Here is a 56,901-nt window from a genome sequence, read left to right on the forward strand (position 1 = left end):
GCTGGCAATGGGCACCAGCGGGTTGGCCTCGGGGAAGTAGGCGGCCACGTTGCCCTTCGGAATGTCGTAGGGAATGGCCAGGAACTTCTCCACGGTGCGGGTGGAGCCCAGGTAGTGACTGGTGATGTCAATCAGGTCTTTGGACTTGAGGCCGCGCTCGGCCATATCCTGCTCGTTCATGAATAGCACACGCCGCTCGCCCGTTACGCCCCGGTACCGGTCGTTATAGTCGTAGATGGTGGTGTTGAACTGGTCGTGGCTGCGCACGGTCATCATCACCAGCTGGCCGGGCTCCAGCTCGCGCTGGTACTTCTGAAACTCGGTGGTGGTGAAGTTGGCCTTGCCGTTCTTGGTGGTGAATTTCCGCTCACGGGGGCCGTTGGGCAGATAGAACCCGCCGGGGCGGCGCAGCTTCTCGTTGAAGTTCTCGAAGCCCGGAATCACGCGGCTGATATGGTCGCGGATGACGTCGTAGTTCTCCGTCATAGCCACCCAGTCGGCAATGTTGGTTTTCTCGCCCAGGGTGGCAATGGCCACACCGGCAATGATGGCCACTTCGCTCATCATCTGGCCGGGCAGCGGCACCAAAATGCCTTTGTTCTGGCTCACCACGCCCATCGAGTTTTCGCAGGAGGTCATCTGGTGACCGCTGCGCTGCATGTCCACGTCGGCGTGGGTGAAGCAGGGCAGCAGGAGGCTGGTTTCGCCGGTCACGAGGTGGCCGCGGTTGAGCTTGGTGCCCACGAAGACGGTGAGCTTCTGCTTGCGCATGCCTTCAGCAATAACTTCGGTGTCGGGGCCGGCGGCGAGCAGGTTGCCGCCTAGGCTAAAGTATACCTTGGTTTTGCCTTTATACATGGCTTTGATGGAATCGACTACGTCGAGGCCGTGCTCGTAGGGCGGCTGGAAGTTGAACTCCTTGCCCAGCGCATCCTGGAACTCCTTGGTGGGCTGCTCCCATACGCCCATCGTCCGGTCGCCCTGCACGTTGGAGTGGCCGCGCACCGGGCAGGTGCCCGCACCGGGCTTGCCGATGGCGCCCTTCATGAGCTGCAGGTTCACGATTTCCTGAATAGTCTGCACGCCCTGGCGCTGTTGCGTCACGCCCATGGCCCAGCAGGTGATGATCTTCTGCTTGGGAGCAATGATGTTGGCCGCTTCCAGCAGCTGCGCCCGCGAAATGCCGCTCAACTCCTCGATATCCTCCCACGGCGTGTTGCGGATGTTCTGCTCGAACGACTCGAAGCCGGTGGTGTACTTGTCGATGAACGGGCGGTCCACTACCTGGCCGGGGTTGCGGTCCTCGGCCTCGAACAGGTGCTTCATGATGCCGCGCAACAGGGCCATGTCGCCATCTACGCGCACCTGCAGGAACAGGTCGGTGATTTGCGTACCGTCGCCCAGCAACGCGCCCAGCGCCTTGAAGGGGTTCATGAAGTCCTGCGGGTTCTTGAAGTGGTTGAGGCCGGCTTCCAACAGCGGGTTGATGCTGATGATTTTGGCCCCGTTCTTCTTGGCCTTCTGCAGGGCCGACAGCATGCGTGGGTGGTTGGTGCCCGGGTTCTGACCGATGATGAGAATCACCTCAGCCTCGTAGATGTCGTTGAGCGTGACGGAGCCTTTGCCCAAACCCAGGGTGGGGCTCAGGGCCGCGCCGCTGCTTTCGTGGCACATGTTGGAGCAGTCGGGCAGGTTGTTGGTGCCGAACTGCTTGGCGAAGAGCTGGAACAGGAAGGCCGGCTCGTTGGGCACTTTGCCCGATGTGTAGAACAGGGCCTCATCGGGCGAGTCCAGTGCGTTCAGCTCCTTGGCAATGATGTTGAAAGCATCGGCCCAAGCAATGGGCGAGTAGTGGTTGTCGCCGGGGCGCTTCACCATCGGGTGCGTGAGACGGCCGGCGTTGTTCTGGTCGCGGTCCGTCATCTGGGAGAGCTGGGCCAGGCTGTGCTTGGCGAAGAACTCGGGACCAGCGGCCTTGTCATCGGCATCCGAAGCGGTGGCTTTGGCGCCGTTCTCGCAGAACTCCGCTACCGAGCGGTGGTCGTCCGGATCAGGCCAAGCGCAGCTGGAGCAGTCGAAACCGTCCTTCTGGTTCATCTTGAGCAGGCCACGCGTGCCCCGGTCGAGGCCGCCTTCCTTCCAGCTGAACTCCATGCTTTTGAGCACGGCCGTTACGCCGGCCGCTATCTTGGCCGGGGCATCCAGCGTCAGGCCGGTCAGGGCTTCCGGCGGCTGGGCCAGGATGGGGTTGGTGTATTTGGCGTTGGCCACTTCGGCCGGCGTGATGTTGCTTTCGTCGCGCATACTCTGGGGGTCGGGGCGGTAGTGGTCGGGAGCCGGAGCCTCGCCCTGGTCGCTCCGTTCGCCGCTTTTAGGGGCATTTTCCGCTTTTTGCTGCTGCTGGTTACCGGCCTTGGCGGGGTCGGATTTCGGGGAATCTTCCATGCGGAGTGGGATTTGAGCGGTGGTGGTAGAAATACAAAACGGCGCGGGCTACTAATGTTTGCAGCCCAAGTCCTTTTCTACCAAGATATGGACGACTTGGTTGTCAGTAACTTCCTGAGTGCCGCGCAGGCTGATGGCTTCCGAGGAAGTCCAGCCGTCGGCCACCGTGGCCGGCACCAGCACCCGCACGCGGCCCGCCTCGTGGCACACGGCCAGAGCCGGCACCGTTGGGTCGCGTTCGAGGGTATACGTAAGAGAGTCGGCGGCGGTCAGGCCCAGAGGCACAACCGTTTCCAGCCGGCCCTGCTGCCGGAAGGCGGCTACCTCCGGCTCATCCAGGCGCAGGCGCAGCGTATTGTCTTCGAGGCGGAGCTTCATGTGGGGGTGATGGGGTGATAGAGGAATGGGGTGATGAGGGGAAGATAAGCAGAACGTCATTCCGAGCCTGCGAGGAATCTCGCGTGCTGATGTTGTTAAACAACACCCACTCCGTAGCCCAGGGTTTAAACCCTGGGCTAGTGAAGCAATGTCAGCACGCGAGATGCTTCGGCTGCGCTCAGCATGACGTTCTATATTCTTTTACTTGGTACCGTCCCGCTCGCCACCGGCCTGCGTGATGCGCCAGTCGTGGCAGTAGATGTTGTAGCGGTTCTGGCGCACGAAGCCGCAGAGGGTCATGCCGAAGTCGCGGGCGGCGGAGACGGCCAGGGAGCTGGGGGCGCCCACGGCGGCCAGCACCGGAATGCCGGCCACGGCCGCTTTCTGCACCAGCTCGAACGAGGCCCGGCCGCTGACTAGCAGCACGGCGTTGTGCAGCGGCAGCAGCTCCTGGAACAGCGCCGCGCCAATTACTTTGTCGAGGGCGTTGTGGCGGCCTACGTCTTCGCGCAGCAGCAGCAGCTCGCCTTCCGGCGAAAACAGGGCCGCCGCGTGCAGGCCGCCAGTTTGCTCGAACAGGTCCTGGGCGGCGCGCTGCCGCTCGGGCAGCTGGTGCAGCACGCCGGCCGGCACGTAGGGCCCCGCCGCGGGCAGCACCGGACAGGCCGCCGCGTGTACCGCCTCGATGCTGGTTTTGCCGCAGACGCCGCAGCTGCTACTGGTGTAGAAGTGGCGCTCCAGGCGCGGCAGATCGGGGGAGGCGGTGGGGGCTAGCTCGGCGCGCACCACGTTTTCGCGCTCCTCTTCCTTCTCCACGTCGGGGCAGTAGATGACGCCCTGCAACTCCTGACGGCTGCGGATGATGCCTTCGGTGAACAGGAAGCCGGCCGCCAGCTCGAAATCGTGGCCGGGCGTGCGCATCGTAATGCTGAGGGTGCGGTGCTGGCGCTGGTCGGCGGGGCCGTAGCCGAGGCGGATTTCCAGCGGCTCCTCAGCGGCTAGCACATCGGAGGCTTCGGTTACAGTTTCGCCCTGCACCTTGTGCACGGTAACGTAGTCGTAACTGGTAGGGGGCAGGAAAACGGGAGCAGACACGGCAGGTAACACGTAAGAGGAAAGGAGCAGGAAGGCCGGGCCGAAGCCGTGGTCTTGTAATTAAGTAACCTTCCGAAGAGGTTGGGAGTTTTGAAGAGCCTGGCGCGACACAAAACCAAGCAGACCGGCCGCTGAGCCCGCGCCTGCACCGCCTGGCTCTGGGGCTTACGGCAGAACTAGCCTGGCCGATGCCTGCGGCGGTACTTGTCGGCCATTCGACGGCGGCGGCCCATCTTTACGACTTTCCTATTTCCCTTGCCATGCTCACTTCCGAAGAACGCCAGATTTACCGTCGCCACCTGCAGCTGCCCGAAATCGGGGAGGCAGGCCAGGAGAAGCTGAAGGCGGCCCGAGTGCTGGTGGTGGGCGCCGGTGGCCTGGGCTGCCCCATTCTGCAGTACCTGGCCGCCGCCGGCGTGGGCACGCTCGGCATCGTGGATGCCGACAAAGTGGACCGCAGCAACCTGCAGCGGCAGATTCTGTACGGCCCCGCCGACCTGGGCCAGCCCAAAGCCGCTACCGCCGCCCAGGCCCTGCGCCGCCTCAACCCGCTCATCAACACGGAGGTATTCAACTGCCGCCTGACGCTGGGCAACGTGCGCGAGCTGGTCGGCAAATTCGACGTGGTGGTAGACGGCTCCGACAACTTCCCGACCCGCTACCTGCTCAACGATGCCTGCGTGAGCTTCAATAAGCCGCTGATTTCGGGGGCCATCTACAAATTTGAGGGGCAGGTATCGGTGTTCAACTACCAGGGCGGGCCCACCTACCGCTGCTTGTTTCCGCAGCCGCCCTCGGCTCAGGAAGCTCCCAACTGCGACGCTACCGGCGTGCTGGGCGTGCTGCCCGGTCTGGTGGGCATGGCCCAGGCCACCGAGGCGCTGAAGGTGGTGCTGGGTATTGGCGAAGTGCTCAGCGGCCGGCTCTGGCTGTTCGATGCCCTCACGTTTCAGACGCGCGCCCTCAAATTCGCCCGCCGCCCCGAGCAGGCCGCTATCAACCTCGACACCGCCAACACGGCCGACTACGCTGATTTGTGCGGGCCGGCAATTACGGGCATTACGGCCGATGAGCTGCGACTGGCGCTGGAATCGACCCAACCTCCGTTTTTGTTGGATGTGCGTGAGCCCCACGAATACGTGCAGGGCCACTTGCCGGGTGCTACGCTGCTGCCGCTCGGCAACCTAGCCAGCGGGGTGGCTTCTATCCCGCGCCATCATCCGGTGGTGGTGTATTGCCGCAGTGGTGCCCGCAGCGCCAAGGCCATCGGACAGCTTCAGGCTACGTATGGCTTCACCAACCTGCTGAACCTGGAAGGAGGCCTGCTGGTCTGGGAAACCTCAGAACATGCCCAACTGGGGCAGGCCTGAGTCAACCCCTTCGGTGAGCTGCGGCCCCGGCGACCTAGCGTCACTCCACCTCCCTTTCATTCAGCTGCTCAATCCTATAATGCCACTTACCGCTTCCTCCCGCCCCCACCTACGCATTCGGTTTGACCGAAACGAACTGGCCGGTGCGTTCGGGAACCTAGGCACCGACCTGCCCTTGCTCATCGGCATCATTGGGGCGTCGGGCATGGACAGTGCGGGGGTTCTGGTGATGTATGGGCTGATGCAGGTGTTTACGGGTCTGTGGTACGGCATGCCGATGCCGGTGCAGCCGCTGAAAGCGTTTGCCGCGCTGGTTATTGCCCAGAAAATTCCGGGGCGCATCATCTTCGGGGGCGGGCTGGCGATTGGCGTGAGTATGCTGGTGCTGTCGGTGACGGGGCTGATTGACGCCCTGGCGCGGCTGGTGCCCAAGCCGGTTATCCGGGGCATTCAGTTTGGGCTGGCCCTGCAGCTGGCCACGCTGGCGCTCAAAGACTATGTGCCTGCCGACGGCCTGCCAGGCTACATGCTGGCCGCCGCGGGCTTTCTGCTGACGGCGGTGCTGCTGGGCAACCGCCGTTGGCCGGCGGCGCTGGTGGTGCTGATGCTGGGCGTGGGCTACGGGCTGCTGTTCAAGCTGGATTTTGCCACGGCGCACCGAGCCCTGGGCTTGCACCTACCCACCTGGCACGTGCCGCAGTGGCCCGATATTGCCACCGGCGCAGTGTTGCTGGCGCTTCCCCAGATTCCGCTTTCCCTGGGCAACTCGGTGCTGGCGACCCGCCAAGTGGCGCACGACTACTTCCCGGAGCGTAACCTTACGGTCCGGCAGATCAGCCTCACCTACGCCCTTATGAACCTGGTAAACCCGTTTCTGGGCGGCTTTCCCTCGTGCCACGGCTCGGGTGGCATGGTGGGGCACTACACGTTTGGCGGCCGCACGGGCGGGTCGGTGGTGCTGTATGGCGTGCTGTTCATGGCGCTGGGGCTATTTTTCAGCCAAGGATTCCGACAGATAGTGGATATTTTTCCCCTCCCTATCCTGGGTGTATTGCTGCTGTTTGAAGCGCTGACGCTGGCCACCCTGCTGCGCGACATCAGCGAGTCGCGCGGCCACCTGCTGCTGGCGTTGCTGGTGGGCCTGCTGTGTAGCGGCCTGCCGTATGGCTACCTGATAGGCCTAGTGGTAGGCACGGCGCTCTATTACGCCATGCAACGCGGCTGGGTGGGCCTGGGCAAGTAGCTCCTTAATCCGGCTGAGAGGGCACGAACTCGGGGGTAGTGGAGCTGATTTTGCGGCTCAAGCGGTAGATGACGGACAGGGCCACGTTGTTTTTGGCCACGGTGGTCTGGGGCGTGAAGACGTTCTGCCGGTAGCTGGCGGGCGTGTAGTTGGCTTGGTTCAGCCAGCCGGCCTGCACCGTCAGGTGCTTATCGAACTGGTAGCCCAGGCCCGCAAACAGCCGGTTGCGCTCAAAGAACGGTCCGCGCGGGTTAAAGAACACCTCGTCATACACCGTCAGGAACGCGGTGTGGTCGGTGAAGGTGGGGTGGTTGAGGGGCAGCAGCGTGTTGAAGCGGTAGCGCAGGCGCGTGCGGTAGCGGCGCTGGCCCGCGGGCACCACGTCGTCGCGGAAGCGGAACCACCGTTCCTCCATGCGGTAGCGGTGCTCCAGCTTGAGCCGGGACGTCAGCTGGGTGAGGGTGAGCTGTTGCCACAGGCGGCCTTCCACGTTCAGGGGACCGGCACTCAGGTCGCGGTAGTCGGCGGTGGAGTAGCGGCCGCCGGCCAGCATCAGCGTGAAGTTCTTGGCTACGTCGTAGCTCACGCCGCCTTTCAGCTCGGTGTAGAAAAACTGCCGCCCCAGGCCGTTGGCGCGGGTCTGTACCTCGGCGTAGCCACCCCAGTGCTTGGGGCCGCCGGGCAGCACCACGGTGCCGATGAGCCAGGTGCCCACCTGGCGGTCGGGAACGGCGTTGGTCTGGGCCGAGGCGGCAAGCGGCAGCAGGGCCAGCAGGCCGGTGAGCAGAAACGGGTGAGGGGAAGAAGGCAGCATCAGGGCCCGAAGGTAGAAAACCCGCGGGGCTCCACCCAAGCGCAAGCTCCTGCGTACAGCCAGCTGCATCCAACCTTCCTTCTCATGGCATCACCCAAGCAGAACAAACAAACGGCCATTGCCTTCTACCAGCTGATGTTCAACGACGGCCAGCCCGCCGAAGCCATCCGGCGCTACGTGGGCGACGAGTACATCCAGCACAACCCCCACGTAGCCGACGGCAAGCAGGGCTTTATCGACTATTTCGAGCGGATGCAGCGCGAGTACCCCGGCAAGCACGTCACCATCCGTCGGGCCCTGGCCGAAGCCGACCACGTAGTGCTGCACTGCCACCAGCACTGGCCCCACAACCACGACTACGCCGGCATCGACATCTTCCGCTTCGACGAGGCTGGTAAAATCGTGGAGCACTGGGACGTGCTGCAGGTAATTCCCGCCGAGGACAAAAGCGGCAACGGCATGTTTTGAGTGGTTAGACGTGAGTATCTAGTAGTTAGATTTTCTTCATCCGCCTGATCATCATATTGTTGATGATTTTCTGCATACTCACTACTGATATCTACTCCGCAAGCACCTGCCGGATGGCGCGCTGGTAGTCGGGGTTGTCGGTCATGCCGTTGTGGCCCGCACCGGGTAGGGTGATGAACTGGTCGCGGGGCTTGAGCTGCTGCCGGAGCCGGGCCGTGGAGGTGGGGCTGATAACCTCGTCCTGGTCGCCGTGGAAGATGACGATGGGGGCCGATACGCGAGACAGCACCTCATCGGTGGCCAGTGGGTAGCGCACCAGGAGAGGCGGCACCCAGGGATAATGCTGGCGCGCCATGGCCCGCATGCTGGCGTAGGGGGCCTGCAACACCAGTAGGCGCGGGTGGTGCCGGGCAGCCAGCCACGCCGCCGGCCCGGTGCCCAGCGAGTAGCCCAGCAGCACGGTTTTGGCTTCCGGGAATTCGCGCGTGAGTTGCCGGTAGGCCGTATCCACATCGGCGAGCAGCTGGGCCTGGCTGCTGATGCGGCCCCCGCTTTTGCCGTAGCCCCGATAATCGAGCAAAAACACGCTGTAGCCCAGCCGGGTGTAGGTAGCCGCCACCTCGCCCCAGCTATTTAGTGCCCCGCCGTTGCCGTGCAGGTAGAAAATCAGCCCCTTAGCAGCGGAATCGGCCGGGAACAGCAGGCCGTGCAGGCGGGTGCCGTCGGCCGTCGGAATCCACCGTTCCTCAAACCGGTTGCTGAACCGGAAACGGTAATCGGCGGGCAGCTTGGCAGGAAAGAACAGCAGCCGCTCCTGCTGAAAATACAGCAGCCCGCACACCGCCACGTACAGCGCCGCCCCCACACCCAGTATCCAGAATACTACCTTCATAGTAGGTCAAGGATACCGGATTTACACGGGATACTACATGGTCACACTAGTTTTATGCACGATGGAGGCAGCCTGTAGAGACGCGACACTTCGCGTCTCAGCGTTGGCCGATTTCGTTCGGACGGCGCATCCGAGGAGACGCGAAGTGTCGCGTCTCTACACTGCTCAGGAAATGACCACAAAGGGCTTCTTCTCAGTCAGTAGTTTGTGTTCACCATAGCTATAGTGACACCGGCAGGTACGTCCACATAAAATAGAGCGCCGCCCCTTGCAGCAGCGTCAGTAGCAGCGTGATGCTCCAGAAGGCGGCTTTGCGGTTTTTGTGGTGCAGCAGCAGGATGGCCGCCCACGCGCCGGGGGCCGCAGCCGGCAGCGTGGCGAGGTGCAACGTTTTTTCCGGAATGCGCCGCTGGCCGCGCTGGGCTTTCCGTTTATCGAGGGCGAATAGCAGGAAGCACAGCAGATTGAAGAACAGCAGGCAGATTAGGAGTACGGTCATGGTGCGGGAGGCAAAACGTGCAGCAGTGGGGCCGCAAGTTATGCGTCAGCAACTCCGCTTACCCCCCAATCGTGCTCATCGATTCGAAACTGAGCTGGTGCAGGGGGCGCTGGCTTTCGGCCTCGAAGCCGTTGGCGGCGCGGTTGCGAAAGGCCGATTTCAGGGCGTCAGCAATCTGCTCATCCGAGGAGCCGCCGCGCAGCAGGGCCCGAATGTCGAGGACGCCCTGGTCGTAGAGGCAGGTTTTGAGGCCACCCTCGGCCGTGAGGCGGATACGGTTGCAGGTGCCGCAGAAGGTGCGCGAGTAGGCCGCAATGATGCCCAGGCGGCCCTGGTGGCCGGCCACGGTGTAGTGCGAGGCCGTGTCGCCGGAGCGGGTAGGCACCGGCGTCAGCTCGCCCAGGTTCAGCGCCAGATGTTCCCTAATGCGGTTGTGATTCCAGGGCAACGTGGCGGGCGTGGCTTCGTGGCTGTGGCCGTTGAAGGGCATTTCCTCGATGAAGCGCACATCCACCGGCAGGTCGCGGGTCAGCTCGGCCAGCGGCAGCAGGTCCTGAGTGTTCTGCCCGTCCATTACCACGGCGTTGATTTTCACCCGGATGCCGGCCGCCAGCAGCGCGTATAGCGTGTCGAGCACGCGGGGCAGCTCGTCGCGGCGGGTGATGCTAGCGAAACGGGCGCGGTCGAGGGTGTCAAGGCTCAGGTTTACTGCTTTCAGGCCCATGCGGGCCAGCTCGGGCACGTGGGGTGCGGTAAGCACGCCGTTGGTGGTCATGGTCAGCTCCGTGATGCCCGGAATCTGGCTGAGGCGGTCCATGAACGGCACTAGGTCGCGGCGCACGAACGGCTCCCCGCCCGTGAGGCGCACTTTGCGCACACCCAGTCCGGCCATGATGGCGACCAGCCGCTCCATTTCCTCATAGCTCAGCAGCTCCTGCTTGGGCAGGTACTTGATGCCTTCCTCGGGCATGCAGTAGAAGCAGCGCAGGTTGCACCGGTCCGTGACGGCCAACCGCAGGTATTCCAGCGGGCGACCATGGTTATCAAACAGAACGGAGGGTACGGCAGAAGACATAAGGGAAGGGGAGAAATAACGGCGCAGCAGGAGCCACGAAACAAACAACGTAAATCAGGCTTTTCCGTTCGGGTAAACAACCCACGGGCTCCGGCCCGGGTTTTGTCGGTTCGGTGCAAACTTGCCGACCGACCCGAACCGGCCCCGCCGTTTCGCCCACGAATTACCAGATAACCCATGAATCTGAAAATTGCTTTGTTCGGCATTGCCCGCGAAATCGTGGGGCAGCCCACACTAGAAGTTTCCGCGCCGGAAGGCCAGTCGGCCCAGGGCCTGCTCCAGAGCCTGCATGCTCGCTACCCCGAGCTGGCCCGCCTCAGCAGCCTGGCCGTAGCCGTCAACAACGAGTATGCTGCCGAGGATACCCCGCTGCAGGAGCGCGACGAAATAGCCCTGATTCCGCCGGTAAGCGGTGGGTAATTTCCGCGTCAGTTGCTAGTTGTTGGTTGTCAGTTTTTAGGCAGTCCAGAACGTCATGCTGAGCTTGCCGAAGCATCTCTACCGCTTCGTGTTCACAATTGAGTTAGTCTGAGGTAGAGATGCTTCGGCAAGCTCAGCATGACGGCCATTTTTCACGACCTCAAATCAATCCCATTCCTCCCTTGATCCACATCGACCTCACCGACCAACCCATCGACGTTCTGGCTGCCCTGCGCAGCGTGGAAGCCGACGGGGCGGGCGCCATTAACACGTTTATCGGCACGGTGCGCAACAAGAGTACCGGCCGCCCCGTGGTGCGTCTCGAGTACGAAGCCTACGACAGCATGGCCCTGCACCAACTCCGCAAAGTAGCCGAGCAAGCCGCCGAGCAGTGGCCGATGGTGGAGAAAATAACCGTCATACACCGCAAAGGCACCCTCCACATCGGCGACGTGGCCGTGGTCGTAGCCGTCTCCACGCCCCACCGCGCCGAGAGCTTCGCTGCCTGCCAGTACATCATCGACACCCTGAAACAGGTGGTCACCATCTGGAAAAAGGAGTTCTACGAGGACGGTGACGTGTGGGTAGCGGCGCACCCGTAGCAGCTAGTTAAGTCCATCGGCTTTAGGTAAAAGCAGAACGTCATGCTGAGCTTGCCGAAGCCTCTCGCGTGCTGACCTCGGGTTACTATCCCAACGTAAGCACGCGAGAGGCTTCGGCAAACTCAGCATGACGTTCTTTTTTGCGTTTCAGCCTCAGCACGCTAGATTACTCGCAGGCTCTGCATGACGTTCTTGTGTACGCGTTACTCCAGCTCCTGGCGCACCTGCTCGGCTTCCTCGGGCGTGTTCACGTTGCGCAGCTCCTGGGGGACAGGGGCGGGCAGCACGGCCACATCGGAGTTGATGAGGGTTTTGCGGGGGCAGCTGTAGCCCAGGCTTAGGAAGCGCAGCAGCTGCGGGTAGCTGGCCGGCTCCCAAATGGTAATCAGCGGCTCGGGCCACTCGTTTTCGGGGCTCTGGAAGGCGGTGGCCAGGCGGCCAGGCTGGCGGTGCTGCACCAGGTGGGCCAGAGTGGTTTCGGACAGAAACGGTAGGTCGCAGGCCACTACCAGCCAGGCGGCGTTGGGGTCCAGGCGCAAGGCCGAGAGGATGCCGCTGAGCGGGCCCAGGTCGGTGAAGGTATCAGGCAGGGGGCGCAGGCCGGCGTATTCCAGCTCCACCACCTGGTCGGGGCGGCAGGAAACGTGCACGTCCTGGCAGAAGGGGGCCAGCAGCTCGGCGGCGTAGGCGCGTTGCTCCTGGCCGTGGTAGACCAGCTTGCTTTTGTCCTGGCCCATGCGCTGGCTGCGGCCGCCGGCCAGCACCAGGCCCCGCAGCGGTGGCGCGGCGACGCGCCATTCATCCAGAATCAGTTGGGCAATAGCGGCAGTATCGTGCAGCGGCAGCACCGGCACGTTGGCTTCTCCCAAATGGGCGCGAAGGTAGGCGGGTACTTCCGTGACGCCTTCGGGGATCAGCAGGGCGCGCACGTCGGTGAGGCGGTCCAGCTTCTTTTCCACAGGCTTGGCGGGGTCCAGAATCACCAGCTGCTGGGCGGCGCGGAAGTGGTTGCCGTTTATCAGCACCAGGCTTTGATGCTGCAGCAATTCGGGCTGACTGAACCGGTCGAGGGGCCGCTTCACGTCGAGACGGGCGAAGCGGATGTTGTCGGTCAGCTCAGCGTTGGCGCCGGCGGCCAGCATGCCGGTTTCGGGAGTGGTGCCGTTGCGCACGGCATCGGCGGCGGCGTGGTCGGCGTCCACGTAGGCCACGCGCAGGGTATCGGTGAGCAGCGGCAGCAGCCGGGCGGCCAGCTCCTTGATGCGGCCACAGGGGGCACCCAGAATGGCCAGCTCGTGGCGGCCGAACTCGCCGCCGTGCGGGCGAGCCAACTGGGCATGCTTGGTGCGGGATTTGTCGGTGGGGGCGTTATCCAGCATGATGGAAGTCCTGTTTGCCGCCGGTTTTGCTGACGAGGCGGGTTTCCTGAATGAGAATGTCGTGCGAAAGGGCCTTGCACATGTCGTAGATGGTGAGGGCCGCCACCGACGCGCCGGTGAGGGCCTCCATTTCCACCCCGGTTTTGCCGGTCACGGTAGCCGTACACTCAATCAGCACGGCATCGGGGCCATCCACTTCTATGATTACCTGGCAATTATCCAGGCCCAGCGGGTGGCACAGCGGAATCAGCTCGGAGGTGCGCTTTGCCCCCATGATGCCGGCAAGAATAGCCGTCTGAAACACGGGGCCTTTGCGGGTCGGCAAGTCGCCTTCCTTCACCAGAGCCATGATTTCGGAGCCGAGTATCACCCGGCTGCGGGCCCGCGCCACACGGCGGGTCGGTTGTTTGGCGCCCACGTCCACCATGGCCGGCTGGCCGGCGTCGTTGAGGTGGGTGAGTTTAGCGGAGTCGGACATACGGAGCACAAGCTTCAGCTTGTGGTTAGAGGAAAAGTAAAGGGTAAGGCCTGTACGAAAGTACCGCCCGGAAAGTAGCGCGAACTTTGCAGTTCGCGTCCCCGCGCCGTTTGGGCGGCTGTCGTCCGGTTATCGTTCGGGGGCGCGAACTACAAAGTTCGCGCTACTATTCGGTCAGCTACACAAGGTTACCGGCCGATGTAGAGACGCGACACTTCGCGTCTCGTCGTTGCTGATATTGTTTGAATGGTACGGTTCCGAACTGTTCAACGACGAGACGCGAAGTGTCGCGTCTCTGTATCCGCCTTTCCAAACAACCAGCGGCCTTATTCGTTGGGAAACGGCACAAGCTAAAGCTTGTGCTACATTTATCCCTATGATTTCTGTTGCTGAAGCCACCCGCCTTGTTGCCGCCACCATTCGCCCGCTGGGTGTGGAGCATCTTTCCCTGAGCCTCACCACCGGCCGCGTGCTGCGCGAGGACCTGCGCGCCGACCGGGATTTTCCGCCCTTCAACCGGGTGGCTATGGACGGCATGGCCGTGCGCTACGAGGCCTTGGCAGCGGGCCAGACGGAGTTCCGCATCCACCACACCCAGTTTGCCGGCCAGCCGCCCCAGCCGCTTCCCGAGGCCACGGCCGCCGTGGAAATCATGACTGGGGCCATGCTGCCGCCCGGCGTGGATACCGTGATTCGCTACGAGGACCTCACGTTCCGTACCGATGCCGACGGCCAGCGCTGGGCCACCGTGCAGGCGCTGCCGCCCCGGGCCGGCCACAACGTGCACCCCCAGGCCGCCGACCGCCAGCAGGGCGACTTGCTGGTGCCCGTCGGCACCCGTCTGGAACCCGCCGAAGTAGCCGTGGCCGCCACCGTAGGCGCTGCCACCGTGGCCGTGTCGCGGCGGCCGCGGATAGCCGTGGTGAGCACCGGCGACGAGCTGGTGCCCATCACCGAGCAGCCCCAGGCTCACCAGATCCGCCGCTCCAACGCCATCATGCTCCAGGCCGCCGCCGAAGCCGCCGGGGCCCGCACCGAAATCTTCCACTTCGACGACGACCCTGCCGCCTTGCGCCAGGGTTTGCCCGCCCTGCTGGCCGGCTTCGATGCAGTGGTGCTCAGCGGGGGCGTGTCGATGGGCAAAGCTGATTTTCTGCCGGAAGTGCTGCGGGAGCTGGGCGTGGAGCAGGTATTTCACGAGGTGAAGCAGCGGCCGGGCAAACCGTTCTGGTTCGGGCAGCAGCCCGGTGGGGCGGTGGTGTTTGCGCTGCCCGGCAACCCGGTGTCCACGTTCGTGAACTTCTACCGCTACGCCCGGCCCTGGCTGCTGGCCGTACAGCAGCCCGCCGGCACCTCGGCCGCCGGAGCCGCGCCCGTGCCCGCCGTCCTCACCCACCCCATCGACTTCAAGCCGCCCATGACGCACTTCCTGCTGGTGAGCCTGGAGCCTAGCCCCGATGGCCGCCTGCTGGCCACCCCCGAGCGGGCCGGCGGCTCCGGCGATATGGCCAGCCTGCTCACCTCCAGCGGCTTCCTGGAGCTACCGCCGGAACAGGAACATTTCCCCGCAGGCACGGTGCTGCCGGTGTGGCGGTTTCGGGGGTAGTGAGCGAAGTCAAAAGGGAAAAGCCAGAGCTGACAGGGTGTAGGCGCTTCGGCTTTTCCCTTTCGGCTTAACTAGCAAACTCAAGTTGCGGAGAAGCCGCGTAGCGGCGGCAGGTGTGTAGTTTATCAATCAACAACCGGTAAAAGCCGCGTAGCGGCGACAGATTCGCTGGTAGATGGTCCCACAGACCTGCCGCCGCTATGCGGCTTGTTAGCAAATAGCACCTGACTTACTACAAACCTGTCGCCGCTACGCGGCTCTTCCGCAACTTGGGTTTGCTACGCTTCAAAATCCAGCCCGCACTGGAAGCAGTGGCACTGGGGCTTCTCGGGGGCCAGCAGCCACAGGCGCAGCTTTACGAACAGGTTGTCCTGGGGCTGGGGCTGGTGGCGGCACACTACGTCGGGGTGATGGCAACGGGGGCAGCGGACTGTGGCGGGGGCTTCCTCGTCGTCGGAGCTGGCCAGAGCGTGCATGGTGGGGCGGCTGGCGTCCAGCAGTTCCTGGGCGGCGGCTAGGTCGGGCTGGCGCACGTGCAGGCGTACGCCGCCGGATATGGGGCCGTAGGGCCGGTTTTCGTTGCTCAGGAAGCTCGGGATGCCGGCGGCATCCAGCTGATTTTTGGCCAGATGCGCCGAGATGGTGTTGGCGAAGGAGGCCAGCAGCACAATGGGCTGGTCAGTGGGCTCGTCGAACATGCGGCAGGGGTCGGTATTGAGTATCAGGTACTGAGTATTTAGTATTTGAGGGCAACACTCAGTAGTGAGCTATACTGGTCACCAAAATAGCTCATACTCAGCGTTTGCCACTCCACATTGAACACGCAGTACCCTAAAACAAAAGAAGCACCCCGCGGGGTGCTTCTTTTGTTTTAGGGCCATTTTATTTTGAAGGATGCTACTTAAACAGGGCCAGGGCCTTGATGAAGGTCTGGGAAACGCCCCAGGCCAGCGGCACGCCTACAAACAGCCAGGCAATCACCAGCGCGCCAGTGGAGCTGGGCGTGGCGTCGGCGTTGGAATTCTGCGTTCTTGGTTCCATATCGAATTGAAAGTCAGGAAGTACGTGATACGGCGGTTAGGCCACTGTTTTTTTGGCGGGCTCCTTCTCAAAATACCGCTCGGCGACAGGTTTCACCAGGAAGTTGGCAATCAGGCCCACCACCAGCAGCACTGCCATGGTGTAGAACACCGACTGATATGCCGCCGCGCCCACTAGGCCTTTGTCTTTGGCGCTGCCGTGCAGGTAGTTCACAATCACGGGGCCGAGTACGCCGGCCGTACTCCAGGCCGTGAGCAGACGCCCGTGGATGGCGCCCACCTGCAGCTTGCCGAACAGGTCGGAGAGGTAGGCCGGGATGGTGGCGAAACCACCGCCGTACATGGTCAGAATCACGCAGGACACCACCACAAACAGCGTCAGCTGGGCGCCGGCGCCCAGGGTCGGAATCAGGGCGTAGAGCAGAATGCCCAGGCCGAAGTAGATGGCATACGTGGTTTTGCGGCCCAGCTTATCCGAAGCCGACGACCAGAAGAAGCGGCCCAGCAAATTGAACAAGCTCAGCAAACCCACGAAGCCGGCAGCGGCCGCCGCCGTTACGCCGCGTCCGGCGCCCATAGCGGCATCCGAAAACGACTCCTGAATGAGTGGTGAAGCCGTTTCGAGCACGCCGATACCGGCCGTCACGTTCATGCACAGCACCACCCACAGCAGCCAGAACTGCGGCGTCTTGATGGCGTTGTCGGCCGTTACGTTGCCGGTGGTGATGAGGGCGTTGTGGTCGGTGGAAGGCGTATAGCCCTCCGGCTTCCAGTCGTCGGCAGGCACCCGAATGGTCCAGACGCCGAACTGCATGAACAGCAAATAGATAACCCCCATGGCCAGGAACGTAGCGGCCACGCCCAGCGAGCCGGTACCAGCCGCCTTGAAGTGGTCCATGAGCGTAACGGCAAGCGGCGAGCCAATCATAGCGCCACCGCCGAAGCCCATGATGGCCATGCCCGTGGCCACGCCCTTGCGGTCGGGAAACCACTTGATCAGGGTGCTCACCGGCGAGATATAGCCGATGCCCAGCCCGATGCCGCCCACGAAGCCGTAGCCGAAATACACCAGCCAGATGCTGTGCAGGTGCACGCCCAGCGCGGCAATGAAGAAGCCGCCGCCAAAGCACAGCGCCGACGCCATCATGGCCTTGCGCGGCCCAACGCGCTCCAGCCACTTACCAAAAATGGCGGCCGAAAGGCCCAGCAGCACAATGGCAATGGAGAAGATTACGCCCAGCTGCCCGGGCGTCCAGTCGGCCGGGGCCGGGGCGTCGGGGTTGCCGCTGATGAGGGCGCCCAGGGGCTTTTTGAACACGCTGAAGGCATATGCCTGCCCGATGGCCAGGTGCACTGCCAGCGCGGCCGGCGGCACCAGCCAGCGGTTGTAGCCGGGGCCGGCTACGGTGCGGCTACGGTCCAGTAAAGAATCTTCTGCCATGAGGAATGGTGGTTTTGGTGGTGAGGTAGAACAGAAACGCCCAAAGCACGACCGGAAGCCGTGCCTGATTTTTAGGAAGATATCGGCTTTGTACGCCGATTAGCGGCAAACGCCCAACTATTTTTTGCTAAAAAGCTATAGGTCCGGCTTCGCCCCCAGCAGCTCCCCTCCTACCCCGGCCACCCGATACCGCCGCGGCTACTCCCGGGCCGGCTGGCGCAGCAGCCAGCCGCGCAGGCCCTTTGCGCGCGAGGCCTGCAGAAAATCCTGCACCCCGGCGGCCATGGCCTGCGCCATGCGGCGCTGGGCGGCGGGGTCGGTCAGCACCTTTTCGTCTTCCGGGTTGGAGAGAAAGGCCGTTTCCACCAGTGCGTTGGGGTACTCGGTGGGGCCATTCAGGCCAAAGTTGAAATTGCCGACCAGCCCCCAGCCCGGCAGGCCGGTCTCGGCCTGCATGCGCTGGTAGAGCGCCGCCGCCAGCGGCCGAAACGCCACGTAGCGGTAGAAAGCCGCCGTACCCCGTGCCGCCGCGCTGCCCGCCGAATTCACGTGGATGCTCACCAGCAGCGCGGGCCGACGCTGGCGCAGCAGCAGCACCCGGTCGCCGTTGTCCACAGTGCGGTCGTCGGTGCGGGTCATGAGGACACGAGCGCCGCGGCGCTCCAGCTCCTGCTGTAGCTGCCGGGCAATGGAGAGCGTGAGGTCTTTTTCACGGATTCCGGCCGGGGTGGCCGCGCCGGTGTTGGTGCCGCCGTGGCCGGCGTCGATGGCGACCAGCAAGCCCTTCAGGCGCAGTTTGGCTGGCGGGCGCGCCACCTGCACCACCAGCGTATTGCGCACGTAGCCTACGTGGTAGCCCCAGCTTTGGCGGTGCCGCAGCGGCAGAACCATCCGAAACACGTCGGGCTGGGGCTGCTCGTAATACACGTCGCCCAGCTCCTGCAGGCCGGCGCGCTGCGTTATCCAGTTGGTGTTGGACGTGGCCCCGAACACATCCACGACCAGCCGGGTGGGGTTCTGGAGCAACTGGGTGCGGTAGGGCAGGCGCTGGCTGAGCGGCAGGCGCACGTAGTCGTAGAGCGAGTCGCCCTGCACACTCCACGAGCCGGTGAGCGTGGCCGGCACGAAGCCACCCGGCGGCAGCAGACGCACCACTTCAGCGGGCACCCACGCGTGCTGGCCGGCCGCCAGCTGCACGCGGTACTGGCCCGCAGCCCGCCCTACCACGTGCAACACCACCAGCGAGTCGAGGTAGCCGAGCTTGGCGCCGCCCAGCCGGTCTTCACCCAGGCCATAGTTCAGGTAGGCCAGCCCGCCCTGGGTGAGGGCCAGCTGGGGTTGGTCGGGGCTGAGTACCCGCACGGGCGCGGCGGTGGCCAGGGAATCGTGGCGGCCGTCGGGCAGGCGCAGGTGCAGCCACAGGGGCCGGCCGGCGGAGCCGCCGAGGGTGTCGGCAGCGGTGATGGTGTAGCTGCCCTGGTAGATGCCGCGCTGCCCGCCTGCTTGTTCGGGCGGCAGCTCAATCAGCGGCCGGCCGTTCAGGAACGTGGCCCGCCCGCCCGGTTCGCCGGTCAGGCGCACCTGCAGCTGGTCGCCGGGGCTGAGCCATAACTCACCGCCGGGCACAGTTTCCGCCGTTTTTATCGGGCGCTGGGCCGCCGCCGGATTGGCCCCCAACCATAGCAGCAGAGCCAGCCATCGGGCGGCAGAAATCCTTTCAAGAGCTTTTCGCATCTGGCACCTCCCCTAATCAACATACATAAAAAGAGAGCCCCGCCAGGCGGCAGGGCTCTCCGATACAAGGAAAAACAAGCTATTCCTCGCGCACGGCCTCGCGCAGATCTTTCACGTCGCGGCTGGTTTCCATGGCCGTAAACTCGGTCTGGAGGGCCCGGATGTGCAGTTCGTCGCGGCCTTTGATGTCAAGGCGGATTTTGCGGAACTGGGCGTTGAGGCGGCGGCTGATAACTGTGGCGTAGTCCCAGTCGCGCTGGGTCCAGGCCTTGCGGCGGGCCCGCACCTGCTGCATAAATTGCGTGAAGGCCGGCTCGATGGTGGCCGGCGTCAGCTGCTCGATACCAGCATAGGTGCCCAGCAGCTCGTTGGCGAAGGTACTGGCGTCGGCGTCGCTGATGGGCTGGCGCGCCCGGGCCCGCGACACGGAGTCGAAGCGGGCGGCGCGGCGGCCGGCCACGCGCAGCTTGGCGGCGGCGCGGTCGGCCAGCGTATCAAGGTTGCGGACTTCGTCGCGCACCACTTCCTGGCGCTCACGCGGGGTGGTGTCGCAGGAGGTGAGCAACAGGGCAGCGCCGGCGGCCACGCCGGTAGCCGCCAGCAGGCGGAAGGTAGGAAACAGGTTCATGGGCGAAATGTACGTAACCTACCCCTACTCAGGTTAGGCCTGCCGCCCCAGCCGGCCTAGCGCTGCTGCAGCCGAAACGTGAAGGGCAGCTCGTACACCACCGGCACGGCGCGCCCGGCCAGGCGGGCCGGAATCCACTGAGGCGGAATGGTGCGGCATAGGCGCAGCGCCTCTTCGTCGCAGCCGCCCCCGATGCCCATCAGCACCTTGTGCCCGGAGGCACGGCCCAGCGTGTCGATGGCAAACGACACCAGCACCTTGCCCTGAATATTTTTGTTTTGGGCCTGCACCGGGTAGTTGAGCTTGGCCATATAAGCCGCCAGCGCGGCCTCGCCGCCCACAAACAGCGGCGGCTGCTGCACGCGGGTGCGGGTCCACTGGCCGGGGCTCACCTCCGCTTCGTACGGAATGTCCTCGATGGGACGGTAGAATAAGAGCTTGCCGGCGGTGTGGTCGTAGCGCTGCACCAGCACCTGACGGCCGTCGCGGGTGAGGCTGAAATACTCCCAGACGCCTACTTTACGGCCTTTGTCCATCTCGCCACTTTCCAGCTCGCTTTTGCGAATTCGTTGTTGCGCCGAAGCGCCGGGACATAGCAATAGCAGCAACAGGGCGCAGAGCGCCGCGAAAGAGTAAAATTGTTTCATACGGGTGGGAAGGAGGACGTTGCGGCCGGCTCAGGGGGGATAGAGCACATTGCCGCCAGAGCAAAAAATTAGTGGCAAAGTTCAATTATATCTTCACCGCCGCTGCCCCCGTCACCTCCCGTTTTAGTATGCATAGGCCCCGGAATGACCTGATTAGCTTTCGAAAACGACAACCTGCCGGGTAGAAGCAAGAAGTTAGATTCCGGAAATATACAAGTGTTATAGCAGATACACAAGCCGTTGCAGCCTCAGCTCTCCGGATTATCAAGCTGTTCGAGCAGGTCGCGGAGCTGCGCCTGCAGGCCCGGCTGGTGCGGGCAGATCTTCTCCAGGCGGCGCAGCAGCCGCAGGGCCCCAGCCGTGTCGCCAAGCATACGGCGCATAGTGGCCCAGCCCGCCAAAGCCCCGAAATGGCGGGGTTCCAGCCGCAGGGTTTGCTGCACGTCGCGGATGGAGGCGCGGTACTCGCCGCGCAGGTAATGGGCCGTCGCACGCTTGTTCCAGCCCTCAGCGTAGGCGGGCCGCGCCTGCACCAGCACGTCGAACTCGGCAATGGCCAGGGTGTAGTCGCCGGCGGCCATGGCGCGCATGCCCACCTCCAGGTGCTTGTCGAGGCGGTGGTCGTGGGTGGTGAGCCAGTGCTGCCAGATGCCGTTCTGCAGCGCCTCAATCTCCGTGGGGGCGGTGGCCTCGCGCAGCCGCGCAAACAGGTCGTCGGGGTTCATGGTCGTTAGTCGTGGTTTGTTTTTCGGTTTTCGATGCTGGCAACAACCCGTAGGCTTTCACTTCAACGAAAACCGAAAAACAAACAACGAAAAACCCGTTAAAACAGCGCCGCCGCCACCTGCCGGATACTCTCCGACTTGCCCATGCTGTAGTAGTGCAGGCAGGGCACGCCGTGGGCCATCAGCTCGCGGCTCTGGTTGATGCACCACTCAATGCCGATTTCGCGGGCCGCCGTGTTGTCGGGGGCCAGATGCACGGCATCGGCCAGCTCTTCCGGAATGTTGAGGTAGAAGGCCCGGGGCAGCATCGTGAGCTGGCTTTTGGTGGTGAGCGGCTTGAGGCCGGGGATGATGGGCACCGTAATGCCGGCCTCGCGGCAGCGCTTCTCGAAGGCAAAAAACTGCTCGTTGTCGAAAAACATCTGCGTCACGATGTAGTCGGCGCCGCGGTCCACCTTGTGCTTGAGGTAGCGCAAATCGGCCCCGTAGTTCGGCGACTCGAAGTGCTTCTCAGGATAGCCAGCCGTGCCGATGCAGAAGTCCGTAGCCCAGGTATCGTCCTGCTTTTCATCCAGATAAGCACCCTTGTTCAGGTCCGACACCTGCCCAATCAGGTCGCAGGCGTAGGCGTGGCCGTCGGGGTCGGGCTTGAAGCTGCCTTCCGATTTAATAGGGTCGCCGCGCAGCGCCAGCACGTTGTCGATGCCCAGAAAGTGCAGGTCGATGAGGGCGTTTTCGGTTTCCTCCTTCGAGAAGCCACCACAAATAAGGTGGGGCACGGTGTCCACGTCGAAGCGGTTTTTGATGGCCGCGCAGATGCCCACGGTGCCGGGCCGCTTGCGCACGGTTTTCTTTTCCAGCAGGCCGTTGGGGTGCTGGCGGTACACGTACTCCTCGCGGTGGTAGGTCACGTCAATAAACGGCGGCTTGAACTCCATCAGGGGCTCGATGTTGGAGAACAGGTTCTTGATGTTCTCGCCCTTTTTGGGGGGCAGGACCTCGAAGGAAAACAGCGTTTTGCCGTTGGCGCGGGTCAGGTGTTCGGTTACTTTCATCAGAAGCGCCAACTGGCAGGTGGCGAAGTATTGGATGTAGCGCGAAGCTTTTGCTTCGCGTTTCGTTGATAAAAACAGATGCCGTGGCTGCGTGACAACACCATCAGCAACGGTACGCGAAGCAAAGGCTTCGCGCTACTGGCTACCCTGCCGTTACGGGCACTGCCGCCGGCTCGTAGTTCAGGTTCGGCATCAGCCAGCGCTCCAGCTCAGGCAGGGGCATGTTTTTGCGCTGGGCCATATCGGCCACCTGGTCCTGGCCGATGCGGCCGAGCCCGAAGTAGCGGCTGTCGGGGTGGGCGTAGTAGAGGCCGCTCACGGACGAGGCGGGGTACATGGCCAGGTTTTCGGTGAGGCGGATGCCGGTGGCGGTTTCGGCGTCGAGCAGGTTGAACAGGGTAATTTTCTCGGTGTGGTCGGGGCAGCCGGGGTAGCCGGGAGCGGGGCGCACGCCTTTGTATTTCTCCTGAATCAGGTCCTCGTTGGTGAGGTTCTCGGCCGGGTCGTAGCCCCAGAACTCCTCGCGCACGCGCTGGTGCAGGCGCTCGGCAAACGCCTCGGCGAGGCGGTCGGCCAGGGCCTTCATCAGGATACTACTGTAGTCGTCGTGCTCGGCCTCGAACCGCTCCAGGTGCTTTTCAATACCGATGCCGGCCGTGACAGCAAAGCCGCCGATGTAGTCGGCCCGGCCGGTTTCGAGCGGGGCCACGAAGTCGGAGAAAGCCAGGTTGGGCACGCCTTCGGCCTTTTCACTCTGCTGGCGTAGCGTGAAAAACTCGGTGGCTACTTTGGTCCGGCTGTCGTCGGTGAACACCTGCACGGTGTCGTGGCCGACGGTGTTGGCGGGCCAGAAGCCGATGACGGCGCGGGCCGTGAGCAGCTTCTCGTCGATGATCTGGCGCAGCATCTTCTGGGCGTCGTGGAAGAGCTGAGTGGCGGCCTCGCCCACGTTCGGGTCTTCCAGAATGCGCGGGTAGCGGCCTTTCAGCTCCCAGGTCTGGAAGAATGGCGTCCAATCGATGTAAGTGGCCAGTTCGGCCAGGTCGTAGTCTTCCAGCGTTTTGGTGCCGAGGAAGGTAGGCTTCACAATGGGCGTGGCGGCCCAATCGGCCTGGAACCCGTTTTCGCGGGCGGCCTCGATAGTCAGGTAGTTTTTGTCGCGCTGACGGCCGGCGTAGTCCTCGCGCAACTGGCGGTACTCCTCGCGCACGGTGCGGGCGTACTCCGCATCGGCCGAGCCGAGCAGGGCGGCGGCCACGCCCACCGAGCGGGAGGCGTCGTTCACGTGCACGATGGGGCCGCTGTAGTTGGGCGCAATCTTCACGGCGGCGTGCAGGCGGGAGGTGGTGGCACCGCCGATGAGCAGCGGGGTTTTCAGACCGCGCTTTTCCATCTCCTGGGCCACGTACACCATCTCATCCAGGCTCGGCGTAATCAGCCCGCTCAGGCCGATAACGTCCACTTGCTGCTTCTGGGCTTCGTCGAGGATGCGCTCCAGCGGCACCATCACCCCCAGGTCCACGATGTCGAAGTTGTTGCAGGCCAGCACCACGCCCACGATGTTCTTGCCGATGTCGTGCACGTCGCCTTTCACCGTAGCCAGCAGGATTTTACCGGCCGTCTGCCGGTCGCCGCTCTGCTTGTCGGCCAGCAGGTAGGGCTCCAGGTAGGCCACCGCCTTCTTCATCACCCGGGCCGATTTCACCACCTGGGGCAGGAACATTTTGCCGGCCCCGAACAGGTCGCCCACCACGTTCATACCGGCCATCAGCGGGCCTTCAATCACCTCTAGCGGGCGGCCTACCAGCTGCCGCACTTCCTCGGTATCCTGGTCGATGAACTCGGTAATACCTTTTACCAAGGCGTGCTGCAAACGTTCCTTCACCGGCAGACTGCGCCAGGCGTCGGCCACCACTTCCACTTTGTCTTTCTGCTTCACCGTGTCGGCGAAGTCCACGAGGCGCTCGGTGGCATCGGGGCGGCGGTTGAGCAGCACGTCTTCCACCAGTTCCAACAGATCCTGCGGCACCTCGTCGTACACGGCCAGCTGGCTCGGGTTCACGATGCCCATGTCCAGGCCGGCGCGGATGGCGTGGTAGAGGAAGGCCGAGTGCATGGCCTCGCGCACCACGTCGTTGCCGCGGAACGAGAAGCTGATGTTCGAAACGCCACCGCTGGTGAGGGCGCCGGGCAGGTTGGCTTTGATCCAGCGGACGGCCTCGATGAAGTCCAGCGCGTAGTTGCGGTGCTCCTCCATGCCGGTGCCCACCGTCAGGATGTTGGGGTCGAAAATGATGTCCTCGGCCGGGAAACCGACCTCGTTCACCAGGATGTCGTAGCTGCGGCGGCAGATTTCGATGCGCTTCTCGTAGTTATCGGCCTGGCCGTTCTCGTCGAAGGCCATGACCACCACGGCGGCACCGTACTGGCGCACGGTGCGGGCCCGCTGCCGGAACACGTCCTCGCCTTCCTTCAGGGAAATCGAGTTGACGATGCTCTTGCCCTGCACGCACTTGAGGCCGGCTTCCAGCACGCTCCACTTCGAGGAGTCAATCATGACGGGCACCCGCGAAATATCGGGCTCCGAGGCAATCAGGTTCAGGAAGGTGGTCATGGCCTGCTCCGAGTCGAGCATGCCTTCATCCATGTTCACGTCGATAACCTGCGCGCCGCCTTCCACTTGGTCGCGGGCCACTTGCAGGGCGGCTTCGTAGTTGCCGGTGCGGATGAGACGGGCAAAGGCGCGGCTGCCGGTCACGTTGCACCGCTCGCCCACGTTCACGAACAGGCTGTCGGGGTACACGCCAAACGGCTCTAGGCCACTCAGGCGGGTGGCTTTGGGTACCTCGGGCAGGGTGCGCGGCGCGTATTTCTCCGCCAGGCGGGCCAGCTCGCCGATGTGCTGGGGTGTGGTGCCACAGCAGCCGCCCACCACCGTCACGAGGCCGTCGGCCAGGTAGCCTTCCACCACGCCCGCAAATTCCTGGGCCGACTCATCGTAGCCGCCGAAGGCGTTGGGCAGACCGGCGTTGGGGTAGGCCGAAATGTGCACGTCGGCAATGCGGCTCAGTTCCTTGATATACATCTTGAGCTGGTCGGCCCCGAGGGCGCAGTTCAGGCCCACGCTCAGCAGCGGCAAATGGCGGATGGAGTTCCAGAAGGCCTCCACCGTCTGCCCGCTCAGGGTGCGGCCCGAGGCGTCGGTAATCGTGCCCGAAATCATGACGGGCACCACTTTGCCGCCTTCATCAAAGAACTTCTGCACCGCGTACAAAGCGGCCTTGGCGTTGAGCGTATCGAAAATGGTTTCGATGAGCAGCGCGTCGGAGCCGCCGTCCACGAGGCCGCGCACCTGCTCCAGGTAGGCGGTGGCCAGCTCGTCGAAGGTCACGGCCCGGAAGCCGGGGCGGTTCACGTCGGGCGAGAGGCTGGCGGTGCGGTTGGTGGGCCCCACGGCCCCGGCCACGAAGCGCGGCTTGTCGGGCGTGAGGGCCGTAAAGGCATCCGCCGACTCCCGCGCCAGCCGCGCCGACTCGTAGTTCAGCTCGTACACCACGTGCTCCAGCGCGTAGTCGGCCTGGGCGATGGTGGTGCCGCTGAAGGTGTTGGTTTCCACCATGTCGGCCCCGGCGGCGAAGTACTCGTCGTGAATGCCCCGGATGATATCGGGGCGGGTGAGGCTGAGTAGGTCGTTGTTGCCGCGCAGGGGCTTGGGGTGGTCGGCGAAGCGCGTGCCCCGGAAATCCTCCTCCGTGAGCGTGTGGCGCTGGATCATGGTGCCCATGGCGCCGTCGAGAATCAGCACGCGCTGACGCAGGATGTCGTGGAGGGGGGAAGTAGTGGCGGGGGCAGGGAGGACGGTCGGCATATCGGCTCTTCTAAAGAAAATCAGCAGCAAAAAGTGCCTATCCAGAAAGAGCCGCGCGGGACGCGAATCCTGTTCTTATCTTCTTCCAGCGCCCGCAAAGGCCCTGAAAAGGGAATTAGCACCTTGTTTTATTTCAGGTTGCTAAGACGTCATCGGGCCCAATCCCTCGGTCTTTCTGGATAAGTAACGCAGCGAAGATACAACCGGAATTTCCGAAATTCAATTCCCCGATTTCCGGGCGTGTTCTGAAAGTGGCTTTTCCCGGCGGGTAATGGTGTCCGGACATTTATATGCACTCTGGGCTATACAGGCGGGCTATTCCACGGCGTTACTCGTCGGTTACCTGCTCGCTCCTTTTACACCGCTGGCTTATGCGCGCCCCCGCCGTTGCATGGTGGTGGCGCAGCAGCCGGCTCCATGCTAACAATTTGATAACCTGACGATAACCCTCTTCTGTATAAGGACTGCGGAACGTAGTAGGCGCTTTTTCGCTTGCGCTGTGTGAGAGGCATGGCAGGGCTATCCGAAAGCCGTATCTTACGCCTCGCCGTCTGTCATTTATCTGATTTCTAGCTGCCGATTGCCCTTGTTGCTTCCTTACCGCTACCACTTTCTGTTGTTGCTTTTGCTGCTGGCCGGCGCCGGTTCAACCCAGGCCCAGCAGCTGCTGCTGACCGGCCGCATCACGGAGGCCGCCACGGGCAAGCCGGTGCCGTTTGCGTCGGTGTTTGTGCCCGGCACCACGGCTGGCGCCACCGCCGATGAAAACGGCCGCTACTCGCTCAGCACCGCCCCGGCCGACACGGTGGTGGCGTCGGCCATGGGCTTTGCGGCCCTCAAGAAGCCCATCCGGCGGGAGGCCGCTCGCCAGACCATCGACTTTGCGCTTGGGGCCGGGGCCGTGAGCTTGGGCGAGGTGGTGGTGCGGCCCCGCGAGAATCCGGCTTACGCCATCATGCGGCGCGTGCAGCAGCAGAAAAACCGCAACAACAAGGCCCGGCTGGATGCCTTCGAATTCGACTCTTACAACCGCACCGAAATCAGCCTCAATAACCTGCCCGCGCAGGTGAGCAACCGCAAGGTGCTGCGCCAGATGACAGCCGTGGCCGACAGCCTAGGGCTGGAGCGCGGCGCCGACGGCAAGCCGGTGGTGCCCATTTTCGCCACCGAAATCGACTCGCGGTACTATGTGCTCCGCCAGCCGCTGCGCCGCCGCGAGGAAATCCGACACAGCCGCATGCGCGGCATGGCCCCGCGTGAGGGCTCGGTGATTTCGCAGGTGACAGGTTCCTCGTTTCAGGACTGGGACTTCTACCGCAACTGGCAGCAGATCATGGGCAAGGACTTTGTGTCGCCGATTGCCGACGGCTGGAAGTTCTCCTACGAATACGAGCTGCAGGACTCGGTTTTCATTGGCAAGGACTACTGCTACCAGCTGGCCGTGACGCCGCGCCGGGCGCAGGATCTGGCCTTCACGGGCACCATCTGGATTACGGCCGACAGCTACGCGCTGCGCCGTATCGACGTGTATGTCAGCCCCGAAGCCAACCTCAACTTCATCGACCAGATCAAAGTAAAGCAGGACCTGACGCCTACCGCGGCCGGCCCCTGGCTGCCGCTGCAGACGCGGGTGTTGGTGGGCATCCGGCCCAGCAAGCAAAGCACCGGCGTGGTAGCCCGCTTCGTCACCATCAACTCCAACTTCGAGGCCCAGAAAGAGCACCCACTGGCCTTCTACGACCGGCCGCTGGAAACCCTGGCCGCCCCGGTGGGCCCGGCCAGCAAGGAGCCCGACAACTTCTTTGAACTGAACCGCCCCGATACGCTGAGCGTGCAGGAGGCGCGCACCCTGATGGTGCTGGATTCGGTGCGTAAGCTGCCGGCCGTGCGCTCGTTGCTGGAGGTGGCCGATGTGGTGGTGAACGGCTACTACCGGGTGGGCAAGTTCGACCTGGGCCCGGTGCTGGCCACCGTGGGCTACAACAACATCGAGGGGCTGCGGCCGCGCATCGGGTTCCGGACCACGCCCGAAATCAGCCGCGACTGGACGGTGCGCGCCTACCTGGCCTACGGCCTGCGCGACGGCCGCTTCAAGTACGGCGCCCGCGCCACCCACGTCCTCGACCGCCGCTCCTGGACTACGCTGGGCTTCGAATACCGACACGACCTCGACCAGGTGGCGCTGCTCGACAACGACTACGCGCTGGAAAACCCGCTGTTTGAGGCCTCGGCCCGCCTCGGCAACATCGACCGGGGCCGGCCCGTGCTCCGCGACCTGTCGGCGCTGTCGTTGCAGTCGGATCTGTTTCGGGGCTTCACCCAGAAGGTCACGTTCCGGCACCAGCAGTTCCGGCCGCTCTACCGTTTCGCCTACTACACCGGCGACGTGCGCGTGGGCGCCCCCACCGACGACCAGTTCAGCTTGTCGGAAATCGTGCTGGAGTCGCGCTACGCCCCCGACGAGGTGCTGGTGCAAAACGAAAACCAGAACCGCCGCACCTCGTTTGGGCTCAAGCGCCTGCCCATCACCACGCTGCGCTACACGCTGGGCCTCAACCGGTTTCTGGGCGGCGACTTCCGCTACCACAAGCTCAACCTGCTGGTGGCGCAGAGCGTGCGCCTGGGCCAGCTGGGCCGCAGCACCTACACGCTGGATGCCGGTTACATCCCGAGCACGGTGCCCTACCCCATTCTGAAAGCTCACCTCGGCAACCAGTCGCCGTTCTACAACGCCGGGGCCTACAACCTGATGCGCTACTTCGAGTTCGTGAGTGACCGGTACGTGGCCCTGCGCCTCGACCACCACTTCGAGGGCTTTCTGCTGAACTCGGTGCCGGCGCTCAAGCAGCTGAACTGGCGCCTGGTAGCTACCGGCAACGTGCTCTACGGCGGCGTAGCCCGCGCCAACGACGCCATCATCCCGGAACTAGACCCTGCCAGCGGCGAGCCGCTGCCCCGCTTCCAGCCGCTGGGCCGCCTGCCCTACGCCGAGGTGGGCTACGGCGTCGAAAACATCTTCCGGGTGGCCCGCGTTGACTTCCTGCACCGCCTCACATACCGTAGCTCGCCGGGAGCCCGTAACTTTGGGGTGAAATTCAGTCTGCAGTTTAGTTTGTAGTTTCCAGTGATGGGGTAATGAGGTGAATGGTGAAACGTGACAAGCAATAGGTGACAGAAAAATAATTTTTCCGGCCGGCATACCTTCTACTATGCCACTGTATATCTTACCTGTCACCATTTACCTTATCACCTCGTCACCCAAACATACCCCATCACCAAACACACCTCCTGCAACCCCGGAGCCGCTTTGCGACTCTCAATGAATCAAAACCTCACGCTTTTTGTACAAGAGCTTATGGCATACGAAGTAGATAACCTGACCCTGGCCGAAGCCACCCGGCACGCTCCCTTCGTCGATTACGCCCGCTGCGTAGACGACAGCCAACGCCCCTACAACCACGTAGGCGACTGGCCCGCGGAGGGCGAACTGTACCCGGTGCGCGTGGTCGACTCGCGCACCGAAGGCATACCGCTCATTCACGTGCTGGGCTTTCAGGGCGAAGCACCCTTTTACAACGCTTTTGCCCCCCACCGCTTCGAAGTAATTCTGACCGTGTGGCTGAACTAAGCCCTTTCTAAATTTCTGACCCGCAAACTTCCCCGACCGGCCCTGTGCCGGCCGGGGAAGTTTGCGTTTGGGCCTGTCTGCAAGGCGGTTCTCCATTTGTACCCTCACGCCTGTTGCTGCCGTCCGTGCAGGAGTCTGTGGCGGGCACTACTTTTCTGACTTGACTGATATTTTTATACTTAATTAATAATATATTATACAAAATATCGAATCAAATACCCTGACCCGATGAACGCAGCGCAGTACTGGCACCGGCTGCTCGGCATTCGCACCCCGGAGGCAACTACCGTCTGGCTGTTTTTCCTGCACCACTTCCTGCTGGGGGCCGGCACCATGCTGGTGTACGTCACGGCCTCAGTGGTGCTACTGGAAAGCCACCCCGACCACAGCCTGCCGCTCTCGTACCTGGTGGCGGCGCTGGCGCTGGTGCTGGTGGGGCGCGCCTACGCCCGGCTGGAGCATCGGCTGTCGTTGCGGTACCTAGCGGTGTGGGTGCTGGTGGCGGTGCTGCTGCTCACGGGTGGAGTGGCGGCGCTGCTGCTGCTGGGCCACTCGCTGGCGGCGGTGCTGGCGCTGGTGGTGGGCTACCGCCTGATTTATCTGCTCACCAACCTGGAGTTCTGGGGGTTGTCGGCGCTGGTGTTTGATGTGCGGCAGAGCAAGCGCCTGTTCAGCCTCATCAGCGCCGGCGACCTGCCCGCCAAGGCCCTGGGGGCCGTGCTGGCCACCACCGTCTATGCCCATGCCCAGCTAACGCTGCTGCTGGCAACGGCGCTGCTGCTGTATGCCAGCACGTTTTTCACGTTGCGCGCCATTCTGCGGCGGCACCCGCTGCACGCGCGCCACGTGCCGGCGCGGCCCTGGCAGCCGGCGGCCGTATCGTGGCTGCCGGGCGGCACCGCGCTGGTGAGGGCCATGGGGCTTGGCGTGCTGGCGCTGGCCGCCGTCATGGCCGGCACCGAGTACCTGTTTTTCGTGAACGTGAAGCAGCGCTACCATCACTCCACCGACCTGATTGTCTACATCGGGCAGATGCTGGCCATTACGTATCTGCTGGCCACGGTCTTTAAGCTTCTGGTTTCGAGGCCAGCGCTGGAGCGGCTGGGGGCGCGCTGGGCGCTGGCCGTGCTGCCGCTGGCGCTGCTGGTGGCAGTGCTGCTGTTTGTGCCGCTGCGGGCCCTGGGCCTCACCGAAAACCGGGTGCTGCTGTATTGCTGCACGCTGTATCTGCTGGTGGAAGTGCTGCGCCGGGCGGTGTTCGACCCCATATTCTTGGTGCTGCTGCAGCCGCTGAGTGCGGTGCAGCGGCTGCAGGGCCACACTATGCTCAAGGGCCTGTATGAGCCGTTGGGCATGGCGCTGGCGGGGGGGCTGTTTCTGGGGCTGCCGCTGCTGGGGCTGCGCAGCACCTGGGGCCATCTGGTGTGGATGGGACTGCTGCTGCTGGCGGCGCTGTGGCTGCTGCACCGGGCCTACCAGCACTACCTGGCCGAACTCCACGAAGCGCTGGAGCTGCGTTTCATCGACCACCGGGAGCTGGCCCTGCCCGCCACGGCCCGGGCCCTGATGCTGCGCAGCCTTGGCAGTCCGCGCCCCGCCGAGGTGCTGCCCGCGCTGCAGTGGCTGCAGGTACACTTTCCGGAAGCCCTGGCCGAAGCGGCCCCTGCCCTGCTCCACTACCCCAACGACCAAGTGCGCAGCCAGGCCCTGCTGCTGCTGCCCAGCAGCCAGCTGCCTCCGGAGCTCCTGCACCGGCTGGCCACCTCCGACCCCGCCCCACACCTGCGCCAGGCCGCGGCCCAGCGCCTCGGCAGCCACCCCTTGTTGGTATTGGAAACCCTGCAAGCCCTGCTGAACCCCGCCGACGTGGCGGCCTGCGCCGGGGCGCTGCATGGGCGGCTGGCCACCAAGCCTAACTGCGCACTTGCTCAGGAAAGCCTGGCCCGGCTGCTGGCGCTGCCAACGCCGGCCGCGCGGCAGGCCGCGCTGGGGCTCAGCCACTACCTGCCCGCCTCGCAGCAGGCGGCGCTGCTGCACCAGGCGCTCCGCAGCCCTGACCCCGGCGTGGTGCAGGCCGGCCTGCGCGCCGTGCTGCAGGTACCGGCCGCTGTGCACGCCACCCTCGACTTGGCTCCGGCTCTTCTGAAGCTGCTGCCGCACGCTGCCTTCAGGGCCCCGGCCACCGCCTGCCTCGTGCAGCTCGCCGATGCAGCCCTGCCGCACCTGCGGCAGGCGCTACGGCCGGTGCTACCGGTTACGCCGGCTATGCTGCACCTGCCGGCTATTCTGGGCCGCATCGGGAGTCCGGCGAGCCGGCTGCTGCTGCTGGAGCTGGTGCAACGCCCCGCGCTGGCGCTGCGCGCCGTTGCTTTGCGGGCCTTACGCAGCTTTCATCCCCACCCCACCGACCGGCCCCTGTTCAAAAAGCTGCTGCGCGAGGAAATCACGCTGGCGCACCGCCTGCTGCGGGGGCTGGGCACTGAGCCGGGCGGGCCGCTGGCTGCCAGCCTCGCCTATGAGCTGGCCAGCCTGCAGCAGCGCATCTTCGGCCTGCTGGTGCAGCTCTACGAAACCACCACCGTAGTGCAGGCGCAGCGCAACCTGGCGCAGGCCAGCCCGGAGCGGCGCGCCAACGCCCTGGAGCTGCTCGACAACGTGCTGCCGCGCAGCCTCTACCTGGCCCTGCAGGCCGTGCTCGACGACCACCTGCCCCCGGCCGAAAAGGCCCGCCTCCTCAACGACCTGCTGCCCCCGCTGCCCGGCACCGAAGCGCTGAGCGCGTTTGTGGTGCGCCAGGGCGAGGCCGTATTCTCTGCCTGGACGCTCAGCATGGCGCTGCGCCACTGGCAGCCCACCGCCCACGACCTGCGCTGGCTGCGGCCCTACCTGCACTCCAGCCAGCCTCTGCTGCAGGAAAGCGCCCTGCTGGCCCTGAACCACCTTCGCATCAATGGCTACGCGCATTTTCAGCAGCTGCTGGCTGCGCATCCCTCCCTTTCTACCTACCTCATGCACCCCGCCTCCGATACCGCCGCCGTTTCCATCATCGAGCAGGTGCTGCTGCTCAAAAGCACGGCCCTATTTGCCGAAACGCCCGAAAACGTGCTGACCAGTATTGTGGCCATCCTGCAGGAAGTCAGCTACGCCGATCAGCAGCTCATCTTCCGGAAAGGGGAGCTGGGTGCCTGCCTGTTTGTGGTGTACGCCGGCGAGGTCGACATCCTGGACGGGCCGCGGCAGCTGGCGCGCTTCGGCAAAGGCGAGTGTTTCGGCGAGCTGGCCTTGTTCGATGCCGAACCGCGCTCCGCCTCGGCGGTAGCCGCCGGCCCCGCCCGCCTGTTCCGACTGGATCAGGAGGATTTCTACGAGCTAATGGAGGAGCGCGGCGAGGTGCTGCGCAACGTAGTGCGGGTGCTTTGCCAGCGCCTGCGCCGCCAGAATGAAATGGTGGGGTGACTTTTGGTGACTTTTGTTAATGAGGTGATGGGGCGATGGGGCGATGGGGTGACAGGTAAAGAAAGAACGTCATTCCGAGCAGCGCGAGGAATCTCGCCCGCGGGCTAATCCCAAAAAACACGGCCGTCTGAGCAAATACGTCAGCCCCCCCCCCTCTCTGAAGGAGAGGGGGCCGGGGGGTGAGGCCCACGTCAGCACGCGAGATGCTTCGGCTGCGCCTCTGCATGACGTTCAACCATTCACCTCATCACCCCACTACCTCATCACTAACAATCACTCCAATACCTCATACAGCAGCACCGGCTCGGCTTTGTTCTTGAGGCGCACCTCACCTACGGCCTGGCACCGGAATGAGTCCTGCACGCGGGTATGGATGGCGTCGGTGATGAGGATCTGGTGGCGCTGGGCGGCATCCTGCAGGCGCTGACCCAGGTTCACTACATCTCCAATGACGGTGTAGTCGAGGCGGCGCAGCGTGGCCGAGCCGATGTTACCGGACACCATTTCGCCGGAGCTGATGCCGATGGACACAGCCGGCTCATAGTCGAGGCTTTCGGGCAGGGCCCGCGGGATAGTCTGCACGAGGCTGCGCACGGCCAGCGCGGCATCAATGGCCCGGTCGAGGTGGTAGTCGCCGCGGAATACGGCCATGACGGCGTCGCCAATGAATTTATCGACGTAGCCGCCCTGCGTGATAATCTCTTTCACCATCTGGTCGAAGTAGGTGTTAAGCATGGCCACTACCTCCTGGGCCGGCATCTTCTCGGCCAGCATCGTGAAGCCGCAGATATCAATGAAAACCACCGTGGCCTGCACGGTTTCGCTGGCCAGCAGCCGGTTGCTGAACTCGGGCCGGGCCATGAACTTGAGCACCGTTTCGTCGACGTAGAGGCGCAGCACCTTGTTTTCCTCCATCATGTGCAGGGCCGTGCGCAGCTCCTGCACCTGGGCAATGGTTTTTTCGATGGTCAACTCCAGGTCGTTGAAATCCACCGGCTTGCACACGAAGTCGAAGGCCCCGCGGTTCATGGCCGTCCGGATGTTGGCCATGTCGCCGTAGGCCGAGACTATCACCGTTTTCACCACCGGGTTGGCCTCGCGCAGGTGCGTGAGCAGCGTCAGGCCGTCCATCACGGGCATGTTGATGTCGGCCAGCACCACGTCGATGTCGGGGTGGGCGGCCAGCACGGCCAGGGCCTCTTCGCCGTTGCCGGCAAACAGAAACTCGTAGGCTTCCTCCCGGATTTTGCGGCGGAAGCGCTGCCGGATCAGCAGCTGCAGGTCGGCCTCGTCGTCAACTACCAGAATCTTGGTTTTCATGCGGCCGGCTCCAGGCTAAGCTTGTGTTTGAGGGCGGCAAAGTCCACGGGCTTGGCCAGCAGGTCTTCGGCGCCGTCGTAGCGGGCCTGCTGGCGGCTGGCGTCGTCGGCGTTGGCCGTGAGCATCAGCACGCGGGTGGCAGGCAGCTCGTGGCTGGCCCGGATGCGCCGCAACAGCTCCAGTCCGCTCATTCCCGGCATATTGATATCAGAAAGCACCACCACCGGCTCGGTGGGGTGCTGGTGCAGGTACTCCAGGGCGTCCTCGCCCGAAAACACGAACGTGAACAGGTGCTCCCCGCTGCGAATCTCGCGGCGGAAGCGCAGCTCAAACAACGGCTTCACGTCCGTTTCGTCGTCGACTACCAGTATGTTCATCGTAGCAGTCTTAATGAGTAAGAAAATGGCAGACACCTTTCAGAAGAGCAATTTACGTATACTTAACAAATAAATTTTATAACTATTTTACTTGATTTAGTCTTCAATATCCAGCGGCAGCCGGATGATAAATTCCGTGAACTCGCCTTCTTGCGTCTCCACCGACAGCGTGCCGCCATGCACGCGCGTTACCATGTCGTAGCTTAACGACAACCCCAGGCCGGTGCCTTCGCCAGGCGGCTTGGTGGTGAAAAACGGCTGAAACACCTTGTCGGTAAGGGCAGCGGCAATGCCAGTGCCGTTGTCGCGCACCCGGATTTCCACTTCGTTCGGATGGCGGCGGGTGCACACCTTCACTTCTGGCTGGTAGGGCCGGGCCAGGTGGCGCTGCTTTTCGGCTACGGCGTAGAAAGCGTTGGTAAACAGGTTGAGCAGCACCCGGCTCAAATCCTGCGGCACCACTTCCACCAGGCCCATGTGGGGGTCGAGGTGGGTGGTTATGAGCACGTTGAAGTTTTTGTTTTTGGCCCGCAGGCCGTGGTAGCTCAGGCGCAGGTACTCATCGACCAAGGCGTTGAGGTCGGTGGGGCGGCGCTGGCCGGTGCTGGCGCGCGAGTGCTCCAGCATGCCCTTCACGATGCTGTCGGCGCGGTGGCCGTGCTCGGCTATCTTCTGCTGCATGCCGTCCAGGTCCTGCAGCAGGGCCCCCAGCACAGCGCGCCGGGGCGCAGGCAGGGGCTCGGCGTCCAGCTCCTGGCGCAGCTCGGCCAGCAGCTCGCCGCTCACCTCCGCAAAGTTGTTCACGAAGTTGAGCGGGTTCTGGATTTCGTGGGCCACGCCGGCCGTCAGCTCCCCGAGGCTGGCCATCTTCTCGCGCTGCACCAGCTGGCTCTGGGTGGCCTGCAGCTGGTGCAGGGCTTGGTCGAGGTTGTCGCGCTGTTGGGCAATCTGGTCGTTGCGCTCGTTTAGCTGACGGTTGGCGCGCTGCTTGAGCACGATGTTGCGCCACAGCAGCGAGGCCAGCACCAGCAGGCCGCCCAGCCCCGCCAGCAATGCATAGAGCTGCTGGCGCTGGCGGGCGCTTTTCTGGGCCTGCAGCTGGCGGGTTTTGGTGAGCAGGGCAATCTGCTGCTGCTTTTTATCCAGCTCGAAACCGTAGCGCAGGGCGCTGGTCTGCTCCTGCACCTGCTTGCCCGACAGCGTATCCTTGTATGCTACAAATAGTTGCAGGTAGGTAAAGGCCCGCGCCGAATCGTGGCGGGCGGCGTAGGCGCGGGCCAGCACGTCGCTGGCGTTGCGGATGTTTTCGTTGTTGCGGTGCTGCTGGCTGAGCTGCAGGCCATGCCGGGCCAGCACAATGGCACTGTCGGGCTGGTTGAGGGCCAGGTACACGCGCGCCATAATCAGCTCTGCGGCGGGCAAACTGAACACGTCGTTGCCGGTGCGGGTAAGCTGGCGGGCACGCTGGCCGTGCAGCAGGGCCAGCGCATGGCGGCCCTGCTCCTCATGCAGCTCGGCCACGTCAATCTCATCAATGGCCTCGCTCTTGCTGTCACCGAGCTTGCGGTTGAGGGCAATGGCCTGCTGGTAGCTGGCCAGCGCCAGCCGGTAGCGCCGCTGCTGCTGGTAGGAGTTGCCCAGCACGTTCAGGGCGGAGGCCACAGCGCGCTCATCCCCAAGCTGGCGGGCGTCGCGCAGGGCGGTTTGCAGCACCAGCACGGCACTGCGGTAGTCGCCCAGCTGATTGTAGATGTTGCCCAGCGTCACGCGCAGCCGCACCTGGGCCTGCTGGTCGTGCACCTGCTCGGCCAGATGCAGCCCTTTCAGGCCGGCCTGCATGGCGGGCACGGGGCTGCCCTGCACCATGTAAATCAGACTGAGCTGCATGTACACGTTGCTGAGGCCGGCGCGGTCGGCGCGGCGCGTAAACAGGCGGCGGGCCTGCTCGGTGTAGTACAGGGCCGGCGTGTAGTCGGCCTGGCGGCGGTAGAGCGTGCCCAGCCGAAGCAGCGCCTGGCCCTCGCCCATGGGGTCGGTAATCCGGCGGGCTAGGGCCAGCGCCTGCTTGGTTAGGGCAATGGCTTCTACCGGTTGCTGCTTGCCTACCTCCGTCGCCAGCGCCTGCAGGCTGCGCACCCGGGTGGTATCGGCCTGCGGGTGGGTGGCTACCACCTGGCGCAGACTATCGAGGGCGCGCGACTGCGCCCTTGCCCCGGGACCGGTCAGCATTCCTGCCGCCAACAGCAAAACCAGTGGATGACAGCGCAGCATAAGCAGCAGGCACAAGATAGTGGCAGCATAGCCAGGGTAAAGCACCCGCGGAAAGCGGCCCGCAGGCTTCAGAAACGCCGGCCTGCGCTAGCCGCCGGCAGCACCCAGCAGTAGCAGCTTGCCCGCGCCACTGAGCAGCAGCAGCAGTGTAATCCATTCCTTCCGGCCCGGATAATCGGGATTGATGGCCACACCCATCCGGTAGCCCTGCACGTCTACCAGGCTGCCCAGCCGGGGGGTGGTATACATGCCCGACGGGTCGGGCTGCACAGGTTCCTTGGTGGTTCCCGGCAGTTCGCCGGCGTGCTCAAGCTGCGCGAAGTCGCCGTCTACCTCATCGGAGCCCCAGTAAACGGCCGGGCTATGCTGCAGCGCCGGCGAGCCCGCCTTCACGCCCGTTACCCGCAGCTCGGCCTGGTAAGTGGTTTCGAGCGGGTCGATGTTGGCCGTGAACACCTTGAAAACAGCCAGCAGTGGCTTTTCCACGTCCGGCTTTTCCCGGTCCAGCAGCTTGCCGTAGTGCGCAACGGCCTTATCGAAGTCCGCTTCCGGCACCCGGTAGTCAACAATACATCTTCGCGGATTGTGCAGCATGGCCAGTGGGCGGATAAGAAGGCAGACGCAGAAAGGCAACCGGGCAGTATGGCGCGCGGCGGCTATGGAAAGTCCGGATTGATGATGAAGCCCGTGCGGTTGCCAAACGCATCCACAATGCCCGCCTCCCGCTCAGCAAAGCTTCGGCGCCGCACCTGGCTGCCCGCCTCCGCAGGTTCCTCCGCCTCTGACGGCTCCTCGGCGGCTTCTTCCGGCGCGCGTGGCGCAACAACGTCCATGGCATCGGTGCCCCAGAATACAAGCGGCACGTTGTCGGTGGGGGTGGCGTCTTCGGGCACGCAGGTCAGGCACAGCTCGCACTGAAAATACTCGTCGTCGTTGGGCACCTTGAATACTTCAATCACCAGCTGCTCCTCGGGCATAGGATCGGGCAGCTGCGGCAGAAACAGGCCGGCGTAATGGCGCACGGCTTGGGCGAAGTCCTTCTTCGGAATCCGGTATTCAATCAGTACCCGGCGGGCCGTGTCGCTCATGGCTGCGTGCGTCAAGTCGTGTGGTATCTACTGAGGATGCGTCGGCTGGCATAGCCGTGGGGCTTGGGCACCCCGCTTTAGACCTCCGATGGTGGCTCTTTCGCCAGCGTCAGCGGGTAATCGGGATTGATGGACCCAAACCGGTTGTCGAAGGCATCGATGACACTGGTTCGGTAGTGCCCGCCTTGGTCGGATACTGGCGGCTCGTCCTGCGGGCCGGGTTTCTGGCCATTCAGGAGGTCGTCATATGCGTCCTGAATACTGCTTTCGGTAAACCAGTACACCACCGGCCCCAGCACCGTGCTACCCTCTGCCATGGCCCGGATACCCACGTAAAATAGCCGTTCCTTCTTTTTCTTCTTGTAGGCCGTCAGCAACACCAGCTCCGGCTGGTCAGTTTTGCGGTGGCTGACGCCAAACACGCCTTCATAATAGAGGATGGCGTTGGCAAACTCCGCCTGCGTCACCCGAAACTCTATGGCACATTGCTTTACATTGTACTTGGCAGCCATGGCAGCAGGTGTTAGAGAAGAAGATAAAGGGAATATATAAAATATTATTTATATAATAAATTTTTATCTTTTACGAAGCAACCACGACACTTTCAGGCATGAAAAAAGGCCAGACAATTCCGAAGAACTATCTGGCCTTTTTGAAGGTAGCGGGGACTGGACTCGAACCAGTGACCTTTGGGTTATGAGCCCAACGAGCTACCAACTGCTCCACCCCGCACTGTTTGGTAATACAAATGTAAGAGGGTTTTCTGGAATAGCGACACCAGCGCGCACAAATACCGGCTGGCCGACGGTTGGCCCCTGATTGTCAGCCACAAAATTTTCATCTCACCCGGGCAAGTTTCCATTTAGTGTACACAATTGTGCCGTTCTGCCACCCCAGACACCAACCTGCCGTAAAGCCCCTCACTCTTTTGTACTACCGAACCCCAAGTAACTCCTACTCATGCACCACACGTCTCTCACGCGCAACACGCTGGCCGCCTCGCTGCTGCTAGCCGGCCTCGGTCTGGCATCCTGCAACACCACCCAAACCACCGACTCCGCCACTACTACCGCCTCCTCCGACTCGACCATGATGGCCACGGACACGGCGAAGGCCGCCGGTGCCATGGCCGTGCAGCCCACCGGCCCCGCCCCAGCCTGGGCTACCGGCATCAAGCCCGAAATGCAGGCCGTAATTGAAACGCTGGGCACGATGGGTGGCAAGCCTATCGAAACCCTGACCGCGCAGGAAGCCCGCCAGCAGCCCACGCCCGCCGACGCGGTGATGAAGCTGATGCGCGATAAGAACATTCCCGCGCCAGCCGTAACGGCCGATACCATGAGCCGCATGGTGATGCCCGGTGTGAAAGTGCGCATCTACACGCCTAAAGGCGCTACCGGCCCGCTGCCGGTGGTGGTGTACTACCACGGTGGCGGCTGGGTGATTGCCAACCTCGATACCTACGACGGTTCCGTGCGCGGGCTGGTGGAGAAAACCGGCGCCATCTTCGTGTCGGTGGCTTACCGCCAGGCACCCGAAAACAAGTTTCCGACGGCCCACAACGACTCGTTTGCAGCCTACCAGTGGGTGCTGAAAAATGCTGCTTCGTTTAACGGAGACCCCAAGAAGATTGCGGTAGTGGGCGAAAGCGCCGGTGGCAACCTGGCCGCCTCGGTGAGCATGATGGCCCGCGACAAAAAGGTGATGATGCCCCTGCACCAGGTGCTGGTGTACCCCATTGCCGGCTACGACATGAACACGCCTTCGTACCAGAAAAACGCCGAGGCCAAGCCCCTGAACAAGGCCATGATGGGGTGGTTCTTCGACAAGTACCTGCGCAGCGCCGCCGACGGCAAGAGCCCGATGATTTCGCTGGTGAATGCCAACCTGAAAGGCCTGCCCGCCACCACCGTCATCACCGCCAGCCTCGACCCGCTGATGAGCGACGGCAGCATGCTGGCCGACAAGCTGAAAGCCGCCGGCGTAGCCACCAAGTACCAGAACTTCGAGGGCGTAACGCACGAGTTCTTCGGGATGGCCGCCGTAGTGCCCCAAGCCGCCCAGGCCCAGGATATGGCCGCCGCCGAGCTGAAAAGCGCTTTGATGAAGTAGTTGCCTTCAACTGCCATAACTAACAAGGCCCCGCTGCAATGCAGCGAGGCCTTGTTGTTTTAAAGGAGCGTGTAAGTGTGGTGCCACGACTTTTTCTGTCGTGGTACCATTATCGTTGAACGACAACCAGCCGCGCCGTTCAACAATAGTGGTACCACGAGGCCCTGCGGGCAACTCGTGGCACCACATCGTTCTACCCTAAAACCGGCTGGTGATGCCGAAGTGGATTTTGCCGGCGCCCAGGGCCAGCTTCTGCTGCCGGTCGCGGCCGAGGGCGTAGACGAACTGGAACTGGCCGGCGCCGGTGCGGAAGCTCAGGCCGGCGCCCAGGCCGGTAGGCGCGTCGTCGTTGGAGGCCGTCAGGATGTCGAGGCGCAGGTAGCCCTGGTCGACGAAGGCGAAGACGTAGGCGTCGGGGCCGGTGAACTGGCGGTATTCCAGGGTGCCGACGGCGTACTGGCTGGCGTAGAAGTTCAGCTCGTTGAAGCCGCGCAGCGTGGAGAGGCCGCCCAGCCGGAACAAGTCGTTCAGGAACAGCCGGCGGTTGAACAGGGCCTCGCCGCGCACCCGGGCCAGCAGCACCCCGCCCCGCCCGATGCGGTTGTAGCGCTCCAGCCGGGTGCTCACGCTCACCTGCGTGGTGCGCAGCGGCAGGCCCTGGTATAGCTCCTCCTTCAGCTCGGCGTTGCGGCTGATAAGCTTGCTGCCCACGGAGGCCTGCCCACTGGCCAGCACCCCGGTGCGCGGGAAAAACGGGTCGTCGAGCGTGGTCCAGACGTAGTCAAGGCCATAGGCAGTGAAGCGGGAGTCGATGTTCTGGGGCAGAGCCGTAGCCAGGCTGTCCACGAGCAGCAGGCGCGAGCTACGCCACTCCGTGAAGAAGCCCACACGCCCGGCCCGCGCCGTGGGGTAAGTTATCTGCAGGCGCGGCCGCAGCGTCTGGAAGGCGTTGACGGGGTCGGTCTGGCGGTAGAGGTTGAAGTTGCCGTCGAGCTCCAGCGGCGTGCCGAAGAAGGTGGGGTGGCTGTATTGGGCGTCGAGCTGCTGCGAGTTGGCATCTACCTTGCGCCACTGCAGCCCCAGCCCTTTGCCGCCGCCCTTGAGGTTGCGCAGCGCAATCGTGACGTCGCCGGTGAGCTGCACGCGCTTCTGGCCGAGCGTGGGCGTGGGGTTAGGGAGCACGCCCACAATGGCATCGAACTGGTTGGCGGTGCGGTCTTCGAGCAGCAGGTACACCCGCGCCCGGCCCTGCGCAAACCGCACCTCTGGCTCGGCCTTGAGCTGCAGGTACGGCAGCTGCCGTAGCCGCCGCGCCGCCTCCTGCACCCGCTCCTGGCTGTAGGGCTGGTTGGGGAAAATCTGCAGATACTTGGTCAGGAAGCGTTTTTTGGTTTTGGTGTTGCCCACAATCTGCAGCGAGTCGAACACGATGGCCGGGCCGCGCTCCAGCACCACGCGGCCCTCAATATCGGCGCCGCGCAGCTGCACCGAGTCCAGGCGCACGATGGCGAACGGGAAGCCCTGGTTTTCGGCTTCGGTGAGGATGCGCTGCTGCAGCCGGCTCCACTCCTGCGGCTGAAATGGCTGCTCGCGGTACAGCTTTTCGCGGTAGCCGGCGCGCGTGAGCAGGCCGTCGCCGAGGTTGCCGTTGCGCAGCCGCGCCCACCGAAACTGCTCGCCGATGTAGAGCTGCACCCGCACCGTGTCGCGGCGCCAGCGCATGGCGTCGGCGGAGGCCGTGAGGTAGCTCTGGCCCTGCAGCGCCAGCACTAGCTCGCGCACTTCGCGCAGCACGGCCAGCGAATCGGGCAGCACCAGCTTGGTACGGTAGCGGCGCAGCACGGCGCGGTCGGCGGCTTCGGTTTCCAGCACCAGCACGCGGGGCTTGCGCACCGGCAGCGCCGCCCGGCGGGCGGGCACGGCGGCACGGGCGCTGTCGGGGCGGCTGGCCTGGGTGGTATCGGGGCGCAGGGCGCGCGTGGTGTCCGGTGGCATAGCCGGCATAGCCTGCGGCGGCAGGTTGAGGTTGAGCGGCGTGGTTTGGGCCCACGCGGCGCTCGGGCTGCCCGTCAGCAGCCAGCACCAACCCAGAAAAAGCAGTAAGCGGGCAGCCATGATGGCAAGTAAACGCAAAACCAGGGTTTTCGTGCGTTCGTGGGATATAGCAGCTATTATAATTGAGGCGTTCTTGCTTCTCGGTATCAAACAGTAGATTTGATTCCTGCTATCCACTACTGGCTATAGAGGAACCCAATTTTACGCTTGGACATCGTTATTCAACATTCATGAAGCCTACGTCAACAGATACAGTGAGAGGTAAACGCGCGAAGTACAGAAGAGGCGACTGCCTGATTATCAGCTACGACCAACTCACTTTCTACGCTGCTTTCGTCGCACAGAAAACCAGCAAGCATTACTATCTGACCCTGATTGATTATAAGGAAGCGAGAAGGCCGACGATGCAGGATTTTGCGTCCGCCCGATTCTTTGGCATACTGATTCCCGCAACAACAGGCTATGTACACGGCCTAGGAGAACATATGCTGCCTTGTCTGACCACGGATGCGGACAACGGACTGGAAAAGGTAGGAACACTTGATTTAGGCGCGGAAGATTTGCCTGGTTCCATCACAAACACAGGTTCTGTTGAAGCCTTAATCGCCAGCTACGATACCCGAATTGCTGCTCTGAATCAGAAGACGCAAGCTATAGCCGATGGCGCTTTGGCACCCAAGCTGCGCCTGCAACTTCTGGATATCAGCACTATTCTGCACAGCGGCGCAGGATAAGTTGTTTTCCTGGCCTGCCTACTGAATCACCAGCACATTGTGGAAAAGTCACCCAGCGGCAGCAGGTGTGTGGAACCCGAAAAAGAGCCACATAGCGACGCTAGGTTTGCCGGCGAATCTGCCGCCGCTACGCGCTTTTCGGCAACTATGGCCTGCTAGTATTCTTCGCTGACGCAGCTGCCTGCCGCCCACGCTCCCGGCCGTATCTTTGCCCCTGCGGTAGCGCCCGCCCCATTTCCGCGCCGCCCGCTACCCGCCCATGCCCGGACTGTATCTCCACATCCCCTTCTGCAAGCAGGCCTGCCACTACTGCGACTTCCACTTCAGCACCAGCATGGCCCTGAAGAGCCGGCTCGTGGAGGCCATCACCCAGGAGCTGGCCTTGCGCGCCGACTACCTGGGCCCGCAGGCTACGCTGGACACCATCTACTTCGGTGGTGGCACGCCCTCGTTACTCACCCAGGCCGAACTGAAACAGTTGTTCGACGCCATCCACCGGCATTTCCGGGTGGCCGCGGATGTGGAAATCACGCTAGAAGCCAACCCCGACGACCTGACGCCGCAGAAGGTGCGGGAGCTGGCGGCCTCGCCCATCAACCGGCTCAGCATCGGACTGCAGAGCTTCCACGAGCCGCATTTGCGCCTGATGAACCGGGCGCACTCGGCCACGGAGTCGGGCGCGGCGGTGCGGCTGGCGCAGGACGCAGGCTTCGAGAATATTTCGGTGGATCTGATCTATGGGGTGCCCGCCGACAGCCACGCCATCTGGGAGCAGGACATGGCGGCGGCCTTCGCGCTGGGCGTGCCGCACCTCTCCTGCTACGCCCTCACCGTGGAGCCCGACACCGTGTTTGGCCGCCGCCAGCAGAAAGGCACGTTCCGCCCCCCGCCCGACGATTTCGTGGCCCGGCAGTTTGAGCTGCTACTCTCGGAAATGGCCCGCCACGGCTACCAGCAGTACGAAATCAGCAACTTCTGCCAGCCCGGCCGCGAGTCTAGGCACAACTCGGCGTACTGGCGCGGCGTGCCCTACCTGGGCCTGGGCCCGAGCGCCCACTCCTTCAACGGCCACAGCCGCCAGTACACCCTCGCCAACAACCCGCAGTACGTGGCCGCCGTGCTGGAGCGGCAGGAGGTGCCCGCCACCATCGAAGTCCTCTCGCCGCTGGACCGCGCCAACGAGTACCTGATGACCAGTCTGCGCACCGCCTACGGCACCGACCTGTACCACCTGCGCGACACGCTCGGCGTGGATTTGCTGACCCAGCAGGCCGCCTACCTGCACGAGCTGCAGACCACCAACCTGGCCACCCTCGACGACGCCGGCACCCTGCGCCTCACCGACCAGGGCAAGCTCCTCGCCGACCACATCACCCTCACTCTGTTCCAGAGCCCGACGGAGTAACGCTAAGCTCCGGCTTGGCGAAGAGCGCAGCGAGTACGCGAAACCGCGCCACTTGCGCCAACGCGTAGATACTCGCGTTGCTCGTCGCCAAACCGGAGCTTAGCGCTACACGCATAGCCGGCGCAAAATTCTTACATTCCTACTACCCTAACGCTCTGCGACTTCGCCACCGGCCGGATTCCGCTGGCTGTGCCCGCACAGCTTTGCTTCGGAGGATTCAAAAAATCCGCGTAATCTTCAAGTATGAGAAGACTGATTGATGCTTTGGCCGACGACACGGACTTTTTCATCGAACAGGTGCAGATTACGGCCATTGTGTTCGACAACTCCGATGACGTAACCATCTGGGCGACTACCTTTTTTGACCAGGAACCGCACTTTTTTCACCTGGGCCTGCAGTTCCAGCAGCTCGACCTGCTGCTGCGCCTGGCCGCCGAGCGCGCCGACCGGCTGCAGGAAGACGTGGCCGACGCCTTGGCGACCGTCACGGAATGGCCCTGCCTGCTCGAATACACTTCTGAGGCTGAACCACCGGTGCCGCTGCCCAACGTGGCCCTCAAGCTCTCCTGCACCTATCCTGCCGACGGTCCTTTCGAAGACGATGAATCCGACGAGGACGACGGCGCCGACGACACGTTCAACATCAGCATCGACCCCGACGCCGACGACGCGGATGCCGCAGAATACGAATCCAGCATGCCCCACAACATCTTCTACCTCGAAGACGTGTTTCTGCGGGTAGAGCCGTGAGTAGTTGAATTGCTGGATGGCTGAATTGTTAAATGGCTTGATTACTAAATCGTTGTTCTTGTTAAGCAGTTGTACAGCTAGCCAGTTGACCATTCAACCATTTAACAATTCAACCATTAAGCCATTTAACCAATGTTCTACCTGATACCGGGTTTGGGGGCGGATGAGCGGGTTTTTCGGAACCTGCAGCCCTTGCTGCACGGCCCCACGCAGGTGCTGCAGTGGCTGCTGCCGGAGCCGGAGGAACTGCTGCCGCACTACGCGGCGCGCATGGCCGAGGCCATACCGGCCGGGCAGCCGTGTTTGCTAGTGGGCGTGTCGTTTGGCGGGGTGGTGGCGCTGGAAATCTGCCGGATCCGGCCGCTGGCGCGGGCCATCCTCATCAGTAGCGTGCCCGATGCCAGCTGCCTGCCGCCGCTGCTGCGCCTGATCCGGGGCAGCGGCGCCTACCGGCTGTTTCCGCCGCAGTGGCTGAAGCTATTTCCGCGGGCCGGCCAGTGGTATTTTGGCGTTCGGAACGGTGAGGAATACCAGCTGTTTCACCAGATTCTGCAGGACATGGAGCCGCGCTACACGCGCTGGGCCATCCATCGGCTGCTGCACTGGGACAGCACCAGCGCCGGCCGCAGCATCCAGATCCTGGGCACCCACGACCGGGTATTCCCGCCCGGCCCCACGCCCGTCGACTACCTTATCCCCGGCGGCGGCCACTTTATGGTCGTCAGCCACGCCCCCCAGATTGCCGAAATCCTAAACCAACTGGCAGCTGAGCTGCCCCTAGCACGTCATTCCGAGCAGCGCGAGGAATCCCGCTAGCGTAGTATTGCCTTCACCGAACGCCTTGCCCCATCTGGTCATGCTAAGCTTGTCGAAGCATCTCTACCGCTTCGTTAGTCTAGTACTGCAACGTCAGCACGCCAGATGCTTCGGCTGCGCCTCTGCATGACGTTCTGCCACTCCACCCATCCACCACTCCACAAATCCACCGCTGCATGCTTGCCACTTACCCGCACCACGGCCGCGCCTACTCCTTCAACCCGGCCGCGCCGCTGGACATCTCCCTGCCGCTGGCGCCCGGCAAAAACCAGGTAAACTGCTTCTGGGCGGAACCGGTGCAGGTTGACGTGATTCGGGTGGGCGACTTTGTGGGCAGCGTAGCGCTGGGCGGCAGCACCAACTACCAGCGCGTGCACCTTACGCCCCACGGCAACGGCACCCACACTGAGTGCTACGGCCACATTTCGCCCGACCCACAAGCCACGCTCAACCGCTGCCTGCGCCGCTTCCTGTTTGTGGCCCGGCTGGTATCGGTGCAGCCCCGCCCGCAAGCCAACGGCGACGCGGTGGTATTACTGGAAGACGTGCGCCGCGAGCTGGAAGGCGGCCCAGATGCTACCGTTCCGCTGGAGGCGCTGGTGCTGCGCACCCTTCCCAACCACCGCGCCAAGCGCACCCGCCACTACTCCGGCACCAACCCCACCTACCTCGAGCCCGCCCTGGCCCACTACCTGGCCGAGCGCCACATCGAGCACCTGCTGCTGGATTTGCCCAGCGTCGACCGGGAGGAAGACGGCGGCCAGCTGCTGGCGCACCACGCCTTCTGGCAGTATCCGCATGCCACCCGCACCCACGCCACCATCACCGAGCTGATATTCGTGCCCGACGAGGTGGAAGACGGGCTGTTTCTGCTCAGCCTGCAGCCTACTAGCCTAGAGCTGGACGCCAGCCCCAGCAAGCCCGTGCTGTATGCGCTGGGCAGCTAATAGCACACCCCAACGCACAAAGGGACGGCCCGTGAGAGCCGTCCCTTTTGCTTGCGCTAGACTTATAGTTACTACTCGGCGGTAGCTGCTTCAGCAACCGGAACTACCGATACGAACGAACGGTCTTTGCGGCCCTTGCGGAACTGCACCGTGCCGTCGATCATAGCGAACAGCGTGTGGTCCTTGCCGATACCCACGTTCTGGCCGGGGTGGTGCTTGGTGCCGCGCTGACGCACGATGATGTTGCCGGAAATGATAGACTGACCACCGAAGATCTTCACGCCGAGGCGCTTGGATTCTGATTCGCGGCCGTTGTTGGAGCTACCTACGCCTTTCTTGTGTGCCATGGTATTTAGTGCTTAGTGCTTGGTTGTTAGTGCTTGGGAATTGTTGGGCCGAAACCGCTCAGTTGAACCAACCAAGCCTCAGGCACCAACAACGAGGCACTAAATTAACCGATGCTGTTGATCATTACTTTGGTGAACTGCTGACGGTGACCGTTCAGCTTCTTGTAGCCCTTGCGGCGCTTCTTCTTGAACACCAGCACCTTGTCGCCCTTTACGTGCGCCAGAATGGTACCAGTTACGGCTACGTCCAGCAGCGGCGAGCCGATGGTGATGGTTCCGTCGTTATCGGTGAGCATGGCTTTGCCCAGCTCCACACTGTCGCCGACGTTGCCAGCCAAACGGTGGGCGTATACAAATTTATTGGCTTCGACCTTAGTCTGCTTCCCGGCTATGTTGACAATTGCGTACATCGGCGTCTTCGCGGTTTCTGAAAAATGGAAGGCAAAAGTAGAAGTATCATTTTACAAATCCAAACCCTAACTCATTAAACATCATTACTCCACCACGCAGGCGGCCTGCAGCCAGGTGTCAAGGAACGCGCCAGCGGGTACGCGAATAGCTTTTTTGTGGAAAACCACGATTGTCCACACGCAAAATGTGGAAAACTTTTCCTGTTTCCAGGATTTTCCGCCGTTTTCCGCTTCTTTTCGGGAATATAGTGCCCCTAAAGTGCTTATGCGGCAACGAAAATTTAACACACAAAAAATGCCGCTGCCGTGCCGGGCAACCCGGGCGAGGAGGGTATATTTGGTGCCGGAGCCGGCCGCCGGCCAGCTCTGCCCGCCCGGAACATTCTGCTTCCGCTGCTGGTTTCTGGCCTCCCGGGCGTATCCCGCCGGTGGGGCGCGCCAAGATCCTTTCACCCGTATTGCTTTCAGTTATGGAACCGCTGCTTACCGAGAATCCCAACCGATTCGTCCTCTTCCCCATCCAGCACAACGATGTGTGGCAGATGTATAAGAAGGCGGAAGCCTCGTTCTGGACGGCCGAGGAAATTGACCTCTCGCAGGACCAGAAAGACTGGGAAGCCCTCAGCGACAACGAGCGGCACTTCATCAGCCACGTGCTGGCCTTCTTCGCGGCCTCCGACGGCATCGTGAACGAAAACTTGGCCGTGAACTTCATGCAGGAGGTGCAGATGGCCGAGGCCCGCTGCTTCTACGGCTTCCAGGTGATGATGGAAAACATCCACTCCGAAACCTACTCGCTGCTGATCGACACCTACATCAAAGACCCCAAGCAGAAAGACTACCTCTTCAACGCCCTGGAAACGGTGCCGTGCGTGAAGAAGAAGGGCGACTGGGCCATCAAGTGGATCAACTCCGAGAACTTCACCGAGCGTCTCATTGCCTTCGCGGCCGTGGAAGGCATCTTCTTCTCGGGCTCGTTCTGCAGCATTTTCTGGCTGAAGAAGCGCGGCCTGATGCCCGGCCTCACGTTCTCCAACGAGCTGATTTCGCGCGACGAAGGCCTGCACTGCGACTTCGCATGCCTGCTCTACAAAGACCACCTGCAGAACAAGCTGCCCGAAGCCCGCGTGCACGAAATCATCAAGGATGCCGTGCAGATTGAGCAGGAGTTTGTAACCGACGCGCTGCCCGTGAACCTGATTGGCATGAACGCTAAGAGCATGAGCCAGTACATCGAGTTCGTGGCCGACCGCCTGCTGGAGTCGCTGGGCTACAGCAAGGTGTATGGCGCCTCCAACCCTTTCGACTTCATGGAGATGATTTCGCTGCAGGGCAAAACCAACTTCTTTGAGAAGCGCGTGGCCGAGTACCAGAAGGCCGGCGTGATGAGTGAGCGGACCGAAAACGCCTTCTCGCTGGACGAGGACTTTTAAGCTCTCTTCCTTCTCAGGAAGGCCCCAACAGAACAGCGCCCCTCCCAACCGGCCCGCAGCTACTTGCTGCAAAGCCGCTGGGAGGGGCGCTGTTCTGTTGGGGCCTGATGGCCGTTGCTACAAGGCTACCACCCGGGTGGTCTGCGAGAAGTTGCTGCCGAGCAGTTGCACGTAGTAGAGGCCCGCCGGCAGTGCGTCGCGGGTCCAGGGCAGCCGGTGGATGCCGGCGCGCACCGACGCCTTCTGCAGCACCGCAACCTGCTGCCCCAGGGCATTCAGCAGGCGTAGCTCCACTGCGCCGGCAGTCGGCAGAAAGTATTCTATCGTGGCGGATTGCTGCACCGGGTTGGGCGCTACCGGGTACAGCATGGGCTGGGTGCCCGGCACATAGTGCAGCACGTGCGTATCGACCAGCACACGGTTGCGGGTGTAGAACTGCAGCGTCAGGCTGTCGGGGGTGGCGCTGAGCAGCATGGCGCCGTAGTTGCCGGTGTAGGTGAACTGGCTTTGCGGCACCCGCTGCGGACGAACAGGGTAGAGACTGCGCCCGCCCAGCCCGTTCACGAAGTAGGCCAGCCCGTCCACGTCCAGCCGCTCGTAGTGGTGGTCGTGGCCGGCCAGCACCATCGAGGCACCCCACTCCCGAAACGGCCACTGCAGCGCGGGTGTGTTGCCGTGGTAGCCCGACGAATAGGGCGCGTGGTGCAGATACACCACCTTCCAGCGCGACCGGGAGGCCGCCAGCCGCGCCTTCAGCCACTGCGCCTGCACCGAGGTGGCCCCGATGCCGTCGGGCTCGGCCGGGTCGCTGTTGAGGGCAAACAGGTGCACGTCGCCGCGCACGAAGTCGTAGTAGCGGCCGTTGCCGGGCAGCGTGAAATAGTCGCGGTAGGCCTCACCGTTGCGGGTGTAGTAGTCGTGGTTGCCGAGCGAGGGGAAGAACCGGTTGGTGGACGCCCGCGGCCCGTAGCGGCCCTTGTAGTTGCCGATGTAGGTGTGGTAGTACTGGCCGATGTTCTGGTCGATGGTGGTGGAGTCGCCCAGGTCGTAGTTGTTGTCGCCGAGGGTGATGATGAACTCCGGATTCCAGCTTTTCACCAGCTGCGACACGTCGCGCTCGGGCGTACCGGCAAAGCCATAGTCGCCGATGGCGGCGAAGCGCTGGGCCGAGGCCTCCGTGGAAAATGCAAACAGGCCATAAAGCCAGGCGGCACAGCATAGTGTGTGGCAATAAAAAGACTTCATTAGGACTGGCCTCACAACAAATAGCATTGGACAAAGAACATTATTCCATCTTACTCTAGAGTGGCGTTTTTGTTCTTATTTCGCAGCCTGATTTATAAAATACTACGCACTTCGGCGTAGCTTTTTTATTCTACCTCCCTGCTTCTATTCTGCTGGTACAGCAATAGTAGTTGCGTGATTTACGCAGCTTCAATCTACCCCGGTTTTCCTTCTATTTCCCTGTCTTCTTTCTATTCTTTTCAATCTATCCCGTGATGGTTATTTATTCTGCTACTGCGCCGGTATCCGGGCAGTTCAGCTCCTGCTTTTTCCGGCCCACGCTCTATCGGCCTGCACACTCCGGCCTGCTTCCGGCACCGTTGCCCGGTGCGGCTTCCCAGCTACCTGCGCTTTCCCCAATCGGCCGCTGACGCCTTAGCGGGCCGTTTTGCTGCGGCTGCCGGCCCCGTAGTTGCCGTGGTTTGGCGGCCTGCAGCTACGTGTAGCCCACTGCTTGCGCAGGACCATGCAAACACATCAGGCGTCGGCAGATCATTCCATTTAGCCAGAAATATTTTTTTCTACTGTTTCCCTTACTACCTACTCCATGTGTAAAAAAACTACCCTAAAAAATTACCTGCTTACGGCCGCTTTATTGCTGATAACGATGCTTAGCGCCGTTGCCTCCAACACGGATACGCTGGTGGTGGCCTCGAATTTTTACCACATCGACCGCCAGAAAAATATCATTGTAATTAACAGTGGCCTGGCCGAATTAAATAGTAACGGCGAAAATATAAAAAGCCATATATTATTAGATAGTCTGTACACCTTCGACCAGACGGTGACGGGCGTAGCCACCAACGCGTCGTATCAGGTGAAGCTGGAGGGGGAGAGCTACACGCTCTACTTCACGCAGCTGCCCATCGTGCGCATCACGGCTCGCCAGGACATTGTGGATAGTCCGAGCATCTACGCCACTTTCTCGCTTGCGCAGCCCAGCGGAGCCGTGGTGACGTCGGCTATGGGCATTGAGTTTCGGGGCGGCTCTTCGCAGGCCAACCCCAAGAAATCGTTTGAGCTGAGCTTCTGGAACGACACGACCGGCGCCAGCAGCCGCGACGTGGCCTTGCTGGGCATGCGCACCGACAACAAGTACAACCTGCAGGCCCTCTACAACGAGCCGCTGCGGGTGCGCAGCAAGGTGTCCAACGAGCTGTGGCAGGACATCCACCAGATCTACTACAAAAACCTGGAGCCCGACGCCAAAAACGGCATCAACATGCAGTACGTGGAGGTGTTTGTCAACGGTGAGTACCGCGGCGTGTACGCCCTGAGTGAGCGGGTCGACCGCAAGCAGCTCAAGCTGAAGAAGCACAACAACGGCATTGTGGGGGAACTCTACAAAGGCGCCGACTGGCAAGGCGGCGCCACGACCTTCACGGCCCTGCCGCCCTTCGACAACGCCAGCGAAACCTGGGGCGGCTTCGAGTACAAGCACCCGGAAGAGGAAATCAACTGGACCAACCTCTACAACTTCGTTGATTTCGTGAAGAACAGCTCCGACCAGGAGTTCTTCAGCACCTACAAGCAGAAGTTTGAGCTGCGCAACGCCGTCGACTACTTCATTCTGCTGAACCTGCTGCGCGCCTCCGACAACACCGGCAAAAACCTCTACATCGCCAAATACAAGAAAGGCGAGCCCTACTACTACGTGCCGTGGGACCTGGACGGCGTGTTCGGCACCGACTGGACGGGCGCCAACACCGGCCCGGTGGAGGACCTGCTGTCGAATGGCTTCTACGACCGGCTGCAGATGGACTGCTCACCCAACGGCTTCCGCGACCAGCTGCGCACCCGCTGGGCCGCGCTGCGCCAGAGCGTGATTACGCAGGAAAGCATCATGGCCCGCTTTGCGGCCAACAACCAGTTTTTGCTCAAGAACAACGTGTACGAGCGGGAGCAGCGCGCCTGGGACGGCTACGAGGCCAGCAGCACCCAGCTTGACTACATGGCCACCTGGCTGAGCGCCCGCCTGCGCTACCTCGACGGCCGATTTGGAGCGGCGTGTGCGCCGCTGTCTGCCACCACGGCCAAGCAGCCCGCCCTGGTTAAGCTCTACCCCAACCCGGCCACCGACCACCTGACCGTGGAGTGCGAGGCCACGGCCTACCAGCTCACCCTGCGCGACCTGCAGGGCCGGGTAATGCTGCAAACCACGCTGCGCGGCCGCCTCAATCAGGTCAGCACGGCCCACCTGCCCAAGGGCATGTACGTGGCCACCATCCAGAGTGGCACGCTGCTGAAAACCGAAAAGGTGCTGCTCAACTAGCCCCCGGCGGCTGGTGCCGCGCCGCTTGTTTTCCCTCTCCAACGGTCTGCCGGTCTTCGGCAGACCGTTGGTATTTTGGGGGCGGGCGGCCGGGGCGGCTGGTGCCAGATAGCATTTCGCCGCCAATCTGCCAACCCCAATTTCGGGCGGCGCCTAAGGCTATATAGCGGCCTTCGGATTCCGAAAAAGCCCCTGAACTGCATTGCGTTAGGCTTATGTGGAAAACTTCTGAAAAGAAGGTTTGTCCTACAGCCCAGATAGAAATAACTTCCGCTATCAATGGATACCGCGCCGTTACGAGCGGGCCTCCTTCGAGCTGTTTCCGACCTGCTGCCGCCTCCTGACCGAGCGGCTCTGCCATACCCCAACACTCCCCACATCAACTGCTACGCTTATGTTGGTACTCAAACGCGACGGCCGCCGCGAATCCGTGAAATTCGATAAGGTTACGGCCCGCATCGAGAAGCTTTGCTACGGTCTCAACCAGAATTTCATTTCCCCGATTGAGGTAGCCAAAAAGGTTATCGACGGGATTTACGACGGCGTGACCACCGTGGAGCTGGACAACCTGGCTGCCGAAACCGCCGCCTCGCTCACCACCAAGCACCCCGACTACGCCATCCTGGCCGCCCGCATTGCCGTGAGCAACCTGCACAAGGTCACCAGCAAGTCGTTCAGCAGCACCATGAAGCGGCTGCACACCTACGAGGACCCCAAAACCGGCGAAAACGCTTCCCTCATTGCCCAGGACGTGTGGGAAATCGTGCACGCCCACGCCGCTACCCTCGACTCGGCCATCATCTACGACCGGGACTACAACTACGACTACTTCGGCTTTAAGACGCTGGAGCGCAGCTACCTGCTGCGCCTCGACGGCAAGGTGGTGGAGCGGCCCCAGCACATGATTATGCGCGTGGCCGTGGGTATTCACAAAGAGGACATTGCCGCCGCCATCGAGACGTACAATCTGATGAGCGAGCGGTGGTTCACGCACGCCACGCCTACGCTGTTCAACGCCGGCACGCCCAAGCCCCAGCTCAGCTCGTGCTTCCTGCTCACGATGAAGGACGACTCCATCGAGGGCATTTACGACACGCTGAAGAACTGCGCCCTGATTTCGCAGAGCGCCGGCGGCATTGGCCTGGCCGTGCACAACGTGCGCGCCACGGGCTCCTACATCAAAGGCACTAACGGCACCAGCAACGGCCTCACGCCCATGCTGAAGGTGTTCAACGACACGGCCCGCTACGTGGACCAGGGCGGCGGCAAGCGCAAAGGCGCTTTCGCCATCTACCTGGAGCCCTGGCACGCCGACATCCTCGACTTCCTGGACCTGAAAAAGAACCACGGCAAGGAGGAAATGCGCGCCCGCGACCTGTTCTACGCCCTCTGGACGCCCGACCTGTTCATGAAGCGCGTGGAAGCCAACGGCGACTGGACGCTGATGTGCCCCCACGAGTGCCCCGGCCTGGACACCACTTACGGCGAGGAGTTCGAGAAGCTCTACCAGAAGTATGAGCGCGAAGGCCGCGGCCGCAAGACCATCAAGGCCCAGGAGCTGTGGTTTGCCATTCTGGAAAGCCAGACCGAGACCGGCACGCCCTACATGCTGTTCAAGGACGCCGCCAACAGCAAGAGCAACCAGAAAAACCTCGGCACCATCAAGAGCTCCAACCTCTGCACCGAGATTATGGAGTACACCGACGAGAACGAAATTGCCGTGTGCAACCTCGCCTCGCTGGCCCTGCCCCGCTACGTGCGCCCCAACGAAGCCGGCAACCTCATCTTCGACCACCAGAAGCTCTACGAGGTTACCTACCACGCCACGCTGAACCTGAACAAGGTTATCGACATCAATTACTACCCCGTAATTGAGGCCGAGCGCAGCAACCGCCGCCACCGCCCCATCGGGCTAGGCGTGCAGGGCCTGGCCGATACGTTCATTGCCCTGCGCATGCCCTTCGAGAGCGACGAAGCCAGCGGCCTGAACAAGGACATCTTCGAGACCATCTACTTCGCGGCCATGACGGCCTCCAAGGATTTGGCCATCCGCGACGGCCACTACGAAACCTTCCCCGGCTCGCCGCTGAGCGAGGGCAAATTCCAGTTCGACCTCTGGAACGTGCAGCCCGACTCCGGCCGCTGGGACTGGGACACGCTGCGCGCTCAGGTAATGGAGCATGGCGTACGCAACTCGCTGCTGGTAGCGCCTATGCCTACCGCTTCTACCGCTCAGATTCTGGGCAATAACGAGTCGTTTGAGCCTTACACCTCCAACATCTACGTGCGCCGCGTGCTGAGCGGCGAGTTCATGGTGGTGAACAAGCACCTGCTGAAAGACCTGGTGAAGCTGGGCCTGTGGAACGAGCAGATGAAAAACGCCATCATTGCCGCCAACGGCTCGGTGCAGGACATCCCCACCATCCCGCAGCACATCAAGGACCTGTACAAAACGGTGTGGGAGATTTCGCAGCGCCGCATCATTGACATGTCGGCCGACCGGGGCGCGTACATCTGCCAGAGCCAGAGCCTGAACCTGCACGTGCTGAATGTGAACTTCGGGAAGCTCACCAGCATGCACTTCCACTCGTGGAAGAAGGGCCTGAAAACCGGCATGTACTACCTGCGCACCAAAGCCGCCGCCGACGCCATCAAGTTCACGGTGCAGAAGCAAGCCGCCGAGACCCTGGAGCCGCTGAACGTATCGGCCCAGAACGCCTCCGACATGGCCTGCTCCCTGGATAACCCCGACGCCTGCGAGGCTTGCGGTTCGTAAGGAGCTCATTTTATATAAAGAAAAGGCTCGCTTTAAAGCGAGCCTTTTCTTTATATTCTTAATCATCCTTCTTTTTACGTCGCCTGCCGCAACTGCGGTGCCCATGGTCTTTGGTAAAAAGGCATTCTATTCCACAAGTAGCTGGCGCACGGCGTACTGTTGGCCGGCTTGCACGCGCAGTACATAAAACCCAGGAGCCAAGCCCAGCAGATCCAGTTCCGGCCCCCGGCCGCTGGCCGCCAACCCGTGGGTGCTGCTGCGCACCGCGCGACCTAAGGCGTCGGTTAGGGTAAGCGTAACCGGTCTGGCACTTGCCCCGGCTGGCAAGCTCACCCCGACACGACCGTGGGCCGGGTTAGGGGTGAGGTGCAGATCAGCAGCCCAGGCGGGAGTGCCACTGCGCAGAATGGTGTTGTCGGTCAGGCCCACCAGCAGGCCCGCGCTGCGGGAGCCGATTGGGGTGCTAGCGTTGGGGACGGTAACAGTATAATTGCCGAACGTGGCCGTCGGGCTGTTCAGGCTGCCGGCCGCGTAGACTTGCTGCCCTCGAACGGCTAAACTTGAAAGCGACACCCTGGTGGTTGAGTTGCTGGCCACCTGCACCCAGTTATAGCTGCTGGTAGCGCCGGCATCGGTAAGACGGGCAATTACCGGGATGATCTGGCCACCGGGCACCGGCAACGAAACGGAGCCGAGCTTCACCCCATTGTCGTTGTAATTGGCCAGCAGAAAGAGGCCGGCGGCCGAGGCGTGCAGGGCGGAGCCGCGTATGCTGCCGCTTGAGCCCTCGTTGCCACGTACCCACGTCCAGCTGGCACTGCTGCCGGCGTCGGTCAGCTTGGCCAGATACAGGTTTACATTGCCCACTCCCGGCATCGATTGGCTGCCGAAGACGGCCGGTGCCAGGTTGGTAAAAGAGCCGACTGAGTACACGCTTGAGCCGTACACGGCCAGACCAACGGGGTAGTTGATATCGGGGCTGCCGGCCTGTACGGCCCAGGCCCACTGGCGGGGGGCGCCATTGTCGGTAAGCTTGGCCACGTACAATGGGTAGCGGACGCTGGATGCCGTCAGGGTAGTGGTGCCGAAGGTAGTGGTGGCAGCGCCGGAAAGGGAGCTGAATACCCCGCTCAGGTAGATGTCATTGCCCTGGGCTGCTATCGCGACGCAGGACTCGTTGTTGACCCCACCGCCCCGCTCGGCCCAGGCAATGCCACCGCTGCTGCCTGCATCGCTCAGCCGCGCCAAAAACACATCCGAAATGAAGCTCGGGACCGTGCCGCCCGGGTTGATGTTCGTGAGGGAAACCGTGCCAAGCGCCAGGGTGGGGCTGTTGAACTGGCCGGCCAGGTACACGTTGGTACCGCTGACCGCCAGGCCCGCCGCGGATTCCGTGTACTCTCCGCTCACGCGCAGAGCCCAGGCGAAGCTGGCGCTACTGCCCGTATCGGTGAGCTTAGCCACGAACACATCCTGGGGAATGTACATACCCTGGGGGGTTCCCTGGTTGATCAGCAC

48 protein-coding genes, 1 tRNA gene and 1 riboswitch (2 of these 50 only partly in view) are annotated in these 56,901 nt (G+C 62.8%); of the genes, 18 read left to right on the forward strand and 31 right to left on the reverse strand.

What is annotated here, in order from left to right:
- From O9Z63_RS16290 to fdhD, 3 genes are all read right to left on the reverse strand, one after another.
- A protein-coding gene (locus O9Z63_RS16290; protein WP_270126398.1) for an FdhF/YdeP family oxidoreductase crosses the window boundary here: on the reverse strand, positions 1–2,445 show its 5' portion. 117 nt of this gene lie to the left of the window's left edge; the window shows 2,445 of its 2,562 coding nt (coding positions 1–2,445); it begins with the start codon at positions 2,443–2,445; its stop codon lies beyond the left edge, outside the window.
- Between the two features lie 51 nt (positions 2,446–2,496).
- Entirely contained in the window at positions 2,497–2,823 is a 327-nt protein-coding gene (locus O9Z63_RS16295; RefSeq protein WP_270126400.1) for a DUF7009 family protein, read from the reverse strand.
- Between the two features lie 201 nt (positions 2,824–3,024).
- A complete protein-coding gene (gene fdhD, locus O9Z63_RS16300) occupies positions 3,025–3,918 on the reverse strand; it encodes a formate dehydrogenase accessory sulfurtransferase FdhD (protein WP_270126402.1) in 894 nt (297 codons plus the stop codon).
- A 260-nt stretch (positions 3,919–4,178) separates the two neighbouring features.
- Here fdhD and moeB point away from each other — a divergent pair, with 260 nt between their 5' ends.
- Both moeB and O9Z63_RS16310 read left to right on the forward strand, forming a co-directional pair.
- Positions 4,179–5,288, forward strand: a complete 1,110-nt coding sequence (gene moeB, locus O9Z63_RS16305) for a molybdopterin-synthase adenylyltransferase MoeB (RefSeq protein WP_270126404.1) — start codon at positions 4,179–4,181, stop codon at positions 5,286–5,288.
- A gap of 79 nt (positions 5,289–5,367) precedes the next feature.
- Complete coding sequence (locus O9Z63_RS16310; RefSeq protein ID WP_270126405.1) at positions 5,368–6,531, forward strand: putative sulfate/molybdate transporter; 1,164 nt, start codon at positions 5,368–5,370, stop codon at positions 6,529–6,531.
- A 4-nt stretch (positions 6,532–6,535) separates the two neighbouring features.
- Here the strand turns inward: O9Z63_RS16310 and O9Z63_RS16315 are convergent, their stop codons facing one another.
- A complete protein-coding gene (locus tag O9Z63_RS16315; protein ID WP_270126406.1) occupies positions 6,536–7,345 on the reverse strand; it encodes a DUF2490 domain-containing protein in 810 nt (269 codons plus the stop codon).
- 84 nt (positions 7,346–7,429) lie between these two features.
- On the opposite strand from O9Z63_RS16315, the gene O9Z63_RS16320 reads away from it, so the two are divergent.
- A complete protein-coding gene (locus O9Z63_RS16320; protein WP_270126407.1) occupies positions 7,430–7,813 on the forward strand; it encodes a nuclear transport factor 2 family protein in 384 nt (127 codons plus the stop codon).
- Positions 7,814–7,904: 91 nt separating this feature from the next.
- On the opposite strand, the gene O9Z63_RS16325 is transcribed toward O9Z63_RS16320, so the two are convergent.
- The 3 genes from O9Z63_RS16325 to moaA all read right to left on the reverse strand — a co-directional run bounded on the left by O9Z63_RS16325 (position 7,905) and on the right by moaA (position 10,279).
- Positions 7,905–8,705, reverse strand: a complete 801-nt coding sequence (locus O9Z63_RS16325) for an alpha/beta hydrolase (protein ID WP_270126408.1) — start codon at positions 8,703–8,705, stop codon at positions 7,905–7,907.
- 220 nt (positions 8,706–8,925) lie between these two features.
- Complete coding sequence (locus O9Z63_RS16330) at positions 8,926–9,204, reverse strand: DUF1294 domain-containing protein (RefSeq protein ID WP_270126409.1); 279 nt, start codon at positions 9,202–9,204, stop codon at positions 8,926–8,928.
- A gap of 58 nt (positions 9,205–9,262) precedes the next feature.
- The gene (gene moaA / locus O9Z63_RS16335; RefSeq protein ID WP_270126410.1) at positions 9,263–10,279 is read right to left on the reverse strand and encodes a GTP 3',8-cyclase MoaA; all 1,017 of its coding nucleotides are present in this window, start codon (positions 10,277–10,279) and stop codon (positions 9,263–9,265) included.
- A 177-nt stretch (positions 10,280–10,456) separates the two neighbouring features.
- Between moaA and moaD the strand changes: the two genes are divergently transcribed.
- Positions 10,457–10,699, forward strand: a complete 243-nt coding sequence (gene moaD, locus O9Z63_RS16340) for a molybdopterin converting factor subunit 1 (RefSeq protein WP_270126411.1) — start codon at positions 10,457–10,459, stop codon at positions 10,697–10,699.
- Positions 10,700–10,881: 182 nt separating this feature from the next.
- Complete coding sequence (locus O9Z63_RS16345; protein WP_270126412.1) at positions 10,882–11,301, forward strand: molybdenum cofactor biosynthesis protein MoaE; 420 nt, start codon at positions 10,882–10,884, stop codon at positions 11,299–11,301.
- A 203-nt stretch (positions 11,302–11,504) separates the two neighbouring features.
- Here O9Z63_RS16345 and O9Z63_RS16350 read toward each other — a convergent pair whose 3' ends face one another.
- Both O9Z63_RS16350 and moaC read right to left on the reverse strand, forming a co-directional pair.
- Positions 11,505–12,680: an NTP transferase domain-containing protein gene (locus O9Z63_RS16350; RefSeq protein ID WP_270126413.1), complete on the reverse strand. Its 1,176-nt coding sequence runs from the start codon at positions 12,678–12,680 to the stop codon at positions 11,505–11,507.
- Positions 12,670–13,158 carry a cyclic pyranopterin monophosphate synthase MoaC gene (gene moaC, locus O9Z63_RS16355; RefSeq protein WP_270126414.1) on the reverse strand — a complete coding sequence of 163 codons (489 nt, stop codon included), beginning with the start codon at positions 13,156–13,158 and terminating at the stop codon, positions 12,670–12,672. Before moaC ends, O9Z63_RS16350 begins: the two co-directional genes overlap by 11 nt.
- A 376-nt stretch (positions 13,159–13,534) precedes the next feature.
- On the opposite strand from moaC, the gene O9Z63_RS16360 reads away from it, so the two are divergent.
- Positions 13,535–14,764 (forward strand): molybdopterin molybdotransferase MoeA, encoded by a 1,230-nt coding sequence (locus O9Z63_RS16360; RefSeq protein ID WP_270126415.1) that lies wholly within the window; start codon positions 13,535–13,537, stop codon positions 14,762–14,764.
- A gap of 278 nt (positions 14,765–15,042) precedes the next feature.
- Here the strand turns inward: O9Z63_RS16360 and O9Z63_RS16365 are convergent, their stop codons facing one another.
- The 9 genes from O9Z63_RS16365 to metH form a co-directional block, all read right to left on the reverse strand.
- Positions 15,043–15,462, reverse strand: coding sequence for a putative signal transducing protein (locus O9Z63_RS16365; protein WP_270126416.1), 420 nt, complete (start codon positions 15,460–15,462; stop codon positions 15,043–15,045).
- A gap of 199 nt (positions 15,463–15,661) precedes the next feature.
- Complete coding sequence (locus tag O9Z63_RS16370; protein ID WP_197062975.1) at positions 15,662–15,805, reverse strand: MFS transporter small subunit; 144 nt, start codon at positions 15,803–15,805, stop codon at positions 15,662–15,664.
- A 36-nt stretch (positions 15,806–15,841) separates the two neighbouring features.
- Positions 15,842–17,245 (reverse strand): L-lactate MFS transporter, encoded by a 1,404-nt coding sequence (locus O9Z63_RS16375; RefSeq protein ID WP_270126417.1) that lies wholly within the window; start codon positions 17,243–17,245, stop codon positions 15,842–15,844.
- A gap of 198 nt (positions 17,246–17,443) precedes the next feature.
- Entirely contained in the window at positions 17,444–18,979 is a 1,536-nt protein-coding gene (locus O9Z63_RS16380) for an N-acetylmuramoyl-L-alanine amidase (protein ID WP_270126418.1), read from the reverse strand.
- A gap of 79 nt (positions 18,980–19,058) precedes the next feature.
- On the reverse strand, positions 19,059–19,607 hold the full coding sequence (locus O9Z63_RS16385) for a hypothetical protein (protein WP_270126419.1): 549 nt from the start codon (positions 19,605–19,607) through the stop codon (positions 19,059–19,061).
- Between the two features lie 56 nt (positions 19,608–19,663).
- Positions 19,664–20,254 carry an energy transducer TonB gene (locus O9Z63_RS16390; RefSeq protein ID WP_270126420.1) on the reverse strand — a complete coding sequence of 197 codons (591 nt, stop codon included), beginning with the start codon at positions 20,252–20,254 and terminating at the stop codon, positions 19,664–19,666.
- Positions 20,255–20,502: 248 nt separating this feature from the next.
- Positions 20,503–20,979, reverse strand: a complete 477-nt coding sequence (locus tag O9Z63_RS16395) for a tetratricopeptide repeat protein (RefSeq protein ID WP_270126421.1) — start codon at positions 20,977–20,979, stop codon at positions 20,503–20,505.
- Positions 20,980–21,077: 98 nt separating this feature from the next.
- The gene (gene metF / locus O9Z63_RS16400; protein ID WP_270126422.1) at positions 21,078–22,034 is read right to left on the reverse strand and encodes a methylenetetrahydrofolate reductase [NAD(P)H]; all 957 of its coding nucleotides are present in this window, start codon (positions 22,032–22,034) and stop codon (positions 21,078–21,080) included.
- A gap of 142 nt (positions 22,035–22,176) precedes the next feature.
- Positions 22,177–25,902 carry a methionine synthase gene (gene metH / locus O9Z63_RS16405; protein WP_270126423.1) on the reverse strand — a complete coding sequence of 1,242 codons (3,726 nt, stop codon included), beginning with the start codon at positions 25,900–25,902 and terminating at the stop codon, positions 22,177–22,179.
- 72 nt (positions 25,903–25,974) lie between these two features.
- Positions 25,975–26,088, reverse strand: a riboswitch (SAM riboswitch).
- 400 nt (positions 26,089–26,488) lie between these two features.
- On the opposite strand from metH, the gene O9Z63_RS16410 reads away from it, so the two are divergent.
- The 3 genes from O9Z63_RS16410 (at position 26,489) to O9Z63_RS16420 (ending at position 32,986) form a co-directional block, all read left to right on the forward strand.
- Complete coding sequence (locus O9Z63_RS16410; protein WP_270126424.1) at positions 26,489–29,020, forward strand: DUF5686 and carboxypeptidase-like regulatory domain-containing protein; 2,532 nt, start codon at positions 26,489–26,491, stop codon at positions 29,018–29,020.
- Between the two features lie 237 nt (positions 29,021–29,257).
- The gene (locus tag O9Z63_RS16415; RefSeq protein WP_156109136.1) at positions 29,258–29,530 is read left to right on the forward strand and encodes a hypothetical protein; all 273 of its coding nucleotides are present in this window, start codon (positions 29,258–29,260) and stop codon (positions 29,528–29,530) included.
- 228 nt (positions 29,531–29,758) lie between these two features.
- Positions 29,759–32,986 carry a cyclic nucleotide-binding domain-containing protein gene (locus tag O9Z63_RS16420; protein ID WP_270126425.1) on the forward strand — a complete coding sequence of 1,076 codons (3,228 nt, stop codon included), beginning with the start codon at positions 29,759–29,761 and terminating at the stop codon, positions 32,984–32,986.
- Positions 32,987–33,259: 273 nt separating this feature from the next.
- Here O9Z63_RS16420 and O9Z63_RS16425 read toward each other — a convergent pair whose 3' ends face one another.
- The 7 genes from O9Z63_RS16425 to O9Z63_RS16455 all read right to left on the reverse strand — a co-directional run bounded on the left by O9Z63_RS16425 (position 33,260) and on the right by O9Z63_RS16455 (position 38,774).
- Complete coding sequence (locus tag O9Z63_RS16425) at positions 33,260–34,306, reverse strand: adenylate/guanylate cyclase domain-containing protein (protein ID WP_270126426.1); 1,047 nt, start codon at positions 34,304–34,306, stop codon at positions 33,260–33,262.
- Positions 34,303–34,683, reverse strand: a complete 381-nt coding sequence (locus O9Z63_RS16430; protein WP_270126427.1) for a response regulator — start codon at positions 34,681–34,683, stop codon at positions 34,303–34,305. The genes O9Z63_RS16425 and O9Z63_RS16430 overlap by 4 nt, the downstream gene beginning before the upstream one ends.
- Before the next feature lie 96 nt (positions 34,684–34,779).
- On the reverse strand, positions 34,780–36,912 hold the full coding sequence (locus O9Z63_RS16435) for an ATP-binding protein (RefSeq protein ID WP_270126428.1): 2,133 nt from the start codon (positions 36,910–36,912) through the stop codon (positions 34,780–34,782).
- A 129-nt stretch (positions 36,913–37,041) separates the two neighbouring features.
- Positions 37,042–37,548, reverse strand: coding sequence for a hypothetical protein (locus tag O9Z63_RS16440; RefSeq protein ID WP_270126429.1), 507 nt, complete (start codon positions 37,546–37,548; stop codon positions 37,042–37,044).
- A gap of 62 nt (positions 37,549–37,610) precedes the next feature.
- Positions 37,611–38,057, reverse strand: a complete 447-nt coding sequence (locus tag O9Z63_RS16445; RefSeq protein WP_270126430.1) for a hypothetical protein — start codon at positions 38,055–38,057, stop codon at positions 37,611–37,613.
- A gap of 62 nt (positions 38,058–38,119) precedes the next feature.
- A complete protein-coding gene (locus O9Z63_RS16450) occupies positions 38,120–38,554 on the reverse strand; it encodes a hypothetical protein (protein ID WP_270126431.1) in 435 nt (144 codons plus the stop codon).
- Positions 38,555–38,701: 147 nt separating this feature from the next.
- A tRNA-Met gene (locus O9Z63_RS16455) sits at positions 38,702–38,774 on the reverse strand.
- Positions 38,775–39,002: 228 nt separating this feature from the next.
- Here O9Z63_RS16455 and O9Z63_RS16460 point away from each other — a divergent pair.
- Positions 39,003–40,154, forward strand: coding sequence for an alpha/beta hydrolase (locus O9Z63_RS16460; RefSeq protein ID WP_270126433.1), 1,152 nt, complete (start codon positions 39,003–39,005; stop codon positions 40,152–40,154).
- A gap of 198 nt (positions 40,155–40,352) precedes the next feature.
- Here O9Z63_RS16460 and O9Z63_RS16465 read toward each other — a convergent pair whose 3' ends face one another.
- Positions 40,353–42,269: a BamA/TamA family outer membrane protein gene (locus O9Z63_RS16465; RefSeq protein ID WP_270126434.1), complete on the reverse strand. Its 1,917-nt coding sequence runs from the start codon at positions 42,267–42,269 to the stop codon at positions 40,353–40,355.
- Between the two features lie 170 nt (positions 42,270–42,439).
- On the opposite strand from O9Z63_RS16465, the gene O9Z63_RS16470 reads away from it, so the two are divergent.
- From O9Z63_RS16470 to O9Z63_RS16490, 5 genes are all read left to right on the forward strand, one after another.
- Complete coding sequence (locus O9Z63_RS16470; RefSeq protein WP_270126435.1) at positions 42,440–42,943, forward strand: hypothetical protein; 504 nt, start codon at positions 42,440–42,442, stop codon at positions 42,941–42,943.
- A gap of 259 nt (positions 42,944–43,202) precedes the next feature.
- A complete protein-coding gene (gene hemW / locus O9Z63_RS16475) occupies positions 43,203–44,348 on the forward strand; it encodes a radical SAM family heme chaperone HemW (RefSeq protein ID WP_270126436.1) in 1,146 nt (381 codons plus the stop codon).
- A gap of 243 nt (positions 44,349–44,591) precedes the next feature.
- Complete coding sequence (locus tag O9Z63_RS16480; RefSeq protein WP_270126437.1) at positions 44,592–45,098, forward strand: hypothetical protein; 507 nt, start codon at positions 44,592–44,594, stop codon at positions 45,096–45,098.
- A gap of 132 nt (positions 45,099–45,230) precedes the next feature.
- A complete protein-coding gene (locus O9Z63_RS16485; protein WP_270126438.1) occupies positions 45,231–45,914 on the forward strand; it encodes an alpha/beta fold hydrolase in 684 nt (227 codons plus the stop codon).
- Between the two features lie 176 nt (positions 45,915–46,090).
- On the forward strand, positions 46,091–46,861 hold the full coding sequence (locus O9Z63_RS16490; protein ID WP_270126439.1) for a cyclase family protein: 771 nt from the start codon (positions 46,091–46,093) through the stop codon (positions 46,859–46,861).
- Positions 46,862–46,932: 71 nt separating this feature from the next.
- Here the strand turns inward: O9Z63_RS16490 and rpmA are convergent, their stop codons facing one another.
- The 3 genes from rpmA to O9Z63_RS16505 form a co-directional block, all read right to left on the reverse strand.
- Positions 46,933–47,208, reverse strand: a complete 276-nt coding sequence (rpmA, locus tag O9Z63_RS16495) for a 50S ribosomal protein L27 (RefSeq protein WP_270126440.1) — start codon at positions 47,206–47,208, stop codon at positions 46,933–46,935.
- A 104-nt stretch (positions 47,209–47,312) separates the two neighbouring features.
- Positions 47,313–47,618, reverse strand: a complete 306-nt coding sequence (gene rplU, locus O9Z63_RS16500) for a 50S ribosomal protein L21 (protein WP_044015375.1) — start codon at positions 47,616–47,618, stop codon at positions 47,313–47,315.
- An 84-nt stretch (positions 47,619–47,702) separates the two neighbouring features.
- Positions 47,703–48,071: a hypothetical protein gene (locus tag O9Z63_RS16505; RefSeq protein ID WP_270126441.1), complete on the reverse strand. Its 369-nt coding sequence runs from the start codon at positions 48,069–48,071 to the stop codon at positions 47,703–47,705.
- Positions 48,072–48,088: 17 nt separating this feature from the next.
- Between O9Z63_RS16505 and O9Z63_RS16510 the strand changes: the two genes are divergently transcribed.
- Positions 48,089–49,051, forward strand: a complete 963-nt coding sequence (locus O9Z63_RS16510) for a ribonucleoside-diphosphate reductase small subunit (RefSeq protein ID WP_071884505.1) — start codon at positions 48,089–48,091, stop codon at positions 49,049–49,051.
- 117 nt (positions 49,052–49,168) lie between these two features.
- On the opposite strand, the gene O9Z63_RS16515 is transcribed toward O9Z63_RS16510, so the two are convergent.
- Positions 49,169–50,296: a metallophosphoesterase gene (locus tag O9Z63_RS16515; protein WP_270126442.1), complete on the reverse strand. Its 1,128-nt coding sequence runs from the start codon at positions 50,294–50,296 to the stop codon at positions 49,169–49,171.
- Positions 50,297–50,942: 646 nt separating this feature from the next.
- Here O9Z63_RS16515 and O9Z63_RS16520 point away from each other — a divergent pair.
- Positions 50,943–52,607 (forward strand): CotH kinase family protein, encoded by a 1,665-nt coding sequence (locus O9Z63_RS16520; protein WP_270126444.1) that lies wholly within the window; start codon positions 50,943–50,945, stop codon positions 52,605–52,607.
- Positions 52,608–53,001: 394 nt separating this feature from the next.
- Positions 53,002–55,383 carry a ribonucleoside-diphosphate reductase subunit alpha gene (locus O9Z63_RS16525; RefSeq protein WP_270126445.1) on the forward strand — a complete coding sequence of 794 codons (2,382 nt, stop codon included), beginning with the start codon at positions 53,002–53,004 and terminating at the stop codon, positions 55,381–55,383.
- A gap of 126 nt (positions 55,384–55,509) precedes the next feature.
- On the opposite strand, the gene O9Z63_RS16530 is transcribed toward O9Z63_RS16525, so the two are convergent.
- A protein-coding gene (locus O9Z63_RS16530; protein ID WP_270126446.1) for a T9SS type A sorting domain-containing protein crosses the window boundary here: on the reverse strand, positions 55,510–56,901 show its 3' portion. It continues 309 nt past the right edge of the window; only the last 1,392 of its 1,701 coding nucleotides appear in the window; its start codon lies off the right edge, out of view; its stop codon occupies positions 55,510–55,512.

The sequence above is a fragment of the Hymenobacter yonginensis genome (assembly GCF_027625995.1).
Lineage (GTDB): Bacteria > Bacteroidota > Bacteroidia > Cytophagales > Hymenobacteraceae > Hymenobacter > Hymenobacter yonginensis.

What these genes read in the sequence shown, in the direction of transcription:
- O9Z63_RS16510 (WP_071884505.1), top strand. Translation starts at nt 48,089, where the DNA reads ATGGAACCGCTGCTTACCGAGAATCCCAACCGATTCGTCCTCTTCCCC.
- O9Z63_RS16325 (WP_270126408.1), bottom strand. Translation starts at nt 8,705, where the DNA reads ATGAAGGTAGTATTCTGGATACTGGGTGTGGGGGCGGCGCTGTACGTG.
- O9Z63_RS16375 (WP_270126417.1), bottom strand. Translation starts at nt 17,245, where the DNA reads ATGGCAGAAGATTCTTTACTGGACCGTAGCCGCACCGTAGCCGGCCCC.
- O9Z63_RS16425 (WP_270126426.1), bottom strand. Translation starts at nt 34,306, where the DNA reads ATGAAAACCAAGATTCTGGTAGTTGACGACGAGGCCGACCTGCAGCTG.
- O9Z63_RS16515 (WP_270126442.1), bottom strand. Translation starts at nt 50,296, where the DNA reads ATGAAGTCTTTTTATTGCCACACACTATGCTGTGCCGCCTGGCTTTAT.
- O9Z63_RS16395 (WP_270126421.1), bottom strand. Translation starts at nt 20,979, where the DNA reads ATGAACCCCGACGACCTGTTTGCGCGGCTGCGCGAGGCCACCGCCCCC.
- O9Z63_RS16365 (WP_270126416.1), bottom strand. Translation starts at nt 15,462, where the DNA reads ATGTTCGACGAGCCCACTGACCAGCCCATTGTGCTGCTGGCCTCCTTC.
- moaC (WP_270126414.1), bottom strand. Translation starts at nt 13,158, where the DNA reads ATGTCCGACTCCGCTAAACTCACCCACCTCAACGACGCCGGCCAGCCG.
- O9Z63_RS16360 (WP_270126415.1), top strand. Translation starts at nt 13,535, where the DNA reads ATGATTTCTGTTGCTGAAGCCACCCGCCTTGTTGCCGCCACCATTCGC.
- moaD (WP_270126411.1), top strand. Translation starts at nt 10,457, where the DNA reads ATGAATCTGAAAATTGCTTTGTTCGGCATTGCCCGCGAAATCGTGGGG.
- O9Z63_RS16420 (WP_270126425.1), top strand. Translation starts at nt 29,759, where the DNA reads ATGAACGCAGCGCAGTACTGGCACCGGCTGCTCGGCATTCGCACCCCG.
- O9Z63_RS16310 (WP_270126405.1), top strand. Translation starts at nt 5,368, where the DNA reads ATGCCACTTACCGCTTCCTCCCGCCCCCACCTACGCATTCGGTTTGAC.
- O9Z63_RS16490 (WP_270126439.1), top strand. Translation starts at nt 46,091, where the DNA reads ATGCTTGCCACTTACCCGCACCACGGCCGCGCCTACTCCTTCAACCCG.
- rpmA (WP_270126440.1), bottom strand. Translation starts at nt 47,208, where the DNA reads ATGGCACACAAGAAAGGCGTAGGTAGCTCCAACAACGGCCGCGAATCA.
- O9Z63_RS16370 (WP_197062975.1), bottom strand. Translation starts at nt 15,805, where the DNA reads ATGGAACCAAGAACGCAGAATTCCAACGCCGACGCCACGCCCAGCTCC.
- O9Z63_RS16460 (WP_270126433.1), top strand. Translation starts at nt 39,003, where the DNA reads ATGCACCACACGTCTCTCACGCGCAACACGCTGGCCGCCTCGCTGCTG.
- O9Z63_RS16525 (WP_270126445.1), top strand. Translation starts at nt 53,002, where the DNA reads ATGTTGGTACTCAAACGCGACGGCCGCCGCGAATCCGTGAAATTCGAT.
- moaA (WP_270126410.1), bottom strand. Translation starts at nt 10,279, where the DNA reads ATGTCTTCTGCCGTACCCTCCGTTCTGTTTGATAACCATGGTCGCCCG.
- O9Z63_RS16430 (WP_270126427.1), bottom strand. Translation starts at nt 34,683, where the DNA reads ATGAACATACTGGTAGTCGACGACGAAACGGACGTGAAGCCGTTGTTT.
- O9Z63_RS16380 (WP_270126418.1), bottom strand. Translation starts at nt 18,979, where the DNA reads ATGCGAAAAGCTCTTGAAAGGATTTCTGCCGCCCGATGGCTGGCTCTG.
- O9Z63_RS16315 (WP_270126406.1), bottom strand. Translation starts at nt 7,345, where the DNA reads ATGCTGCCTTCTTCCCCTCACCCGTTTCTGCTCACCGGCCTGCTGGCC.
- metH (WP_270126423.1), bottom strand. Translation starts at nt 25,902, where the DNA reads ATGCCGACCGTCCTCCCTGCCCCCGCCACTACTTCCCCCCTCCACGAC.
- hemW (WP_270126436.1), top strand. Translation starts at nt 43,203, where the DNA reads ATGCCCGGACTGTATCTCCACATCCCCTTCTGCAAGCAGGCCTGCCAC.
- O9Z63_RS16385 (WP_270126419.1), bottom strand. Translation starts at nt 19,607, where the DNA reads ATGAACCTGTTTCCTACCTTCCGCCTGCTGGCGGCTACCGGCGTGGCC.
- O9Z63_RS16330 (WP_270126409.1), bottom strand. Translation starts at nt 9,204, where the DNA reads ATGACCGTACTCCTAATCTGCCTGCTGTTCTTCAATCTGCTGTGCTTC.
- O9Z63_RS16520 (WP_270126444.1), top strand. Translation starts at nt 50,943, where the DNA reads ATGCTTAGCGCCGTTGCCTCCAACACGGATACGCTGGTGGTGGCCTCG.
- O9Z63_RS16320 (WP_270126407.1), top strand. Translation starts at nt 7,430, where the DNA reads ATGGCATCACCCAAGCAGAACAAACAAACGGCCATTGCCTTCTACCAG.
- O9Z63_RS16415 (WP_156109136.1), top strand. Translation starts at nt 29,258, where the DNA reads ATGGCATACGAAGTAGATAACCTGACCCTGGCCGAAGCCACCCGGCAC.
- O9Z63_RS16450 (WP_270126431.1), bottom strand. Translation starts at nt 38,554, where the DNA reads ATGGCTGCCAAGTACAATGTAAAGCAATGTGCCATAGAGTTTCGGGTG.
- O9Z63_RS16435 (WP_270126428.1), bottom strand. Translation starts at nt 36,912, where the DNA reads ATGCTGACCGGTCCCGGGGCAAGGGCGCAGTCGCGCGCCCTCGATAGT.
- O9Z63_RS16480 (WP_270126437.1), top strand. Translation starts at nt 44,592, where the DNA reads ATGAGAAGACTGATTGATGCTTTGGCCGACGACACGGACTTTTTCATC.
- O9Z63_RS16295 (WP_270126400.1), bottom strand. Translation starts at nt 2,823, where the DNA reads ATGAAGCTCCGCCTCGAAGACAATACGCTGCGCCTGCGCCTGGATGAG.
- metF (WP_270126422.1), bottom strand. Translation starts at nt 22,034, where the DNA reads ATGAAAGTAACCGAACACCTGACCCGCGCCAACGGCAAAACGCTGTTT.
- rplU (WP_044015375.1), bottom strand. Translation starts at nt 47,618, where the DNA reads ATGTACGCAATTGTCAACATAGCCGGGAAGCAGACTAAGGTCGAAGCC.
- O9Z63_RS16350 (WP_270126413.1), bottom strand. Translation starts at nt 12,680, where the DNA reads ATGCTGGATAACGCCCCCACCGACAAATCCCGCACCAAGCATGCCCAG.
- O9Z63_RS16485 (WP_270126438.1), top strand. Translation starts at nt 45,231, where the DNA reads ATGTTCTACCTGATACCGGGTTTGGGGGCGGATGAGCGGGTTTTTCGG.
- moeB (WP_270126404.1), top strand. Translation starts at nt 4,179, where the DNA reads ATGCTCACTTCCGAAGAACGCCAGATTTACCGTCGCCACCTGCAGCTG.
- O9Z63_RS16470 (WP_270126435.1), top strand. Translation starts at nt 42,440, where the DNA reads ATGAAGCCTACGTCAACAGATACAGTGAGAGGTAAACGCGCGAAGTAC.
- O9Z63_RS16465 (WP_270126434.1), bottom strand. Translation starts at nt 42,269, where the DNA reads ATGGCTGCCCGCTTACTGCTTTTTCTGGGTTGGTGCTGGCTGCTGACG.
- O9Z63_RS16390 (WP_270126420.1), bottom strand. Translation starts at nt 20,254, where the DNA reads ATGAAACAATTTTACTCTTTCGCGGCGCTCTGCGCCCTGTTGCTGCTA.
- O9Z63_RS16440 (WP_270126429.1), bottom strand. Translation starts at nt 37,548, where the DNA reads ATGCTGCACAATCCGCGAAGATGTATTGTTGACTACCGGGTGCCGGAA.